This window comes from Micromonospora sp. CB01531, from assembly GCF_001905095.1.
Taxonomy (GTDB): Bacteria; Actinomycetota; Actinomycetes; order Mycobacteriales; family Micromonosporaceae; genus Micromonospora.
Genome location: NZ_LWLS01000057.1, coordinates 56,380 through 114,050, shown reverse-complemented (window position 1 = coordinate 114,050; position 57,671 = coordinate 56,380). Strand labels below are relative to the sequence as shown.

Annotated in this window: 48 protein-coding genes (2 of these 48 only partly in view); 33 read left to right on the top strand and 15 right to left on the bottom strand. The window is 72.8% G+C overall.

The annotated features are described in order from the left end of the window. On the top strand, positions 1–888 hold the 3' portion of the coding sequence (locus tag A6A27_RS09470; protein ID WP_073834174.1) for a threonine ammonia-lyase. Its footprint begins 66 nt before the window's first position; the window shows 888 of its 954 coding nt (coding positions 67–954); its start codon lies beyond the left edge, outside the window; its stop codon occupies positions 886–888. Positions 889–986: 98 nt separating this feature from the next. Here the strand turns inward: A6A27_RS09470 and A6A27_RS09465 are convergent, their stop codons facing one another. Beyond that, entirely contained in the window at positions 987–3,077 is a 2,091-nt protein-coding gene (locus tag A6A27_RS09465; RefSeq protein ID WP_073834173.1) for a S9 family peptidase, read from the bottom strand. Positions 3,078–3,176: 99 nt separating this feature from the next. On the opposite strand from A6A27_RS09465, the gene A6A27_RS09460 reads away from it, so the two are divergent. Beyond that, a complete protein-coding gene (locus A6A27_RS09460) occupies positions 3,177–4,649 on the top strand; it encodes an FAD-binding oxidoreductase (RefSeq protein ID WP_241825187.1) in 1,473 nt (490 codons plus the stop codon). A gap of 97 nt (positions 4,650–4,746) precedes the next feature. Here the strand turns inward: A6A27_RS09460 and A6A27_RS09455 are convergent, their stop codons facing one another. Beyond that, on the bottom strand, positions 4,747–6,813 hold the full coding sequence (locus A6A27_RS09455) for a SpoIIE family protein phosphatase (RefSeq protein WP_073834171.1): 2,067 nt from the start codon (positions 6,811–6,813) through the stop codon (positions 4,747–4,749). A gap of 163 nt (positions 6,814–6,976) precedes the next feature. Here A6A27_RS09455 and A6A27_RS09450 point away from each other — a divergent pair, with 163 nt between their 5' ends. Both A6A27_RS09450 and A6A27_RS09445 read left to right on the top strand, forming a co-directional pair. Next, positions 6,977–11,344, top strand: a complete 4,368-nt coding sequence (locus A6A27_RS09450; protein ID WP_443189958.1) for a HAMP domain-containing protein — start codon at positions 6,977–6,979, stop codon at positions 11,342–11,344. After that, positions 11,341–11,898, top strand: a complete 558-nt coding sequence (locus A6A27_RS09445) for a response regulator (RefSeq protein WP_073834170.1) — start codon at positions 11,341–11,343, stop codon at positions 11,896–11,898. The genes A6A27_RS09450 and A6A27_RS09445 overlap by 4 nt, the downstream gene beginning before the upstream one ends. 4 nt (positions 11,899–11,902) lie before the next feature. Here A6A27_RS09445 and A6A27_RS09440 read toward each other — a convergent pair whose 3' ends face one another. Continuing rightward, a complete protein-coding gene (locus tag A6A27_RS09440) occupies positions 11,903–12,409 on the bottom strand; it encodes a GbsR/MarR family transcriptional regulator (protein ID WP_073834169.1) in 507 nt (168 codons plus the stop codon). A 96-nt stretch (positions 12,410–12,505) separates the two neighbouring features. On the opposite strand from A6A27_RS09440, the gene A6A27_RS09435 reads away from it, so the two are divergent. Together A6A27_RS09435 and A6A27_RS09430 are read left to right on the top strand one after the other, a co-directional pair. After that, positions 12,506–13,423: an ABC transporter ATP-binding protein gene (locus A6A27_RS09435; protein ID WP_073834168.1), complete on the top strand. Its 918-nt coding sequence runs from the start codon at positions 12,506–12,508 to the stop codon at positions 13,421–13,423. Continuing rightward, on the top strand, positions 13,420–15,012 hold the full coding sequence (locus A6A27_RS09430) for an ABC transporter permease (protein WP_073834167.1): 1,593 nt from the start codon (positions 13,420–13,422) through the stop codon (positions 15,010–15,012). Before A6A27_RS09435 ends, A6A27_RS09430 begins: the two co-directional genes overlap by 4 nt. Before the next feature lie 92 nt (positions 15,013–15,104). Here A6A27_RS09430 and A6A27_RS09425 read toward each other — a convergent pair whose 3' ends face one another. After that, on the bottom strand, positions 15,105–15,437 hold the full coding sequence (locus A6A27_RS09425; protein WP_073834166.1) for an STAS domain-containing protein: 333 nt from the start codon (positions 15,435–15,437) through the stop codon (positions 15,105–15,107). Positions 15,438–15,583: 146 nt separating this feature from the next. Between A6A27_RS09425 and hemL the strand changes: the two genes are divergently transcribed. From hemL to ccsB, 6 genes are read left to right on the top strand one after another with little or no spacing between them, the layout of a single operon-like run. Next, positions 15,584–16,921 (top strand): glutamate-1-semialdehyde 2,1-aminomutase, encoded by a 1,338-nt coding sequence (hemL, locus tag A6A27_RS09420; RefSeq protein ID WP_073834165.1) that lies wholly within the window; start codon positions 15,584–15,586, stop codon positions 16,919–16,921. 5 nt (positions 16,922–16,926) lie between these two features. After that, on the top strand, positions 16,927–17,574 hold the full coding sequence (locus A6A27_RS09415; protein WP_073834164.1) for a histidine phosphatase family protein: 648 nt from the start codon (positions 16,927–16,929) through the stop codon (positions 17,572–17,574). Further along, on the top strand, positions 17,574–18,146 hold the full coding sequence (locus A6A27_RS09410) for a TlpA family protein disulfide reductase (protein ID WP_073834163.1): 573 nt from the start codon (positions 17,574–17,576) through the stop codon (positions 18,144–18,146). Before A6A27_RS09415 ends, A6A27_RS09410 begins: the two co-directional genes overlap by 1 nt. Then, on the top strand, positions 18,146–18,994 hold the full coding sequence (locus A6A27_RS09405; RefSeq protein ID WP_073834162.1) for a cytochrome c biogenesis CcdA family protein: 849 nt from the start codon (positions 18,146–18,148) through the stop codon (positions 18,992–18,994). Before A6A27_RS09410 ends, A6A27_RS09405 begins: the two co-directional genes overlap by 1 nt. Beyond that, the gene (resB, locus tag A6A27_RS09400; RefSeq protein ID WP_073834161.1) at positions 18,994–20,610 is read left to right on the top strand and encodes a cytochrome c biogenesis protein ResB; all 1,617 of its coding nucleotides are present in this window, start codon (positions 18,994–18,996) and stop codon (positions 20,608–20,610) included. The genes A6A27_RS09405 and resB overlap by 1 nt, the downstream gene beginning before the upstream one ends. Beyond that, complete coding sequence (ccsB, locus tag A6A27_RS09395; protein WP_073834160.1) at positions 20,610–21,593, top strand: c-type cytochrome biogenesis protein CcsB; 984 nt, start codon at positions 20,610–20,612, stop codon at positions 21,591–21,593. Before resB ends, ccsB begins: the two co-directional genes overlap by 1 nt. Here the strand turns inward: ccsB and A6A27_RS09390 are convergent. Further along, on the bottom strand, positions 21,586–21,792 hold the full coding sequence (locus A6A27_RS09390; RefSeq protein ID WP_073834159.1) for a hypothetical protein: 207 nt from the start codon (positions 21,790–21,792) through the stop codon (positions 21,586–21,588). The two genes, ccsB and A6A27_RS09390, sit on opposite strands and share 8 nt — an antisense overlap. Positions 21,793–21,895: 103 nt before the next feature. On the opposite strand from A6A27_RS09390, the gene A6A27_RS09385 reads away from it, so the two are divergent. After that, complete coding sequence (locus A6A27_RS09385; protein ID WP_241825185.1) at positions 21,896–23,377, top strand: AAA family ATPase; 1,482 nt, start codon at positions 21,896–21,898, stop codon at positions 23,375–23,377. A 9-nt stretch (positions 23,378–23,386) separates the two neighbouring features. On the opposite strand, the gene A6A27_RS09380 is transcribed toward A6A27_RS09385, so the two are convergent. Next, positions 23,387–23,857, bottom strand: coding sequence for a MarR family winged helix-turn-helix transcriptional regulator (locus tag A6A27_RS09380; RefSeq protein WP_073834158.1), 471 nt, complete (start codon positions 23,855–23,857; stop codon positions 23,387–23,389). A gap of 63 nt (positions 23,858–23,920) precedes the next feature. Between A6A27_RS09380 and A6A27_RS09375 the strand changes: the two genes are divergently transcribed. Continuing rightward, entirely contained in the window at positions 23,921–24,481 is a 561-nt protein-coding gene (locus A6A27_RS09375) for a carboxymuconolactone decarboxylase family protein (protein ID WP_073834157.1), read from the top strand. A 30-nt stretch (positions 24,482–24,511) separates the two neighbouring features. On the opposite strand, the gene A6A27_RS45550 is transcribed toward A6A27_RS09375, so the two are convergent. From A6A27_RS45550 to A6A27_RS09360, 3 genes are read right to left on the bottom strand one after another with little or no spacing between them, the layout of a single operon-like run. Continuing rightward, positions 24,512–24,757: a hypothetical protein gene (locus A6A27_RS45550; protein ID WP_073834156.1), complete on the bottom strand. Its 246-nt coding sequence runs from the start codon at positions 24,755–24,757 to the stop codon at positions 24,512–24,514. Positions 24,758–24,792: 35 nt separating this feature from the next. Next, positions 24,793–26,007 (bottom strand): S8 family peptidase, encoded by a 1,215-nt coding sequence (locus A6A27_RS09365; RefSeq protein WP_073834227.1) that lies wholly within the window; start codon positions 26,005–26,007, stop codon positions 24,793–24,795. 5 nt (positions 26,008–26,012) lie between these two features. Next, a complete protein-coding gene (locus A6A27_RS09360; RefSeq protein ID WP_073834155.1) occupies positions 26,013–26,744 on the bottom strand; it encodes a hypothetical protein in 732 nt (243 codons plus the stop codon). Between the two features lie 331 nt (positions 26,745–27,075). Between A6A27_RS09360 and A6A27_RS09355 the strand changes: the two genes are divergently transcribed. Beyond that, the gene (locus A6A27_RS09355) at positions 27,076–28,536 is read left to right on the top strand and encodes a menaquinone biosynthesis decarboxylase (protein WP_073834154.1); all 1,461 of its coding nucleotides are present in this window, start codon (positions 27,076–27,078) and stop codon (positions 28,534–28,536) included. Next, positions 28,536–29,450: a menaquinone biosynthesis prenyltransferase MqnP gene (mqnP, locus tag A6A27_RS09350; RefSeq protein WP_073834153.1), complete on the top strand. Its 915-nt coding sequence runs from the start codon at positions 28,536–28,538 to the stop codon at positions 29,448–29,450. Before A6A27_RS09355 ends, mqnP begins: the two co-directional genes overlap by 1 nt. An 8-nt stretch (positions 29,451–29,458) precedes the next feature. Here mqnP and A6A27_RS09345 read toward each other — a convergent pair whose 3' ends face one another. After that, positions 29,459–30,454, bottom strand: coding sequence for a terpene synthase family protein (locus A6A27_RS09345; protein WP_073834226.1), 996 nt, complete (start codon positions 30,452–30,454; stop codon positions 29,459–29,461). 168 nt (positions 30,455–30,622) lie between these two features. On the opposite strand from A6A27_RS09345, the gene A6A27_RS09340 reads away from it, so the two are divergent. Beyond that, positions 30,623–31,267: a UbiX family flavin prenyltransferase gene (locus tag A6A27_RS09340; protein ID WP_073834152.1), complete on the top strand. Its 645-nt coding sequence runs from the start codon at positions 30,623–30,625 to the stop codon at positions 31,265–31,267. 30 nt (positions 31,268–31,297) lie between these two features. Here the strand turns inward: A6A27_RS09340 and A6A27_RS09335 are convergent, their stop codons facing one another. Then, positions 31,298–31,564, bottom strand: a complete 267-nt coding sequence (locus tag A6A27_RS09335; protein ID WP_073834151.1) for a BldC family transcriptional regulator — start codon at positions 31,562–31,564, stop codon at positions 31,298–31,300. Between the two features lie 270 nt (positions 31,565–31,834). Between A6A27_RS09335 and A6A27_RS09330 the strand changes: the two genes are divergently transcribed. The 3 genes from A6A27_RS09330 to A6A27_RS09320 all read left to right on the top strand — a co-directional run bounded on the left by A6A27_RS09330 (position 31,835) and on the right by A6A27_RS09320 (position 34,309). Continuing rightward, positions 31,835–32,293: an Lrp/AsnC family transcriptional regulator gene (locus A6A27_RS09330; protein WP_073834150.1), complete on the top strand. Its 459-nt coding sequence runs from the start codon at positions 31,835–31,837 to the stop codon at positions 32,291–32,293. A gap of 71 nt (positions 32,294–32,364) precedes the next feature. After that, positions 32,365–33,195, top strand: a complete 831-nt coding sequence (locus tag A6A27_RS09325; RefSeq protein WP_073834149.1) for an SDR family NAD(P)-dependent oxidoreductase — start codon at positions 32,365–32,367, stop codon at positions 33,193–33,195. 22 nt (positions 33,196–33,217) lie between these two features. Then, a complete protein-coding gene (locus A6A27_RS09320) occupies positions 33,218–34,309 on the top strand; it encodes a PLP-dependent cysteine synthase family protein (RefSeq protein ID WP_073834148.1) in 1,092 nt (363 codons plus the stop codon). Positions 34,310–34,325: 16 nt separating this feature from the next. On the opposite strand, the gene A6A27_RS09315 is transcribed toward A6A27_RS09320, so the two are convergent. From A6A27_RS09315 to A6A27_RS09300, 4 genes are all read right to left on the bottom strand, one after another. Further along, positions 34,326–34,946 (bottom strand): putative glycolipid-binding domain-containing protein, encoded by a 621-nt coding sequence (locus A6A27_RS09315; protein ID WP_073834225.1) that lies wholly within the window; start codon positions 34,944–34,946, stop codon positions 34,326–34,328. 147 nt (positions 34,947–35,093) lie between these two features. Then, positions 35,094–37,085: a DEAD/DEAH box helicase gene (locus A6A27_RS09310; RefSeq protein WP_073834147.1), complete on the bottom strand. Its 1,992-nt coding sequence runs from the start codon at positions 37,083–37,085 to the stop codon at positions 35,094–35,096. A 184-nt stretch (positions 37,086–37,269) separates the two neighbouring features. Continuing rightward, on the bottom strand, positions 37,270–38,499 hold the full coding sequence (locus A6A27_RS45805; protein ID WP_241825184.1) for a hypothetical protein: 1,230 nt from the start codon (positions 38,497–38,499) through the stop codon (positions 37,270–37,272). A gap of 112 nt (positions 38,500–38,611) precedes the next feature. After that, positions 38,612–40,183, bottom strand: a complete 1,572-nt coding sequence (locus A6A27_RS09300; RefSeq protein WP_073834146.1) for a C40 family peptidase — start codon at positions 40,181–40,183, stop codon at positions 38,612–38,614. A gap of 242 nt (positions 40,184–40,425) precedes the next feature. Between A6A27_RS09300 and mqnE the strand changes: the two genes are divergently transcribed. The 13 genes from mqnE to A6A27_RS09235 all read left to right on the top strand — a co-directional run. Next, positions 40,426–41,595, top strand: a complete 1,170-nt coding sequence (gene mqnE / locus A6A27_RS09295; RefSeq protein WP_073834145.1) for an aminofutalosine synthase MqnE — start codon at positions 40,426–40,428, stop codon at positions 41,593–41,595. 118 nt (positions 41,596–41,713) lie between these two features. Then, a complete protein-coding gene (locus A6A27_RS09290; RefSeq protein WP_073834144.1) occupies positions 41,714–42,463 on the top strand; it encodes a hypothetical protein in 750 nt (249 codons plus the stop codon). A 336-nt stretch (positions 42,464–42,799) separates the two neighbouring features. Further along, positions 42,800–43,312, top strand: coding sequence for a hypothetical protein (locus A6A27_RS09285; protein WP_143193953.1), 513 nt, complete (start codon positions 42,800–42,802; stop codon positions 43,310–43,312). After that, a complete protein-coding gene (gene pstC, locus A6A27_RS09280) occupies positions 43,309–44,355 on the top strand; it encodes a phosphate ABC transporter permease subunit PstC (protein WP_073834142.1) in 1,047 nt (348 codons plus the stop codon). Before A6A27_RS09285 ends, pstC begins: the two co-directional genes overlap by 4 nt. A 10-nt stretch (positions 44,356–44,365) precedes the next feature. Beyond that, positions 44,366–45,631, top strand: coding sequence for a phosphate ABC transporter permease PstA (pstA, locus tag A6A27_RS09275; RefSeq protein ID WP_241825182.1), 1,266 nt, complete (start codon positions 44,366–44,368; stop codon positions 45,629–45,631). A gap of 4 nt (positions 45,632–45,635) precedes the next feature. After that, complete coding sequence (gene pstS, locus A6A27_RS09270) at positions 45,636–47,351, top strand: phosphate ABC transporter substrate-binding protein PstS (protein ID WP_073834141.1); 1,716 nt, start codon at positions 45,636–45,638, stop codon at positions 47,349–47,351. After that, complete coding sequence (locus A6A27_RS09265; RefSeq protein ID WP_073834140.1) at positions 47,348–49,975, top strand: hypothetical protein; 2,628 nt, start codon at positions 47,348–47,350, stop codon at positions 49,973–49,975. The genes pstS and A6A27_RS09265 overlap by 4 nt, the downstream gene beginning before the upstream one ends. 187 nt (positions 49,976–50,162) lie before the next feature. Continuing rightward, positions 50,163–51,332 (top strand): substrate-binding domain-containing protein, encoded by a 1,170-nt coding sequence (locus A6A27_RS09260; protein ID WP_073834139.1) that lies wholly within the window; start codon positions 50,163–50,165, stop codon positions 51,330–51,332. A 98-nt stretch (positions 51,333–51,430) separates the two neighbouring features. Continuing rightward, positions 51,431–53,383, top strand: a complete 1,953-nt coding sequence (locus A6A27_RS09255) for an Ig-like domain-containing protein (RefSeq protein ID WP_143193952.1) — start codon at positions 51,431–51,433, stop codon at positions 53,381–53,383. Between the two features lie 79 nt (positions 53,384–53,462). Beyond that, on the top strand, positions 53,463–54,410 hold the full coding sequence (locus A6A27_RS09250; protein WP_073834137.1) for a sortase: 948 nt from the start codon (positions 53,463–53,465) through the stop codon (positions 54,408–54,410). A 153-nt stretch (positions 54,411–54,563) separates the two neighbouring features. Further along, complete coding sequence (locus tag A6A27_RS09245) at positions 54,564–55,367, top strand: phosphate ABC transporter ATP-binding protein (RefSeq protein WP_073834222.1); 804 nt, start codon at positions 54,564–54,566, stop codon at positions 55,365–55,367. Between the two features lie 156 nt (positions 55,368–55,523). Then, the gene (locus A6A27_RS09240; RefSeq protein ID WP_073834136.1) at positions 55,524–56,714 is read left to right on the top strand and encodes an Ig-like domain repeat protein; all 1,191 of its coding nucleotides are present in this window, start codon (positions 55,524–55,526) and stop codon (positions 56,712–56,714) included. 114 nt (positions 56,715–56,828) lie between these two features. Beyond that, a protein-coding gene (locus A6A27_RS09235) for a WxL protein peptidoglycan domain-containing protein (protein WP_083672513.1) crosses the window boundary here: on the top strand, positions 56,829–57,671 show its 5' portion. 264 nt of this gene lie beyond the right edge of the window; only the first 843 of its 1,107 coding nucleotides appear in the window; it begins with the start codon at positions 56,829–56,831; its stop codon lies off the right edge, out of view.

Sequence of the window (57,671 nt, the reverse complement as noted above, 5' to 3'; positions counted from 1 at the left end):
ACCCCACTGCTGCCAGCACCGTGGGACGACGAAGTCTGGCTCAAGCCGGAGAGCCTGCAACCGGTGGGGTCGTTCAAGCTGCGCGGCGCGACCCACGCGGTGGCCCGGCTCGACCCGGCCGCCCGGTCCCGGGGCGTGGTCACCCACTCGTCCGGCAACCACGGGCAGGCCCTCGCGTACGCGGCACGGGCGTTCGGGGTCCGGTGCTCGGTGGTCGTCCCCGAGGGAGCGCCGCAGGTCAAGGTGGACCAGATCCGGGCGCTCGGCGCCGAAGTGCGGTTCGTCCCACGGGCCCGCCGGCTGCCGGAGGCGGAGCGGATCGCCGCCCACACCGGGGCCACGCTGGTGCCGCCCTTCGACGACCGGCGGATCATCGCCGGACAGGGCACCATCGGGCTGGAGGTCGTGGCGGACCTGCCCGACGTCGACGTGGTGCTGGTGCCGGTCGGCGGGGGCGGGCTCTCCTCGGGGGTCGCCACCGCGGTGAAGGCGCTGCGCCCGTCGGCCACCGTCGTCGGGGTGGAACCGCTGCTCGCGGCGGACGCCCAGGAGTCGCTCGCCGCCGGTGAGCTGGTGGTCTGGGACGTCGAGCGGACCTACCGGACCAGCGCGGACGGGCTGCGCACCAACCTCTCCGAGCTGACCCTCGCCCACCTGCGGGAACGCCTCGACGGCATCATCACGGTGACCGAGGAGGAGATCGCCGCGACGATGGGCCGGCTGGCCCGGGAGGCCCGGCTGGTGGTGGAGCCGAGCGGAGCCGTGGCGGTCGCCGCCCGCCTCTTCCACGCCGACGCGCTGCCGTCCGGCCGGACCGCTGCCGTACTCACTGGCGGCAACGTCGATCCGGCGGTCCTGGCGTCGGTGCTCACCGCGCCCGCCCCCTGAGGCCCTCGCGCGCTTTCCCGGAAGGAGTGGCTACCGGAGTTGAAATAGGCACTCTTTCCGGGAAAGCGGGCCAAGGGGGCGGCGGGTCAGCGGCGGGATCAGGCGCGGCCCAGCCGGTCGAGGATCCAGGCGTTGATGAACGCCTCCTCGCGCCAGGCGTCGTAGCGACCGCTCGGGCCGCCGTGGCCGGCACCCATCTCGGTCTTGAGCAGGTAGTCGCCCTCCGGGGCGACCGCCCGCAGCCGGGCGATCCACTTGGCCGGCTCGTGGTAGAGCACCCGGGTGTCGTTCAGGCTGGTCACCGCGAGGATGGCCGGGTAGGTGACCGGGGCCACGTTCTCGTACGGGGTGTACGACTTCATGTACGCGTACACCTCGGGGTCGTCGAGCGGGTTGCCCCACTCCTCCCACTCGGTGACGGTGAGCGGCAGCGACGGGTCGAGGATCGAGGTGAGCGCGTCCACGAAGGGCACCTGCGCGACGATCCCGGTGAACGCGTCCGGCGCGAGGTTGGCCACGGCGCCCATCAGCAGACCGCCGGCCGACGCGCCCCGGGCCACCAGGCGGTCGGTGGCCGTCCAGCCGGCCTTGACCAGGTGCCGGGCGCAGGCCACGAAGTCGGTGAAGGTGTTCTTCTTGGCGAGCAGCTTGCCCTCGTCGTACCAGCGCCGGCCGAGTTCGCCGCCGCCGCGGATGTGCGCCACGGCGAAGATGACGCCCCGGTCGAGCAGGCTGAGCCGGGCGATGGAGAACCACGGGTCCATGCTCGCCTCGTACGAGCCGTAGCCGTAGATGAGGCAGGGGGCGGAGCCGTCGTGTGGGGTGTCCTTCCGGCAGACCAGCGAGATCGGCACCCGGGTGCCGTCGTCGGCCAGCGCCCAGTCCCGGTGCTGCTCGTAGTCGGCCGGGTCGTACGCCCGCCCGTCCGGCCCGGGGCGGACCGGCTTCTGCTTGCGCAGCACCATCTGCCGGGTGACCAGGTCGTAGTCGTAGACCGAGTCCGGGGTGACCAGCGAGGTGTAGCGCAGCCGCAGCTCGCGGGTGCGGTACTCCGGGTTGGCGTCCAGCCCGACGCTGTAGATCGGCTCCGGGAAGTCGATGTCGTACGGGTCGCCGCCGCCGACCGGCAGCACCCGCAGCCCGGTCAGCCCGTTGCTGCGCAGCGAGACGACCAGGTGGTTCTCGAACGCGTCGACGGACTCCAGCCGGGTGCCCGGCGAGTGTTCGATCAACGGGGTCCAGTCGCCGGGCGTGTCCGCCGAGGTGAACGCGAGGGCGAAGTCCTCCGCGCCGTCGTTGTGCAGGATCAGGAACCGGTGCCCGTGGTGCTCCACCGAGTACTCGACGCCCTGCCGGCGCGGGGCGATGACGGCGGGCTCACCGGTCGGGTTGGCCGCCGGGACGACCCGTACCTCGCTGGTGATCTTGCTGTGGATGTCGATCATCACGAACCGCTCGGAGCGGGTCAGCTCGACGCCCACCCAGAACCGCTCGTCGTCCTCCTGGTGGACGACCACGTCCTCGCTCGACGGGGTGCCGACGGCGTGCCGCCAGACCCGGTTCGGCCGCCAGGCGTCGTCCACCGTGACGTAGAAGAGCGTCGAGGCGTCGCTCGACCAGGCGGTGCCGTAGAAGGTGTCCGCGATCTCGTCGGGCAGCACCTCGCCGGTGCTCAAGTCCTTGATCCGCAGGGTGAACCGCTCGTCGCCGGCGAAGTCCGCCGAGTATGCGAGCCAGCGCCCGTCCGGGCTGACATCGAACACGCCGAGGGCGAAGAAGTCGTGCCCCTCGGCGAGCAGGTTGCCGTCGAGCAGCACCTCCTCGCCGTCCAGCGGAGCGCCGTCGGCGCTGATCGGGGGCGCGGTCTCGCCGTCCCGGACGGCCCGGCGGCAGTGCACGCCGTACTGCTGGCTCTCGACCGTGCGGGTGTAGTACCAGTACCCGTCCTTGCGGGTGGGCACCGACAGGTCGGTCTCCTGGGTGCGCCGGCGGGTCTCCTCGAACAGTTGGGACCGCAGCTCCGCCAGGTGCGTGGTGCGGTCCTCGGTGTACGCGTTCTCCGCGGTCAGGTAGGCGATCGTCGCCGGGTCGTCCTTGGCCGCCAGCCAGGCGTACTCGTCGACGACAGTGTCGCCGTGGTGGGTGCGCTCGCTCGGCACGCGCTTGGCGACGGGGGTCTCGGTGGTCACGGCGTCACGTTACCGGCCGGCCGCCCGGCTCCGGGCCTGCGCTCGGTCGGATCCGGCAACTTGCCGCCGAGTCTTTCGAACATGTGTACGATGACCGCCATGGCGGCTGCAGCGAGTTCCACCCATCGTCCCGGAGCCCTCGACATCACCCGGCGCCTGGCCGAGATCTGCGGCCCGCCGTTCGCCCGGTTCGCCGGCCCGGCAGACGAGGTGGCCGGGCGGACGGCCCGCTGGGTGGCGGTGCCGGGCGGCCCGCACGCCGCCGCCGAGGTGTTGCGGCTGGCCGCCGCGCACGATCTGACGGTGGTGCCGCGCGGCGCCGGCACGAAGATCGACTGGGGTGCCGCCCCGGCGCAGGTCGACATCATGCTGGACACCGGCCGGCTCGCCGGGGTCTGGCACGAACCGCAGGGCTCCGGGGTGGCCGAGATCGGCGCCGGCACCCCGCTCCGGGCGGTCCAGGCCACCCTGGACCGCACCGGCCAGCGCCTCCCGGTCGACGCGCCCTCCCCGGGGGCGACCCTGGGCGGGGTGCTCGCCGCCGACGAGGCCGGCCCGCTCCGGCTCCGGCACGGCAGCCCGTGCGCCCAACTCGTCGGGGTGCGCTACCTGGACGCCGACGGCGAACTCGTCAGCGTCGGCGAATCCGGGACGGCGTCGCTGGGCCGGGCGGCACCGACGGCTCGCGACCGGGCGGGCGGCTCGGCGGCGCCCGCCGGCGGGCCGGGCGGCGGTGCCGCGGCGATCTTCGGCACGGGCGACCTGCCGGGGCTGGACGTGGCCCGGCTGCTCTGCGGCTCGCAGGGTGGCCTGGGCGTGCTGGTCTCGGCCACCCTGCGGGTGCAGGCCGCGCCGGCCAGCCGGGTCTGGGTGTCCCGGCCGGTCTGGACCCCGCTGGAGGTGCACGACCTGGTCCGGGCGGTGCTCGCCGCGCGGCTCGACCCGGCGGCCGTCGAGCTGGACCTGCCCGTACCGGTGCCGCTGCCGCGCCGGCGGGTCTCCCCGTCGCACCCGTCGGTCGCCGGGCGACCCGACCACCCGGCGCTGACCGGGCGAGCCACCCGGCCGGCCGCCGTAGGCAGCCTGGTGGTACTGCTGGAGGGTGGCCCGGCGGACGTCGCGGAGCGGGCCAAGCGGCTCACCGCGGTGCTGGGCGGCGATGCGGTCGTCAGCCACGCGGCGCCGGAGTGGTGGGGGCGCTACCCCTTCGCCCCCGGCGACACCGCGCTGCAGATCGAGGTGCCCATCAACGACCTGCACGCGGCGGTCTACGCGCTGCGCGACGCGGCCGGCAGCCCGGTGCCGGTCCGGGGCTCCGCCGGGGTCGGCACGGTGCACGCCGCGCTGCCCGGCTCGCTGGCCCCCGACCGGGTGGCCTCGATCCTCGCGGCCGTCCGTGGGGTGCTTCTCGCCCGGCGGGGCCGCTGCGTGGTGGTGTCCGCCCCGGCCCCGGTCCGCCGCGCCGTCGATCTGTGGGGTGAGCTGCCCACCCTGCCCCGCCTCCGCACGGCGAAGGCGCACCTCGACCCCCACCACCGCCTGGCCCCCGGCCGCCTCCCCGGCGGTCTCTGACCCCCGGCCCCGCTCTCGTTGATCAAGGAGTTTGCGTCCGGATCCGGCGGCCCGCGCCGGACGCAAACCTCTTGGTCAACGCCGCCAGGGGCGGCGGTCAGAGGGTGTCGTTGCGGAGGACGAGGATGGCGATGTCGTCGCGGGGGGCCTCCACGGAGAAGCCGATCGCCGTGGCGCGCAGCCGGGCCGCGACCACGTCGGCGGAGTAGCCGGCCAGCGGGGCTGCCGACTCGCGCAGCCGTTCGGTGCCGAACAGCTCCCGGCCGCGCCGGCGCTCGGTGACCCCGTCGGTGTAGAAGATCAGCGCGTCACCCCGGCCGAGGGTGATCTCGGCCGTCGGGGTGGTGATCGAGTCGAGCAGCCCGAGCGCCGTACCGCCGGTGCCGACGAAAGCCGCCCCACCGCCACCGGGCAGCAGTACCGGGCGGTCGTGCCCGGCCAGGTGCAGGGACACGTCGAGCTGGCCGCCCTCACCCGGCCCGACCGCCGCCAGCGCCAGCGTGCAGTACCGGCCGCTGCCGCGCTCCACCAGCGTCTCGTTGAGTCGTCCCAGCACCTCCGGCAGCGGCTTGCCGTCGCCGACCAGCACCCGGATCACGTCCCGGACCAGACCGGTCACCGCCGCCGCCTGCACGCCCTTGCCGGAGACGTCCCCGATGACCACCAGCCACCGGCCGTCCTGCAGCGGGACCACGTCGTAGAAGTCGCCGCCGACGTCGGCATCGTCGCCGGTCGGGACGTACTCGGCGGCGAAGCCGATGCCCTCGACGACCGGGAGCACCGGCGGCAGCAGCGACTGCTGGAGGGTCTGGGCCACCCGTCGGCGCTCGGCGTGGATGCGGGCGTTCTCGATGGCGAGGGCGGCCCGGCGGGCCACGTCCTCCAGCACCGAGACCTCGTCCGGGTCGTGCCGATGCCGCTGGTGGCGGCCAACGGCCAGGGTGCCGAGCCGTTGCCCGCGGGCGATCAGCGGTACGGCGAATCCCTCCATCGGCCCGCTGAGCGGCACCTGCGCGGCGCTCCGGGTCGCCTCCCGCAGCCGGGCCTGGATCGAGTCCGGTCCGGTCTCCTCGAGCACGCGGTGCAGCTGCGGCAGCACCGACTCGTCGGCGTGGCTGCACGCGGCGAGCCGCAGCCGCCCCCACTCGTCGGTGGTGTGCACCGCGCACCACTGGCCGAGCCGCGGCACCACCAGCTGCGGGATGAGCGCCATGGTCAGCTCGACGTCGAGGGACTGGGCGAGCAGCTCGCTCGCCTCGGCGAGGAAGGTCAGCCAGGCCGACCGGCGGACGTCCGCCCGGCGCAGCCGGTCGTTCTCCAGGTGTAGCGAGAGCCGTTCGGCGGCCAGCACCGCGAGCGGCCGGGCGTACGCCGACGGCGCCGCGTCCAGCTCCAGCTCACCGGCGTACGGCCGGTGCACGGCGAGCGGCACCCGGAGCAGCTCGTTGCCCGCCCGGGGCTGCCGGCCGTACCGGGCGAGCACCTGGGTGCCCTGCCCGTCGCCCCGGTCCAGCCGGACCACGCCGCCGGCCGCGCCCACCATCTCGGCGAGCCGGGCCAGCAGCCCGTTGGCGAACTCCGGCAGCGGGTCGTCCGCGTACGGGTCGGGGGTGGTCTGCATCAGCTCGCTCATCGCGGCGGCGCTCGGGGCGCTGTCCGTCGCTTCGCCCGAGGTGGCCGCCGTGTAGTGCTCGGCCACGGCCGGTGGCGCGGCGGACGCCACCTCGTGCCGGTCGAGCCGGAACCAGACGCCCTTGCCGGTGGGCAGGTAGGTGGTGCCCCACCGGCTGGCGAAGTGGTCCACCAGCAGCAGGCCGCGCCCGCGCTCGGCCACCTCGGCGATCTCGGTGCTGACGTTGCGTACCCCGACGATCAGTTCCTCGACCGGGCCGGACGCGAAGTCGGTGACCGTGACGGTCAGTCCCCCGTTGTCCGCTTCGACCTCGATGTCGAGTTCGGTGCGCGCGTGCTCGATGGCGTTGGTGGTGAGTTCCGTGGTGAGCAGCAGGGCCTCGTTGAGCAGTTCGTCCAGGTCCGCCTCGCCGAGGACGGACCGGACCAGCGCCCGGGCCGCGGCGGGCGTACGCCGGTCGGCGGGGAGCCGGACACGCCGGACCTGCTCGTCCGCGCCGCCGTCCATCGCGGGCCCCGCCTCCGCTGACACCTTCGTATCCTCCACCGCCGCCGTCCCCGGTGCCAAGCGCCCCCGCCGCGCCACTCCGTCAAGCGAGGGAGGCGCGCCGGGTCGGCTGGTCGTCACCTCGACCTACCGCGGGCAGAATGGTGGGATGTCGGCACGAGCCGGTTGGCCCCGAGCTGAGCGAGGAATGATGACCACGGCGAAACAGTCGCTAGCCGCGGACCCGTCCGCGCCCGAGCACGAGGCGCTCCTCGGTGACCTCGTCGAGGCGCTGCGGCAGGTGCGCCGGGGCGACCTCAAGGTCCGGCTGCCTCGACGGGCCGGCCTGGCCGGGGAGGTGGCCGACGCCTTCAACGACGTCGTGTCGCTGCAGGAGCGGCAGCACCTGGACCTGCGCCGGATCAGCCGGATCGTCGGCCGGGACGGCCGGCTGACCGAACGCCTCGACGACGAGGGCCTGGACGGCTCGTGGGCGGAGGGGCAGCGGGCGATCAACTCGTTGATCGACGACCTGGGCCGGCCGACCACCGAGATCGCCCGGGTCATCGTGGCGGTGGCCGACGGCGACCTGTCCCAGCACATGGCGCTGGAGATCGACGGTCGCCCGCTGCGCGGTGAGTACCTGCGCATCGGCCGCACCGTAAACACCATGGTCGACCAGCTCTCGTCCTTCTCGAACGAGGTGACCCGGGTGGCCCGCGAGGTGGGCACCGAGGGCAAGCTGGGCGGGCAGGCCGACGTACGCGGGGTCGCCGGCACCTGGAAGGACCTCACCGACTCGGTGAACACCATGGCGTCGAACCTCACCTACCAGGTGCGGTCGATCTCCCAGGTGGCCACGGCGGTGGCGAAGGGTGACCTGTCGCAGAAGATCACCGTGTCGGCCAAGGGCGAGGTGGCCGAGCTGGCCCACACGTTCAATTCGCTCACCGACACCCTGCGGCTCTTCGCCGAGCAGGTGACCCGGGTGGCCCGTGAGGTGGGCACCGAGGGCAAGCTGGGCGGCCAGGCGGAGGTGCCGAACGTCGCCGGCACCTGGAAGGACCTGACCGACAGCGTCAACTCGATGGCGTCGAACCTGACCGCGCAGGTGCGCAACATCGCCCAGGTCTCCACCGCGGTGGCCCGGGGCGACCTCTCCCAGAAGATCACGGTGGCCGCGCAGGGCGAGATCCTGGAGCTGAAGGACACCGTGAACACGATGGTGGATCAGCTGTCGTCGTTCGCGGACGAGGTGACCCGGGTGGCCCGTGAGGTGGGCATCGAGGGCAAGCTGGGCGGCCAGGCCCAGGTACGCGGGGTTTCCGGCACCTGGCGTGACCTCACCGAGAACGTCAACCAGCTCGCCGGCAACCTGACCAGTCAGGTGCGGAACATCTCGCAGGTGTCCACGGCGGTGGCGAAGGGTGACCTGTCGCAGAAGATCACGGTGGACGCGCAGGGTGAGATCCTGGAGCTGAAGAACACCGTGAACACGATGGTGGATCAGCTGTCGTCGTTCGCCGACGAGGTGACCCGGGTGGCCCGTGAGGTGGGCACCGAGGGCAAGCTGGGCGGTCAGGCGCAGGTGAAGGGTGTGTCCGGCACCTGGCGGGACCTGACCGACAACGTGAACTCGATGGCGTCGAACCTGACCAGCCAGGTGCGGAACATCGCCTCGGTCACCACGGCGGTCGCGAAGGGTGACCTGAGCCAGAAGATCACGGTGGACGCCCGGGGCGAGATCCTGGAGCTGAAGTCCACCGTGAACACGATGGTGGACCAGCTCTCCTCGTTCGCGGACGAGGTGACCCGGGTGGCCCGTGAGGTGGGCACCGAGGGCAAGCTCGGCGGCCAGGCCCAGGTACGCGGCGTCGCCGGCACCTGGCGCGACCTGACCGACAACGTGAACTCGATGGCGTCGAACCTGACCAGCCAGGTGCGCAACATCGCCCAGGTGTCCACGGCGGTGGCGAAGGGTGACCTGTCGCAGAAGATCACGGTGGACGCGCAGGGTGAGATCCTGGAGCTGAAGAACACCGTGAACACGATGGTGGATCAGCTGTCGTCGTTCGCGGACGAGGTGACCCGGGTGGCCCGTGAGGTGGGCACCGAGGGCAAGCTGGGCGGTCAGGCGCAGGTGAAGGGTGTGTCCGGCACCTGGCGGGACCTGACCGACAACGTGAACTCGATGGCGTCGAACCTGACCAGCCAGGTGCGGAACATCGCCTCGGTCACCACGGCGGTCGCGAAGGGTGACCTGAGCCAGAAGATCACCGTGGACGCGCAGGGCGAGATCCTGGAGCTGAAGTCCACCGTCAACACGATGGTCGATCAGCTGTCGTCCTTCGCCGACGAGGTGACCCGGGTGGCCCGTGAGGTGGGCACCGAGGGCAAGCTCGGCGGTCAGGCGCAGGTGAAGGGCGTCTCCGGCACCTGGCGCGACCTCACCGAGAACGTCAACCAGCTCGCCTCGACCCTGACCACCCAGCTCCGGGCGATCGCCCAGGTCTCCACCTCGGTGACCCGGGGCGACCTGACCCAGCGGATCGCCGTCAAGGCGCAGGGCGAGGTCGCCGAGCTGAAGGACAACATCAACCAGATGATCGTCACCCTTCGGGAGACGACGAAGAAGAACGCCGAGCAGGGCTGGCTGGACTCCAACCTGGCCCGGATCGGTGGCCTGCTCCAGGGCCAGCGGGACCTCGGCGAGGTCTGCCGCATGATCATGATGGAGGTGACCCCGCTGGTCGACGCGCAGCTCGGCGCGTTCTTCCTGGCGGACAGCTCCGAGGGGAGCATGCGGCTGCGGCTCACCGCCTCGTACGGGTATGTGGCGCGGGGGCACGACGTGACCTTCGGGCCCGGCGAGGGGCTGGTCGGCCAGGCCGCCCTCTCCCGGCGGACCATAAGGGTCAGCGCCCAGCCCGACGGGCGGCTGATGCTGCGCTCCGGGCTGGCCGAGACGCCCCCGGCCGACCTGGTGGTGCTGCCCGTCCTGTTCGAGGGCGAGCTGCTCGGCGTGATCGAGTTCGCCGGGGTCACCACCTTCTCCGAGCTGCACCTGTCGTTCCTGGAGCGGCTGGTCACCACGATCGGCATCGCGGTCAACACGATCCAGGCCAACCGGCGTACGGAGGAGCTGCTGGCCCAGTCGCAGCGGCTGGCGCTCGAACTCCAGGAGCAGTCGGCGGAGTTGCAGCGCACCAACGCCGAACTGGAGGACAAGGCCAAGCTGCTCTCCGAGCAGAAGGCCAACATCGAGACCCAGAACCGGGAGATCGAGCTGGCCCGGCTCGGCCTGGAGGAGAAGGCGCAGCAGCTCACCCGGGCGTCGGCGTACAAGTCGGAGTTCCTGGCCAACATGAGCCACGAGCTGCGCACGCCGTTGAACTCGCTGCTGCTGCTGGCTCGGCTGCTGGCCGAGAACCCGGACCAGAACCTGACGCCGAAGCAGACCGAGTTCGCCCGCACCATCCACAGCGCCGGCTCGGACCTGCTCTCCCTGATCGACGACATCCTGGACCTGGCCAAGATCGAGGCGGGCCGGATGGACGTGGAGCCGACCGAGGTGCGCTTCTCCGAGCTGCGCGGCTACGTCGAGCAGGCGTTCGCCCCGCAGGCCGAGGAGAAGGGCCTCGACTTCCAGGTACGGATCAGCAAGGACCTGCCCCCGGCGCTGGTCACCGACGCCCAGCGGTTGCAGCAGATCCTGCGCAACATGCTCTCCAACGCGGTGAAGTTCACCGACCACGGCGCGGTGACGCTGCGGATCGCCCCGGCCGCCGAGAATGCGGTCTTCGACGTGCCCGCGCTGACCAACGCCCGGCGGGTGATCGCGTTCACGGTGATCGACACCGGGATCGGCATCTCCGACGACAAGCTGTCGCTGATCTTCGAGGCCTTCCAGCAGGCGGACGGCACCACCAGCCGACGGTACGGGGGCACCGGGCTGGGCCTGTCGATCAGCCGGGACCTGGCGCGTCTGCTCGGCGGCACGATCACCGTGTCGTCGGCGCCCGGCCAGGGGTCGACCTTCACCCTCTTCGTACCGGACGTGCTGGCACCGGACGCGGTGGTGGCACCCGCGCCACCCTCGCCGAGCCGCGCGGGCCTGCCGTCGTCGCTGCTCATGCCGATGGAGCTGCCGCAGCCGCAGGAGACTCCGGCGGCCCGGCGGCTGGAGGGCGTGACCGTCCTGATCGTCGACGACGACGTCCGCAACGTGTTCGCCCTGACCTCCGCGTTGGAACTGCACGGGATGACCGTGCTGTACTCGGACAACGGGGCGGACGGCGTCCGCCAGTTGGCCGAGCATCCGGAGGTGGACATCGTGTTGATGGACGCGATGATGCCGGATCAGGACGGCTACGAGACGACCCGGCAGATCCGGCGCAACCACCGCTTCGTGGACCTGCCGATCGTGTTCCTGACCGCCAAGGCGATGCCCGGTGACCGGGATTCGGCGATCACGGCCGGGGGTAGTGACTACATCACCAAGCCGGTGGACCTGGACGAGCTGATCGAGATGATGGCGTCCTGGATCGGCCGGAGCCGAGGCGAGGAGACCCCGTGACCCAGACGGCCAAGGCGCTGCTGGTGGACGACCGGCGGGAGAACCTGATGGCCCTGGAGGCGATCCTCCAGGGGCTGCCGGTGCAGTCGGTCGCGGTGGAGAGCGGCGAGGCGGCGCTGAAGCAGCTCCTCGTCGACGACTTCGCGGTGATTTTGCTCGACGCGCAGATGCCCGACATGGACGGCTTCGAGACCGCCACCCACATCAAGCGGCGGGAGCGGACCCGGCACGTGCCGATCATCTTCCTCACGGCGGCGGACAAGGACGCCCAGCTCGCTTTGCGCGGCTACGCCGTGGGCGCGGTCGACTACCTGACCAAGCCGTTCGACCCCTGGGTGCTGCGCGCCAAGGTGTCGGTCTTCGTGGAGCTGTGGGTGAAGACCCGGCAGCTCGCCGCCCAGTCCGATCTGGTGCGGGAGCGGGACGCCCAGTGGCGGGTGCTCACCGACGCGGTGGACGAGGCGACGACGCTGCTGCGCGCGGACGACGGCCCGGGGGCCCGGGAGCGCGCGGTGGACATCCTGGAGCAGGCCCGCTGGGGCAACCCCGGCTGAGCCGTCAGCCGGCCCGGTCGCCGCGCCCCGCCGCGGCGCGCCGGGCGCGCCACCGTTCGCCGAGCGTGTCGAGCTCCTCCTGTACGAAGACGAAGAAGTCCAGCATCTCGGCCACCCGCTCGCCGGCCGGGGTGGCCCGCCCGTGCAGCGCGTCCACGCCGCCGGTGGCGATGTCGATGAAGTTCTTGTAGAGGCCGGTCTTGGTGATGGTGGCCTCGTACCAGGGGTTGTCCGGCATCCGGTAGTGGTCCCGCCGGGAGCCCTTGACCGGCTCGCGGACCAGCATGCCGAACTGGGTCAGGTAGCGGACCGCGCCGGAGACCGCCGCCGCGCTGACTCCGAGCCGCTCGCCGATCTCGCCGGCGGTCAGCGGGCCGTCCGCGCTCATCACGGTGAAGAGCACCCGGGCGGCCATCCGGGGAAAGCCGACGTCCGCGAAGGCCATCGCCATCCGCTCGACGAAGAGGTGGACCCCTTCCTCGTTCCGGGTCGGACGGTGGGCGTCAAGCATCGGCGGTGGCTCCTCCCGTTAAAAAGTCGTGAAGACGATGGTGCCCCAGCTCTCACAGTCTTCACAAGTTTCTGAAACGAGCGTAGCTTCCGAAGTATGGAAACCCCAATTGAGGTGTCCGGCCTGGTGAAGAATTTCGGCCGGACCCGGGCACTCGACGGACTCGACCTGACCGTCCGCGCCGGGGAGGTGCACGGCTTCCTGGGCCCCAACGGCGCCGGCAAGTCGACCACCATCCGCGTGCTGCTCGGCCTGCTGCGGGCGGACGCGGGAGCCGTCCGGCTGCTCGGCGGTGACCCGTGGCGGGACGCCGTCGCCCTGCACCGCCGCCTCGCGTACGTCCCCGGTGACGTCACCCTCTGGCCGAACCTGAGCGGCGGCGAGGTGATCGACCTGCTCGGCCGGATGCGCGGCGGGCTGGACCCGAAGCGCCGCGCCGAGCTGCTGGACTCCTTCGAGCTGGACCCGCGCAAGAAGGGCCGGGCCTACTCCAAGGGCAACCGGCAGAAGGTGGGCCTGGTGGCCGCGCTCGCCTCCGACGTCGAGCTGCTCATCCTCGACGAGCCGACCTCCGGGCTGGACCCGCTCATGGAGGAGGTCTTCCAGCACTGGGTCCGCCGGGCCAAGCAGGACGGCCGCACCGTGCTGCTCTCCAGCCACATCCTGGCCGAGGTGGAGGCGCTCTGCGACCGGGTGACGATCATCCGCAACGGCCGCGCCGTCGAGTCCGGCACCCTCGGCGAGCTGCGCCACCTGCACCGCACCGCGATCGACGCCGAGGTCGCCGCGCCACTGGACGGGCTGGCCGACCTGCCAGGTGTGCACGACCTGCGGGTGGACGGCAACCGGGTGCGCTTCGACGTGGACTCGGCCGCCCTGGACACCGCCCTGCGCCGGCTCACCGAGCTGGGCGTACGCAGCCTGGTCAGCCAGCCGCCGACGCTGGAGGAGCTGTTCCTGCGGCACTACGAGGCGATCCCCGGCCAACCGGCCCCTGCCGAGGCGACCCGATGAACACCTTGACCGGCACCCGTCACCTGGCCCGGCTGATCCTGCGCCGGGACCGCGTCCTGCTCCCGCTCTGGGTGCTGCTGCTCGCCGCCCTGCCGATGACGTACGCGACCAGCTTCTTCGAGCTCTTCCCGACGGACGCCGACCGGGCCGCGTACGCCGCCGGCACGGCCCGCAACCCGTCGATCGTCGCGCTGCTCGGCCCGGTGTACGGCGACAGCGTCGGCGCGCTGACCGCCCAGCGCTCCGGCTTCCTGCTGGTGATCATCGCGCTGGCCAGCCTGCTCACCGTCGTCCGGCACACCCGCACCGAGGAGGAGGCCGGCCGGCGGGAGCTGCTCGGCGGCACGGTGCTCGGCCGGTACGCCGGGCTGACCGCCGCGCTGCTCGTGACGTACGCGGCCGACCTGCTGCTCGGGCTGCTCACCGCGGCCGGGCTGGTCTCCACCGGGCTGCCGGCGGCCGGCTCGTACGCGTACGGCCTCTCCGCCACGCTGACCGGCGTCGTCTTCGCCACGATCGGTGGGCTGGCCGCCCAGCTCACCGAGACGGCAGGCGGGGCGCGGGGCATCGCCATCGGGGTGCTCGGTGCCGCCTTCGGGCTCCGGCTGCTGGGTGACACCGCCACGCACGACTGGCCGAGCTGGCTCTCCCCGCTGGGCTGGGCGCCGCGGGTGCGGCCGTACGAGGGGGAGCGCTGGTGGGTGCTGGCCCTACCGCTGGTCGCGTCGGTGCTGATCGCGGCGGTCGCGTACCCGGTCTCGGTGCGCCGCGACCTGGGGGCCGGGGTGCTGCCGCCGCGGCTCGGGCCGGCCACCGCCGGCCAGGCCCTCTCCGGATCGTTCGGGCTGGCCTGGCGGCTGCACCGCGGGCAGATCCTCTGGTGGTCGGTCGGCTTCGGCCTGCTCGGGTTGATCCTCGGCGGGGCGGCGCAGGCCGCCGGCCGGTCCGTCGAGGGCAACCCGCAGCTGGAGGAGATCATGGCCCGGATCGGCGGTGCCTCGGGGCTGGCCGACGCCTACCTGGGCGCCACGCTGAGCCTGGCCGGCCTGGCCGCGGCCGGGTACGGCGTCCAGGCCGCCCTGCGGATGCGGGCGGAGGAGACTGCCGGGCGGGCCGAGCCGCTGCTGGCGACCGGTGTGCACCGCTCGACCTGGCTGCTGTCCCACGTGGCGTTCGCGCTGCTCGGGCCGGTGGTGGTGCTCGCCGTGACCGGCTTCACCACCGGCCTGACCTACGGGCTGAGCGTGCACGACGTGCCGGCGGAGCTGCCCCGGATGGTCGGCGCCGGGCTGGCCCAGGTGCCGGCGGCGTGGGTGCTGACCGGGATCGCCGTGCTGCTCTTCGGGCTGCTGCCCCGGCTCGCCTCGGTGGCCTGGGCGGTGCTCGCGGTCTGCGTGCTGCTCGGCCAGCTCGGTGCCGTGCTGAAGCTGGACCGGTGGCTGCTGGACCTCTCCCCGTTCAACCACACCCCGCAGGTGCTGCGGGAGCACTGGAACGCCACCCCGCTCTACGTGCTGGCCCTCGTGGCGCTGCTGCTCGCGCTCGCCGGCCTCACGGCCTTCCGCCGCCGCGACACCCCCGTCACCTGACCCACGAGGCCAACCAGGTTGATCATGAGGTTGGCGGCACCTGGCGAGATCGACATCGCCGTCAACCTCATGATCGCCGGCGCGCGGGTGGGTCAGGGGGCGGTTTCGTTGCGGATCATCAGGGCCGAGCGGAGGCCAGTGATGTCCAGGACGCGCAGGAGGAAGTCGCCGACGTTGCTGAGCACCAGGAGGCTCTGCGCGTGGCTGGCCTTGCGGCTCAGCACCACCAGCGTGCCGAGCCCCTGCGAGTCGCAGAAGGTCACCCCGCCGAGGTCGAGCACGATGCGCGGCGGCGCATCGGTCAGCACCTCATTGACGACAGTCGACAGCTGGGCGGCCGTGAGCATGTCGATCTCACCAGCGAGGCGAAGCACAGCTTCGTCGCCCGACCGGTGTATCGCGATGGACAGTTCGGCACGATCCACCCGGTTAGCCTATCGCGATCTCGGTCGCCCGGCCCGTCGAGGCACCCCTGCTGTCGATCTCGGCCGGACGGACGGCGTGAGCCCGGTAACCCCCCGTGCGGGGTGGCTGCTGATCAGCCGCCCGACGCTGACACAATGGCGGCATCGTGACCGAGACCATTTCCGCCGGATCCGGCCGTTACCCGGCCGACGCGCCGGCCTCCGAGGCCCTGTTCGACCGCGCCAAGGCCATCGTGCCCGGCGGGGTGAACTCCCCTGTACGCGCGTTCCGTGCCGTCGGCGGCACCCCGCGCTTCATGGTCCGGGGGGAGGGTCCCTGGCTCTTCGACGCCGACGGCCGCCGCTACGTCGACCTGGTCTGCTCCTGGGGCCCGCTGGTCCTCGGCCACGCCCACCCCGCGGTGGTCGAGGCGGTGCAGGCGGCCGCCGCGTACGGCACCAGCTTCGGCACGCCGACCCCGGGCGAGGTCGAGCTGGCCGCGGAGATCGTCAACCGCACCCCGGTCGAGCAGGTCCGCCTGGTCAACTCGGGCACCGAGGCGACCATGTCGGCGATCCGGCTGGCCCGCGGCTTCACCGGCCGCGCGAAGATCATCAAGTTCGCCGGCTGCTACCACGGCCACTCGGACGCGCTGCTCGCCGCCGCGGGCTCCGGCGTGGCCACGTTCGGCCTGCCCGACTCGCCCGGCGTGACCGGCGCGGCCGCCGGCGACACCATCGTGCTGCCGTACAACGACCTCCGTGCGGTGGAGGAGGCCTTCGCCGCCGAGGGACCGCACATCGCGGCGATCATCACCGAGGCGGCCGCCGGCAACATGGGCGTGGTCGCCCCGCGCGACGGCTTCAACCAGCAGCTCGCCCGGATCGCCCACGCGTACGGCGCGCTGCTCATCGTCGACGAGGTGATGACCGGGTTCCGGGTCTCCCGCGCCGGCTGGCACGGCCTCGACGCCAGCGACGCCGACCTGTGGACGTACGGGAAGGTCATGGGTGGCGGACTGCCCGCCGCGGCGTTCGGCGGGCGTGCGGAGGTCATGTCCAGGCTGGCGCCGGCCGGCCCGGTCTACCAGGCCGGCACCCTCTCCGGTAACCCGCTGGCGTGCGCCGCCGGCCTGGCCACGCTGCGGCTGGCCGACGACGCGCTCTACCGGAAGCTGGACGAGACGGCCGCCGTGGTGGGCAAGCTCGCCACCGATGCGCTGGCCGCCGCCGGCGTCCCGCACCGCCTGTCGACCGCGGGCAACATGTTCTCGATCTTCTTCACCGACGCCGACGTGGTCGACTACGACAGCGCCCGCACCCAGCAGGTGCCCGCGTTCAAGGCGTTCTTCCACGCGATGCTCGCGGCCGGCGTCTACCTGCCGCCGAGCGCGTTCGAGGCCTGGTTCGTGTCGGCGGCGATCGACGACGCCGCCCTCGAGCAGATCGCCGACGCCCTGCCGGGCGCGGCGACGGCGGCGGCAGCGGCGGGACACGGGGGGTAAAGGTCGTGAGCGAGACGGTGGTCCACGTGCTGCGGCACGGCGAGGTGTACAACCCGAACGGCATCCTCTACGGCCGGCTGCCCGGTTTCCGTCTCTCCGAGCTGGGCGTCCAGATGGCCAAGGCCGCCGCCCAGGCGCTCGCCGACAAGACCGTGGTGCACGTGGTGGCGAGCCCGCTGGAACGCGCGCAGCAGACCGCCGAGCCGATCGCCGCGCAGTTCGGTCTCCCGGTCGGGGTGGACGAGCGGCTGATCGAGAGCGCCAACTGGTTCGAGGGCAAGAAGGTCTCCCCGGGCGACGGGTCGTTCCGCGACCCGCGCAACTGGTGGGTGCTGCGCGACCCCGTCACCCCGTCCTGGGGTGAGGCCTACCGGGCGATCGCCGAGCGGATGTTCGCCGCGCTGCACGCCGCCCGGATCGCCGCCGAGGGGCGCGAGGCCGTGCTCGTCTCCCACCAGCTCCCCATCTGGACGCTGCGCCGGTACGTCGAGCGCAAGCGGCTCTGGCACGACCCGCGCAAGCGGCAGTGCGGGCTGGCCAGCCTCACCTCGTTCCACTTCGACGGCGCCAAGATCGTCGGCATCGGGTACTCCGAGCCGGCGGCCCACCTGATCGCGATCTCGCCGACCGCCCGGACGGCCAAGGGGGCCTGATGCTCACCCGGAGGCTCGTCGCCGCCCTGCTCGCCGCCGTCACCGCCGGTACGGCGCTGGTCGGCTGCTCCTCCGGAAGCCAGGAGAGCCGCTGCTCCGACCAGAACGGCGTCATCGAGTGCGCGCCCGACCAGCGGTCGAAGGCCCCCAAGCTCGCCGGTGACCTGCTCACCGGCGGCCGGTACGACGTCGCCGACGCGCGCGGCCAGGTCGTCGTGGTCAACTTCTGGGGCTCCTGGTGCGCGCCCTGCCGGGCCGAGGCCGACGACCTCGAAGCCACCTACCAGGCCACCAAGGCGTCCGGGGTCAGCTTCCTCGGCATCAACGTGCAGGACAGCAAGGACAAGGCGATCGCCTTCGAGGAGGGCCGGGTCACCTACCCGAGCCTCTTCGATCCGGCGAGTCGGCTGGCACTGGCCCTGGACATCCCGCCGAACACCATCCCAGCCACCGTCGTGCTGGACCGCGAGGGGCGGATCGCCGTCGTGATCCGGGCCGCGGTGACCCAGGACCGGCTGCGGCCCGTCGTCGAGCGGATCGCCGCCGAGCAGCCGGCGTCCGGATCCCGCTGATGGGCGAGACCTTCCGCCAGCTCGCCGAGTCCGGCCCGCTGCTGCTGGCCGTGGGCGCGGCGGCGCTCGCCGGGCTGGTCAGCTTCCTGTCCCCGTGCGTCCTGCCGCTGATGCCCGGCTACCTGTCGTACGTCACCGGACTGGCCGGCGCCGACCTGGAGGGCCGGACCCGGTCCGAGGGGGCGCCGGTGGCCGGTGCGGAGGCGGACGGCCCGACCGGCGGCGCGGTGGCCGTCGCGGCGCCCCCGGCGGCCCGGCCGGTGGCGGCGGTCAAGGGGCGGGTGCTCGCCGGCACGCTGCTCTTCATCGCCGGGTTCACCGCCGTGTTCACCGCCACCGCGATCCTCTTCTCCGGCGTCGGCAGGCTCTTCTTCGAGCACGAGCGCACGCTGGAGATCGTCATCGGCGCGCTGGTCGTGGTGCTCGGGTTCGGCTACCTCGGGGTGATCCCTGGGCTGCAGCGCGAGTTCCGCATCCGCCGGCTGCCCGCCGCCGGGCTGTTCGGCGCCCCGGTGCTCGGCGCGGTCTTCGCGCTGAGCTGGCTGCCGTGCACCGGCCCGACGCTCGGCGCGGTGCTCGGCCTAGCGACGGCGGAGGGCAAGACCGACCGGGCGGTGCTGCTCGCCGTGGCGTACTGCCTCGGGCTGGGGGTACCGTTCGTCGCCTTCGGGCTGGGCTTCCGCCGCCTGCTCGGGGTGTTCCGCGCCGTCCGGCGCAACAGCCGGTGGGTCACCCGGATCGGCGGCGCCCTGCTGATCCTGATCGGCCTGGCGCTGGTCACCGGCGGCTGGCAGAACTTCGTGATCTGGCTGCAGACGCACGTGGGCGTGGGCGAGGTGAGCATCTGATGACGACCGTGGACGACCGGCCGGCGGCCCCGCCCGCGCCCCGGCGGCGGGTCAACCCGGTGCTGGCCCTGCTGCGCAACTCGTGGCGGCAGCTCACCAGCATGCGTACCGCGCTGATCCTGCTCTTCCTGCTCGCCGTCGCCGCCATCCCCGGCTCGGTGCTCCCGCAGCGCGGCGTCAGCCCGGAGAAGGTCAACCAGTGGTTCGTCGACCACCCCGACCTCGCCCCGCGCCTGGACCAACTCGGCATGTTCGAGGTCTTCGGCTCGGTCTGGTTCTCCGCGATCTACCTGCTGCTCTTCACCTCGCTGGTGGGCTGCATCCTGCCCCGGGCCCGTGACCACGTCCGCGCGCTGCGGATGAGGCCGCCGGCCGCCCCGAAGCGCCTGGAGCGGCTGCCGCAGCACGCGGTGCTGGAGGCCCCGGCCGCCGCCGACCCAGAGGCGATCGCGGCGGTGCTGCGCCGCCGCCGCTGGCGGGTCACGGTCCGCGGCAACGAGGTCTCCGCCGAGAAGGGCTACCTCAAGGAGACCGGCAACCTGCTCTTCCACGTCTCGCTGGTCGCCGTCCTGCTCGGGGTCGCGGTCGGGTCCTGGTACGGCTGGCACGGCAACCGCATCCTCGTGGCGGGCGCGGACAACGCCTTCTGCAACACCCGGCAGCAGTACGCCGAGGCGACGCTCGGCCCCCGGGTGGACAGCGTCGACCTGCCGCCGTTCTGCCTCACCCTGGAGCGGTTCGAGGCGGACTACCTGGCCTCCGGGCAGGCCGCCCGCTTCTGGGCCACGGTGAAGGTCGACCACCTGGCCGACGGGTCGGAGCGGACCACCGGCTTCTCGGTGAACTCGCCGCTGCGGCTCGGCTCGGCCAACGTCTACCTGCTCGGCAACGGGTACGCGCCGATCCTCAGGTACACCGACAAGTACGGCAACACCCAGACCAGCGAAGCACCGTTCCTGCGCACCGGCGACGCGAACGCGACCGAGGAGGGGGTGGCCGCGTTCCCGGACGCGAACGTCGACCCCAGGACCGGCCAGCGGGACCCGGCCCAGCAGATCGCCTTCGACGGGCTCTACCTGCCCACCGCTCCGGAGAGTGCCCCGTTCGTCGCGTCGCAGTTCCCCGAGGAGCGCAACCCGGCGGTGAACCTGCGGGCCTACCGGGGAAACCTCGGGCTGGACGCCGGCATCCCCGGGTCGGTCTACCAGCTCGACCAGCGGCAGATCGACAACGGCAAGCTCAAGGAGATCGGCAACAAGAAGCTGGCCGTGGGCGAGAAGTGGACCCTGGACGACGGCAGCACCCTGGAGTTCGTCGGCACGAAGCCCTACATCACCATCGCGGTCCGCCACGCCCCCGGGCAGACGCTGATGCTCGGCGCCTGCGTGACGCTGCTCGCCGGCCTGATGGGCTCGCTCTTCGCCCGACGGCGGCGGGTCTGGTTCCGGGGTTCGCCCCCCGAGGGTGGATCTCCGACGCGCGGTAGTAGTTTGGTGGAGGCCGGTGGGCTGCCGCGCACCGAGCATCCAGGGTTCGCCGACGAGTTTGCGCAGCTCGTCGCCGCGGTCAGCGACGACGGGCGACGCGCCGGCCGGGCGCGAGAAGGGGTCGAGTGATGTCCGCACTCTCCGACCAGCTGGTCACGTACGCGATCCTGGCGTACCTGGTCGCGATGATCAGTCACGCCGTCGAGTACGCGCTCGGCAACGCCCGCGCGGTGGCGGCGAAGGCGGCCGCCCCGGCCCGTGAGCTGGTGGGCGCCGGTGTCGGCGGTGCCGGCGGGACCGTGGCGGCGCCGGCACCGGCCCCGGCCGAGACCCGGCCCAGCCGCTTGGCCGCCCGAGCCGTGCTCGCCGGGCGGATCGCCGGCTGGGTCACCGCGCTCGCCGTCGTGCTGCACCTGGGCGCGGTCGTCACCCGGGGCGTGGCCGCCGAGCGGATGCCCTGGGGCAACATGTACGAGTTCGTGCTGACGGTCACCTTCATCGGGGCCGGGGCCTGGCTGGCGGTGCTCTGGCGGCACCCCGCGCTGCGCCGGCTCGGGCTCTTCCTGACCCTGGTCATGGTGCTGCTGCTGGCGTTCGCCGAGCTGAAGCTCTACGTGCAGGTCACGCCGCTGATGCCGGCGCTGCAGTCGTACTGGTTCATCATCCACGTGTCGACGATCATCTTCGCCTCCGGCATCTTCCTGCTGGGCGTGGTGCCGGCCGCGGCGTTCCTGATGCGGGCCGGCTGGGAGCAGGGGCGGCGGAGTTTCCCGTACACCCTGGCCCGCCGGCTGCCGGCGGCGGCCGGCCTGGAGCGGCTGACCTTCGCGCTGCACGCCTTCGCCTTCCCGATCTTCACCTTCGCGGTGATCGCCGGGGCGATCTGGGCCGAGGCGGCCTGGGGCCGGGCCTGGGGCTGGGACCCCAAGGAGACCTGGGCGTTCATCTCCTGGGTGGTGTACGCCGGCTACCTGCACGCCCGGGCCACCCCGAGCGTCAAGCGGAACGTGGCCACCTGGATCTCGATCCTGGGCTTCCTGACCATGCTGATGAACCTGTTCGGGGTCAACTTCTTCTTCACCGGCCTGCACTCCTACGCCGGCGTCAACTGATCCCCGTCGGGCGTCGGCCGGTGAGCACCCGGTCGACGCCGAGCGTCACCTGGTAGGCGATCTCGGGGACGTCGGCCAGCTCGATCCGCTCGGCCCGCATGGCCAGCTGGGCGTGCAGCTCCCTGGCGACCGCGTCCCGGATCTCCCGCAGCAGCGGGGAGAGGCCGTCCGGGTCGCCCACCACATATGCGTCACTCATCCTCGTACCGTCGCGCCACGAGGAGGCCCTGTCTACTCCTACCTCTGCAGAATGTAGGACTACACTTCTAAGAACCGTAGTTCTACGAAATGTGGTGGCCGTCGTGGCTCAACTGTCGAAGCCGCAGGGGATCTTCGACCGGGACGTCGAGTGGGCCGAGTTGATCCGCTTCGCCGCTGACGAGCGCCCTGGAGCGACCCTGGGGGTGGTCAGCGGCCGACGCCGCCAGGGGAAGACACTGCTGCTCTACGAGCTGGCCCGAGCCAGTAAGGGCTTCTACTTCGGGGCCACCGAGGCGACGGCGGTGGAGTCGCTCCGGCGGCTCGGCGAGGCGCTCGGCGCCTACACGGGCGCGCCGGGGCCGGTGCAGTTGGCCGATTGGAGCGCGGCGGTGGACGCCCTGCTCGCCCTCGGGCGGGAGCGCCCGGTGACAGTGGTCATCGACGAGTTCCCGTATCTGGTGCGCGCCGCCCGGGACCTCCCGTCGATCATCCAGCACGCCCTCACGCCCGGACGGCCAGAACGCACCGAGTCCCGTACCCGCCTGCTGCTCTGCGGGTCGGCCCTGTCCTTCATGGGTGGCCTGCTCGCGGGTTCCGCCCCGCTGCGCGGCCGGGCGGGCCTGGAGCTACCGGTGCAGCCGCTGGACTATCGGGCCGCCGCGGCGTTCTGGGGCATCGAGGACCCGGTGCTGGCGGTGAAGGTCTTCTCCATCGTGGGCGGGACGCCGGCCTACCGGCGCGAGTACGTACAGGACGACGCGCCGAGCGGCCCGGACGACTTCGACAGTTGGGTGGTGCGCGGCGTCCTCAACCCGGCGCGGCCGTTGTTCCGGGAGGCGCGCTATCTGCTCGTCGAGGATCCTGATCTGCGGGATGCCGCGCTCTACCACTCCGTGCTGGCGGCGGTTGCCGAGGGCAACGCCAGTCGTGGTGGAATCGCCGGCTACATCGGACGTAAGGCGAACGACCTGCAACATCCACTAACCGTGCTGGAGGACGCCGGCCTACTGGTGCGGGAACCGGACCCGCTGCGGAGTGGACGCAGCAGTTACCGGATCACCGAACCGCTCATCACCTTCTACCACGCCGTCATGCGACCCGCCTGGACCGCGCTGGAACAGCGCCGCGGTGGGGACGTCTGGCGCCGGTCGAAGCGCCGGTACACCAGCGCGGTCCTCGGTCCCCGGTTCGAGGAGATCGTCCGGCAGTGGGCCATCCGTTTCGCCGACCTGGACGTCTTCGACGGCATCGTCGCGGAGGCCAGTGCCGCGACCGTGACGGACCCGTCCACCCGAACCAGCCACGAGCTGGATCTCGTCGCGCTCGGTGAGCCGCCGCTCGGTGACGGACCACGTCCGCTGCTCGCGATCGGTGAGGTGAAGTGGGGGCGGCGGTTGGGCCAGGCGGACCTGGAGCGGTTGAGCCGCGTCCGGGAGTTGCTCGTCCGCCGCCCCGGAGTGGATACCACCCACACCCGCCTGGTGCTGGCGAGCGCGGAAGGATTCACCGACGAGTTGGTCGGCGTGGCGTCGACTGAATCGGACGTCGTGTTGGTGGACTCCGCTCGGCTCTACGCCGGCTGAGGCTGCGGGTCAGGTGCCGAACCAGCCGGGGACGTCGAGGCGGAAGACGTTCGGCTGGGCGACCGCGTGCAGGTCGTCCTCCAGCGCCGCGACCCGGTCGGCGCCGAGGGTGGCAGCCCAGCGGTCCCGGAGCTGGTCGAACACGGCCGCGGAGCGGCGCAGCCCGTCCAGCCCCCGGTCGGTCAGCCGGACCAGCTTGCGCCGGGCGTCGGCCGGGTCGTCGGCGCGTTCCAGATAGCCGAGCGCCACCAGCCGGTCGACGGTCTTGCCCGCCGCCTGCTTGGAGACGCCGAGGCGTTGGCCCAGCTCGCCGGCGGTGGTGCCGGGCACGCCGACCGCCTGGAGGACGAAGCCGTGCACCGGTCGCAGGTCGGGGTGGCCCTGCCGGGCCAGCTCGGCGTGCAGGTCGTCGATGAGCGTACGGAAGCCGGCGAGCAGGAGCAGCGGGAGCGCGAAGCCGGGGCGGTCAGGCGTTGCCACGTTCGACAACCACGTTTACTATTTGGTCAACCACGTTGACTATCGTACCTGGGAGGGCTTGGCATGTCCCGACGCGTCTTCACCGCACACACCCCCGACACCGCGCCCGCCGAGGCCCGCGCGACCATGGCGGGCGTCCACCGCAAGCTCGGTCACCTGCCCGGCGCCGTCGCGCTGATGGCCGAATCCCCGGAGCTGCTCAAGGGCTTCCTCACCGCCAACGCCGTCTTCGAGGCCACCGACCTGGACCCGGTCGCCCGCGAGGTGGTGGTGCTGACCGTCGCCACCCGCAACGAGTGCCACCTCTGCGTGGCCATGCACACCGCCGCCCTCACCCGGCACGGCGGCCCGCCCGACCTGGTCGCGGCGCTTCGCGCGGGCACCGACCTGCCCGACCGGCGGCTCGACGCGCTCCGCCGGTTCACCCTCGCCGTGCTCGACCACCGGGGCGCCGTGCCCGACGACGAGCTGAACGCCTTCCTCGCCGAGGGCTGGCTGCCCCGGCACGCGCTGGACGTGGTGCTCGGCGTCGGCACGTACACCATCTCAACGTTCGCCAACCGGCTCACCGACGCCCCGCTCGACCCGCCCCTCGCCGCGTACGTCTGGGAGCCGGCCGCTTGACCGGGGACAGCCGCGAATCCTCCTGCTTTCTCATCGTTTGCGCGCCCTGTGCCGCTGCGTCCTGTCACGACGGTATCCGGTAAGTTGCCCCGTCATGGGACGCTCGATCTTGTTCGCACTCATCGCAGGCGTGCTCTGCCTGGCGGTCACCGGCGCCATTGCCGTGGCGGTCGTGCTGTTGACGAAGCGGGGCAGAAGGTAGCGCGCCGCGAAGCAGATCACCTTATGCGACAGAACCTCCTGCTCACCTGACAGCGCGGCGAAAGCGGTGGGCACCCCACGCGGTGCCCACCGCTTCGCCGCCCTGGTGATCAACCTGGCGTGAGGGCCGGTGGCCTGCTGCGCGCTGCGGCGCGGCGGCCGGCGAGGAACAGGATCAGGCCGACGAGCAGGCCGAGCAGGCCGAGCCCGCCGCCGATGCCGCTGATGACGAGATACGCCGTGTCCCACGGTTGCCCGATGCGCTGCGGGGTGCCGTCGTCGCCGGGCCCGAAGTGGCCGCCTGCGCCCTGCTTGCCGACCGGCAGGACGGCGTTGCCCGGCTTCAGGCCGGCGGCCGCCTTGAGCGCGGCTTCGGCGTCGACCATGCCGTACCCGGTCTGCGGGTTGTGTCCCTTGCGGTGGGTCGAGGCGGTCCGCTGAAGGAGTTGTTCGACCTGGCGCGGTGACAGATCGGGGTACTTCGACACGATCAGCGCCGCGACGCCTGCGGCGAGCGCGGTGGCCGACGAGGTGCCCTGGACCTTCTCGCGCCCGCCGTCGATGTTGGCGGAGTAGATCTCCACCCCGGGCGTGACGACGTCGACATGGCTGTGGACCTGGGAGAACTTCGCCCGGGTGCCCTGTGGGGTGGCAGCGCCGATCGCGATCACCCCGGGGTACGCGGCCGGGTAGGCCAGCTCGTTCTGCTCGTCACCCCAGTTGCCAGCGCCGGCGACCACCACCACGCCTTTCGACAGGGCGTACGCGATCGCCTCGGCTTCACGATGAATATAGGACCCGGAAGACGTCTCACTGCCGAGCGACATGGAGATCACCTTGGCGCCCTGGTCGGTGGCGGCACGGATCGCCCGCTCCACGGCCAACCCCTCGCGCTTCTCCTTCTCCGGGTTCTCTCCGTAGCTCTCCATCTGCTCAAGCCAGGTCTGGAAGTCCGGATCTTCATCGTCGCGGATGGCGCGAAGGCCCAGCACCCCGGCGGCCGGTGCGACATCCAGCACGCTGGAGGCCATGGACGTGCCGTGGCGGCCGTACCACGACTCGTTCTGGTCGGTTTCGGCCAGGAAGTCGGTGCCCTCCGTGGCTCGGCCGCGCAGCGCCCTGTGGTCGGTGCGGATCCCGGTGTCGATGACGGCGACCGTGATCCCCTCGCCCTTGCTGATCTTGTTCGCGGCCGGCACGGACATCGCCGCCAGTTCCCACCCGTTCGGCGCGGCGCGGGCCGGGCTCGGTGTGCTGGTGACGACGCCGGCGGTCACGGCGAGCACGGCCGGGACGGCGAACATCTGACCGACCCGTGACGACATCTTGATCATTGACCCCGTCCCGTGATCGCGTAGTCCAGCACCTGGGCGTACCCTCTCAGCAGAATGTTGGACATGTCCGGGTAGCTCCGTGTGTCTTCTTCGCTGTCCAGCTTCCACTCCCCTGGCAGGGCACCAATTTTCCGAGTGCCGTCAGCCGGGCCGACCGAGATCGCCGCCACGTAGGGCATGTCGAGCCCGACCCCGGTCGCGCCGCCGGCGAAGGCCCGCGCCTTGACCCACTCGGCGGCGGGCGTACCTGCAACCGCGACCGGAACGACCAGCGGCCCGGGGTCCTTGGCCCAGTAGAACTCCTCGACGACGGGCTTGGCTTCGGCATAGGAGTCGACCACGATGACCGCGATCGTCGCCACGGCGTCTCCGCCGATGTGCACGTAGGTAGCGCGCAGTACGGCCTTGCAGCCCTTTGCCTTCAGGGCCTCCGCGAAAGCCTTTCGGAGCGCCTCCTCGCAGGACGCCTCCTTGGCGATCCCCTGCCGCGACCACGCGCGGGTCTCCTCGTCGCCGCGGGGCCAGCCGAGGTGGTCGGGGAAGATCTCGTCGGTCTTCAGGTTGTGCCACGCCACCGGGGTGAAGGCGTCGTTCGAGACCTGGATCTGGTGGTTCTTGTATGCCTGCAGGACGACGACACCGCCGATCAGCATGGGAAAGATGCTGAGCGCCGCGAACAGGATGCCGAAGACCTTGCGCTTCGTGCCCTTCCGCTTGACCGGCGGCACCGGGAGGAGCCCGGGTGGCGTCCCGTGCGGGGACGCTCCTGCGTGTGGTTGCGGGGGTGGCACCGCGGGATAGCCCGGTTGGGGCGGCGGCCCCGGGAACGGCTGGGGTGGCTGAGGGTATGACAAAACGATCCTTCCTGCAGGCAGGGAGCACGCTATGACGCGGCGTCCCGCCGGAGCCACCGTGCACGATGCTCAAATTCCTCCTCAGGGTGTGCACGGTGCCCACTCACGGCGCGGAGGAGGTTGATCAGGGTGGCCGGCGGCCAGCCGTGCCATCCGGGGACCCCGGCGGGGCCGGGCGGGTGGCCGGTGGGGGACACTGGCGGTCATGGCGGCTCGTGGCTTCCCGTACACCGATCTGAAGGACTTCCTCGCGGCACTGGAGCGCGCGGGCGAGCTGCGGCGGGTGAGCGTCCCGGTCGACCCGACCCTGGAGATCAGCGAGGTAGTCACCCGGGCCGTGCGGGCCGACGGCCCGGCGCTGCTCTTCGAGCGGCCGACCCGGGGTGAGATGCCGGTGGCGATCAACCTGTTCGGCACCGAGAAGCGGATGGCGATGGCGCTCGGCGTCGACTCGTTGGACGAGATCGGCGAGCGGATCGGCGGGCTGATCAAGCCCGAGCTGCCAGTCGGCTGGTCCGGCATCCGCGAGGGCCTCGGCAAGGTCATGCAGCTCAAGTCGGTCCCGCCGCGCAAGGTGAAGACCGCGCCCTGCCAGCAGGTGGTCTACCGGGGCGACGACGTCGACCTGAACCGGCTGCCGGGCCTGCAGGTCTGGCCGGGGGACGGCGGAATCTTCCACAACTTCGGGCTGACCCACACCAAGCACCCGGAGACCGGCAAGCGCAACCTCGGCCTCTACCGGCTCCAGCAGCACAGCCGGAACACCCTGGGCATGCACTGGCAGATCCACAAGGATTCCACCGCGCACCACGCCGTCGCCGAGCGGCTCGGCCAGCGGCTCCCGGTCGCCATCGCGATCGGCTGCGACCCGGTCGTCTCGTACGCGGCCACCGCGCCGCTCCCCAGCGACATCGACGAATACCTGTTCGCCGGCTTCCTGCGCGGTGAGCGGGTGGAGATGGTCGACTGCCTGACCGTGCCGCTGCAGGTGCCGGCGCACGCCCAGGTGGTGCTGGAGGGCTACCTGGAGCCCGGCGAGCGGCTGCCCGAGGGGCCGTTCGGCGACCACACCGGCTTCTACACCCCGGTCGAGCCGTTCCCGGTGCTGCACGTCGAGACGATGACCATGCAGCGCGACCCGGTCTACCACTCGATCGTCACCTCGAAGCCGCCGCAGGAGGACCACGGCCTGGGCAAGGCCACCGAGCGGATCTTCCAGCCGCTGCTCAAGCTGCTGATCCCGGACATCGTCGACTACGACCTGCCGGCCGCCGGGGTCTTCCACAACTGCGCGATCGTGTCGATCCGCAAGCGCTACCCGAAGCACGCGCAGAAGGTGATGAACGCGATCTGGGGCGCGCACCTGATGTCGCTGACCAAGCTGATCGTGATCGTCGACGAGGACTGCGACGTGCACGACTACAACGAGGTCGCCTTCCGGGCCTTCGGCAACGTCGACTACGCCCGCGACCTGCTGATCACCGAGGGGCCGGTGGATCACCTCGACCACGCGTCGTACCAGCAGTTCTGGGGCGGCAAGGCAGGCATCGACGCGACCCGCAAGCTGCCCGCCGAGGGCTACACCCGGGGCTGGCCGGAGGAGATGACCATGTCGCCCGAGGTGATCTCGCTGGTCGACAAGCGCTGGAAGGAGTACGGGATCTGATGGCCGCCGTCGCCGAGGCCCCGGTGGCACGCCCGGGCAAGGTCAAGTCGTTCCTCAAGCTGGTCACGATCGAGCACTCGGTCTTCGCGCTGCCGTTCGCGTACCTGTCCGCGCTGACCGCGATGCAGGTCCACGGCGGCCGGGTCCGCTGGGTCGACCTGCTGCTGATCACCGTGGCGATGGTCGGGGCGCGGACGTTCGCCATGGCCGCCAACCGGATCCTCGACCGGCGGATCGACGCGCGGAATCCGCGTACCGCCAACCGGGAACTGGTCACCGGGGCGGTGAGCCTGCGGACCGCCTGGACCGGCGCGGCCGTCGCGGTGGTGGTCTTCCTCGCCGCCGCCGCCCTGCTCAACCCGCTCTGCCTGGCGCTCGCGCCGCTCGCCGTGATCCCGCTGGTCGTCTATCCGTACGGCAAGCGGTTCACCAACTGGCCGCACGCCATCCTGGCGGTCGCCCAGGCGGTCGGGCCGGTCGGCGCCTGGCTGGCGGTCACCGGCACCCTCGCCGGCTCGGGACCGGCCTGGCTGCTCGGCGCGGCCGTCGGCCTGTGGATCGGCGGCTTCGACCTGATCTACGCCTGCCAGGACGCGGACGTGGACCGGACCATCGGCGTGCACAGCGTCCCGGCGCGTTACGGGCTGCGCTTCGCGCTGCACGCCTCCACCGTCGCGCACGTGGTGACCTTCGCGCTGTTCATCTGGTTCGGCGCGCTGGTCGGCTTCGGCTGGCTCTGGTGGATCGGGCTGGCGTTCACCGCGCTCGCCTTCGGCTACCAGCACCTGGTGGTCAGCCCGACCGACCTGAGCAAGGTCAACCGGGCGTTCTTCACCGCCAACGGATTCGTCGGCATCGCGCTGTTCGTGTTCGCCCTGCTCGACCTGGTGGTCCGCCTCGGCCTGCGGGCCTGAGTCGAAGGTCAGCGGGCGGCGGTGCCCGTGAGCCCGGGCCGGCGGGTGGAGCCGGCCGGGTAGCGGGCGCTCTCCAGGGTCCAGTCGACGGTGCCGCGGACCGCGTTCGAGAAGCCGTCGAGGTGGACGGCGACCGACCCGTCCAGCGCCGGGCCGAACGACGGTACGGCGGCGCGCAGCGTCATGAAGCGGGCCATCTCGGTCCGCCAGCGGTCGGCGACCAGCGCCACCGCGTCCGCCGCCGGCACGCCCCGCTCGGCGGCCAGCGCCAGCACCAGGTTGTGGCCGCCGGCGGTGGCCCGGTCGCGGTCCAGCGAGGCCAGGTCGTTGAACCAGGAGAGCAGGTCGTTGGCGAGCTCGGCGAGGCGGCGCAGCGCCGGATGGTGGTAGACCGGGTCGGGCAGCGGCCGGCCGGTCGCGAACTCGATCAGCGGGTACGACACGTACGCGGCTGAGGTGGCCCGGCGCAGCGCCACGTACTCCTCGATCCCGGGCGGGCGGCCGGCGGCCTTGGCGGCGGCCTCCCGCCAGGCACCGTCGAGATGGTCGGCGACGGCGTCGGAGAAGCGCAGCCGCCAGCGGGCCGGCATCCGCCGCCGGGGCTCCCGCCACGCCTGTACGAGCAGCCGGCGCAGGGGGCCGGAGAAGCCGGGGTGGCGGGCCCGGGGGCCCTCCCGGAGCAGGGCCAACGTCCCATCCCGCAGTGCCCGGATGCCCGCCGGGTCCGGCCGCCCCGGCCCGTCGCAGAGATCGTCGACCAGGAAGAACCAGGCGAACAGGGCGGCCAGCGCGCGCAGGTCGGGCTCAGCGGCGTCCGGGTAGAGCCGGCCGGCGTACCGGGCGAAACCGGCCCGGGCCAGCCGCTCCCGGGCGGCGGCGTCCCGGAGTAGGCCGAGCCGGTCGAGTTGGTCGCCCAGCCACTCCTGCACCCCGTCCGCGTACGGCGAGAGCCGGGGCCGGATCGGGCAGTCGGACCGCAGCGAGCGGAGTACCGCCTCCGTCATCACCGATCCCTTCATGGACATGAATGATCGTCGGAAGCATGGCAGGCCGACGGGGCGCCCGCCGCCCCGGTCGGACAACGGCGCTTGTCGTGGGACAAGCAGGACGGCCCAGGCGTGCCGTGGGGGGTCCCCGCCCGGCCGCCCGGCCGACCAGGCACGCTTGACGGTATGCGCGAACCATGGGTGGTCGGCGTCTCCGGGGCCTCCGGCACGCCGTACGCGGCCGCGGTCGTCCGGGGCCTACTCGACGCCGGCGAGGCCGTGGACCTGATCGTCTCCCGGGCCGCCCGGCTGACCATCCTGGACGAGACCGGCCGCGCCTTCCGGGACGCGCACTGGGCCGACGACCTGGCCGCCTGGCTGGGCCGCGACCTCGCGGACGCGGACCTGCGGCACTGGCCCGCCGGCGACCTGGCGGCCGGCCCGAGCAGCGGCTCCTACCGGGTACGCGGGATGGCGGTGGTCCCGGCGAGCACCGCGGCCTGCGCGGGTATCGCGATCGGCCTCTCCAAGGACCTGTTGCAGCGCGCCGCCGAGGTGAACCTCAAGGAACGGCGGCCGGTGGTGGTGGTGCCGCGGGAGACTCCGGTGACCCGCAGCCACCTGGAGCACCTCATCGCCCTGCACGACGCCGGTGCGGTCGTGCTGCCGGCCAGCCCCGGCTTCTACGGTGCCGGCGCGGCGGCCTCCGCCCAGCAGTTGGTCGACTTCGTGGCCGGCAAGGTACTGGATGCGCTCGGCGTACCGCACACGCTCTTTCGTCGTTGGTCGGGTGAGCTGGCCGCGGCCCGGCGGGACGCGGACCGGGCCTGACGGCCGGCCCGCGTGCCGATCGTTACCGACTCAGTACATGCCGGCGTTCGCCGGTCCGGGGCCGGTCGAGGCGGTCGGGCCCATGTTGCGGGACTTGCCCATGTCCTCCGCCTCGTCCAGCATGCCCTCCCCCTCGAGCAGAGCCCGTACCTCCGATTCCCGAAACCGGCGATGCCCGCCTGGAGTCCGGATGCTGCCTATCCGGCCGGCCGCTGCCCATCTCGTCACGGTCTTCGGGTCAACCCGAAACAGCGCGGCGACCTCACCCGGTGTCAGCAGGCGATCTCCAGTGTCCACAGCCCCCTCCTCGCATCGACGAAGCCCCCGGCTGAACACACTGCCCCCGGCCGGTGCGAGCCCAGAGCCGTCATGAGGGACGTATGGCAATTACAGCACCAGCGACCTGGCCTGTACGCCCAAACGCGAAAAACGCACGGAAGTGAGAAGTTAGTAAATGGTACCGGCCGAGAACTGCCCTGACTGCTGGTTTGTGAACCGTTACATGACGTCATGTTCAACTGTTGCCGACCGTCGGGCGTTACGCCCGAACGGATAGGGTGACACTCCGTGGACGCGATCGACCTGAGCCTCGTGGAGCTGCTGCGCGGCAACGCCCGTTTGTCGTACGCCGAGCTGGCCCGCCAGGTCGGGCTCTCCGCCCCGGCGGTGCACGAGCGGGTCGGCAAGCTCGAGTCGAGCGGGGTCATCCGGGCGTACCGGGCCGAGGTCGAGCCGGAGGCGATCGGGCTCCGGGTCACCGCGCTGATCGGCATCGTCGAGGACTCCAACGCCGACACCGACGACGTGCTGGAGGCGTTCCGGCAGATGCCCGAGATCGAGTCCTGCTACTTCATGGCCGGGGTCGAGTCCTTCCTGCTCAAGGCCCGGGTGGGCACCATCGCCGAGCTGGAGCAGCTCATCGTCCGGCTGAACCGGACGCCCGGGGTGGCCTCCACCCGTACCGGGATCGCCCTGTCGACCAAGTGGGAGAACCGGCCCCAGCCGATCGAGCCGCCCGCCTCCTGACCGGCGCGCGCCGGCCGGCTGGTGCCCTGAAACCCCTGGTCCTGACCTGGCCACGGGGATACGGTGCGCCGATGACGATCTCGGCGCGGGGTGCGGCCGTGGTGACCGGGGCGGCCGGCGGGCTCGGCCGGGCCATCGCCGCCGCGTTGCACGCCGACGGATGGCGGGTCCTGCTCACCGATGTGTCCGCCGAAGCGGTGGCCGCCGCCGCGGCGCCGCTCGGCGGCTGGTCCCGACGGCTCGACGTCCGGGACGAGGCCGCCTGCGCCGAGGTCGCCGCCACGGCGGCAGGGGCGGCCGGCGGGCTCGGGCTCTGGGTGAACAACGCCGGCCTGCTGGCCACCGGAGCCGCCTGGACACACGACGCGGCGACCCGCCGGCGGCTGGTCGAGGTGAACGCGCTCGGCGCGATGACCGGGACGCTCGCCGCTCTGGCGGTCATGCGCCGACAGGGCCACGGGCACGTGCTCAACGTCGTCTCCCTGGCCGGGCTGATCGCCGCCCCCGGCGAGACCGTCTACGCGGCCAGCAAGCACGCCCTGCTCGCGTTCAGCCTGGGCACCCTGGCCGACCTGCGGATGGCCGGCATCCGGGACGTACACGTGTCGTGCCTCTGCCCGGACGGGATCTGGACGCCGATGCTGCACGACAAGCTCGACGACCCCGGGGCCCTGGCCTCCTTCACCGGATCGCTGCTCACGCCGGAGCGCGTGGCCGCGCGGGCGGCACGGCTGGCCCGTCGCCCGCGCCCGGTGGTCAGCCTGCCGCGCTGGCGCGGTGCCCAGGTCCGGCTCCTCGACGCCTTCCCCCGGCTCGCCCTGGCCCTCACCCCGGTGATCCGGGCCGCCGGTCGGGCCGGCCAGCGCCGGCAGGCACGCCGGGTCCCCCCGGGCGCGAGCTGACCTCGCTTGTAACGTTGCCGGCGTGACTCATCTCGACCGGTGTGACGAGGCCAGCCGAGCCTGGGTGACCGAGGCGATCGCCACGGTCGAGGCGGACGCCAACCGCTCCGCCGACACCCACCTGCTCCCCTTCCCGCTGCCCCGCGAGTGGGGCATCGACCTCTACCTCAAGGACGAGTCGGTGCACCCCACCGGCTCGCTCAAGCACCGGCTGGCCCGCTCGCTCTTCCTCTACGGGCTGTGCAACGGCTGGATCGGGCCGGCGACCACGATCATCGAGGCGTCGTCCGGCTCGACCGCGGTCTCCGAGGCGTACTTCGCGCGGATGCTGGGGCTGCCGTTCATCGCGGTGATGCCCGCCAGCACCTCGCCGGAGAAGATCGCCCAGATCGAGTTCCAGGGCGGGCGCTGCCACCTGGTCCCGGATCCGGCCAAGGTGGTGATCGAGGCCCGCTGGCTGGCCGAGGACACCGGCGGGCACTTCATGGACCAGTTCACGTACGCCGAGCGGGCCACCGACTGGCGGGGCAACAACAACATCGCCGAGTCGATCTATGCGCAGCTCGCGCTGGAGCGGCACCCCGTACCGGCGTGGATCGTGGTGGGCGCCGGGACCGGCGGCACCAGCGCCACCATCGGCCGGTACGCCCGCTACCGCCGGCTGCCCACCAAGCTCTGCGTGGTCGACCCGGAGAACTCCGCGTTCTACCCCGCCTGGCAGGCCGCCGACTGGTCGGTGCGGACCGGCCGGGGCTCCCGGATCGAGGGGATCGGGCGGCCCACCGTCGAGGCGTCGTTCGTGCCCTCGGTGGTGGACCGGATGGTCCAGGTGCCGGACGCCGCGTCGCTGGCCGCCATGCGGGCCGGTTCGGCGGTGCTCGGCCGCCGGGTGGGCGGCTCCACCGGCACCAACCTGTGGGGCGCGTTCGGGCTGATCGCGGAGATGGTCGCCGCCGGACGGAGCGGGTCGGTGGTGACCCTGATCTGCGACGCCGGCGACCGGTACGCGGACACGTACTACGCCGACGAATGGGTCGCCGGGCAGGGCCTCGACCTGGCCGCGCACCACGCGACCATCGACCGCTTCCTCGCCACCGGCGCTTGGCCGGCCTGACGGACCGCGGGGCAGCTCAGGCGGGGAAGACCCGCTCGGCCAGCCCCGGGTAGCGCACCACGAAGCCGTTCGGGTCGAGGTCCAGATCGGCGGTGTAGCTGTCGCTGGCGAAGCGGATCCGGGCCGGCCCGAGCGAGGTGTAGATCTGCTCGGCGGGGATCACGGCCAGGCCCGGCACCAGCACCCAGGCGACGGCGATCCGCCGGGCCTGCTCCGCCGGAGCCCGGCTCAGCCCTAGCCGGCGGATCGGAAGGGTGTTGAACAGCGCGGCACCGCCCAGGTCGACGTCGAGCGCCGCGGCCAGCCGGTCCGGCTCGTCGGTGCCGGGCAGCCCGGCGGGCGGATGCCCGGCCGCGGCCAGCACCGCGTCCAGGTCGCCATCCTCGCCGGTGCGCACCCGCCACCGGTCCCCGTCGCGTTCCAGGCGTACGCTCCGCGCCCAGCCGGCGCCGTCGGCCTCGACCTCCAGCCGGGTCGTCGACCAGTCCGCGCCGGCCGTGAGCCGGTACCGGCAGGTGTACGGGATCGGGTCCACGGCCAGCATCACGCCCTGCGCGGTGAGGCCCTGGCGGTCGTCGAGAACGGCGTGCTCCGAACCGGCGGTGTCGGTCCTGGACCAGAAGAACGACTTCGGCATCGTGGGCATGAACCGGACGTTACGCCACCCGACCGACGCCGTCGCGGGATGCGGCGACGCCGCCGCCGAGCAGTCGCTCGACGGCGGCGTCCATCAGGCTGGTGGTGCCGGCGGGCGGGACCCGTCGGGCCGGCGATTCTCGCCCGGTCAGTGGGTGCGGGCCGGCGGCCGCCCGCCGAAGCCGCGCCGGTCGTCGCGCGACCGGTCGTCGCGGCCCCGGCCCTCTGGCCGGAACCCGACCCGACGGTCGGTCGGCCGGTAGTCGCCCCGGCCGTCGCGGTCGCCGAAACGCCGCTCGCCCCGGCCGTCGCGGTCGAACGTGTCCCGGTCCCGGTCGCCGAAGCGTCGGTCCGCGGCGGGCTCGCGCCGCTCCCACGAGGGTCGGCCGGAGCGCTGGTCACCGCGGTCGCCGTACCGTTGCTCGCCGCGCCCGTCCACGGAGCCCCGCTCGCGCCGCTCGCCCCGGTCCGCGAAGCTGCGCTCGCTCCGGTCCGGGTAGCCGCGCTCGCCCCGGTTGGTGAAGCTGCGCTCGCCGCGGTCCGGGTAGCTGCGCTCGCGGCGCTCGCCCCGGTCCGGGTAGCCGCGCTCGCCGCGGTCGGCGAAGCTGCGCTCGCCCCGGTCTGCGAAGCTGCGCTCGCGGCGCTCGCCCCGGTTCGTGAAGCTGCGCTCGCCGCGGTCGGCGAAGCTGCGCTCGCCCCGGTCGGCGAAGCCGCGCTCGCGGCGCTCGCTCCGGTCCGGGTAGCCGCGCTCGCCGCGGTCGGCGAAGCTGCGCTCGCCCCGGTCCGGGTAGCTCCGCTCGCGGCGCTCCGCGGAGCCGCGCTCGCGGCGGTCGCCGAACCGGCGTGGGCCGGACGGGCGGTCGCCGTGCCGGCGCGGCTCGGGCTCGTCGCGGACCGGCACCCCGCTCGGCTCGCGGGCACCGGTCAGCTCGGCCAGCGCCGGGTCGCCAGCGCGGACCCGGGTCTGGGCCGGCTCGACGCCCGCCTTCTCCAGCATGGCCAGCGTGGTCCGGCGCTGCTTCGGCAGCACCAGGGTCGCCACCGCACCCGACTCGCCGGCCCGGGCGGTACGCCCCGCCCGGTGCAGGTAGTCCTTCGGGTCCTTCGGCGGGTCCACGTGCAGCACCAGCGACACCCCGTCGACGTGGATGCCCCGGGCCGCCACATCGGTGGCGACCAGCACGCTCATCCGGCCCTCACGGAACTCGGCCAGGGTCCGGGTACGCATCCGCTGGGTCTTGCCGCCGTGCAGGCCGCCAGCGCGTACGCCCACCGCGGCGAGCTGTTCGACCAGCCGGTCCACACCGAGCTGCGTACGCGCGAAGAGCATGGTGCGGCCGTCCCGGGCCGCGATGGAGGCCGCCACGGCGAACTTGTCGTGCGGCGGGATCAGCAGCAGGTGGTGATCCATGGTGGACACCGCAGCGGTGGGCGGCGCGGTCGAGTGGGTGACCGGGTCGGTCATGAACCGCTTGACCAGCGTGTCCACGTCGTTGTCCAGGGTCGCCGAGAAGAGCAGCCGCTGGGCGCCCGCCGGGGTCTTCGCGAGCAGCTCGGTGACCTCGGGCAGGAAGCCCATGTCGGCCATCTGGTCGGCCTCGTCGAGCACGGTGATCTCGACGTCGTCGAGGCGGCAGATCCCGCGCTCGATGAGGTCGCCGAGCCGCCCCGGGGTGGCCACGATGATCTCCACGCCCCGGCGCAGCGCGTCGATCTGGCGGTCGTACGGGACGCCGCCGACAGCGGTCTTGAGGAAGATGCCGACGGACTTGCCGAGCGGCACCAGCGCGTCGTTGACCTGCATGGCCAGCTCGCGGGTGGGCACTAGGACCAGTGCGCGCGGGTGCAGCGGCCGGGCCCGGTTGCGCTCGGCGAGCCGGGCGATCACCGGCAGGCCGAAGGCGAGGGTCTTGCCGGAACCGGTCTGGCCCCGGCCCAGCACGTCCCGGCCGGCGAGGGCGTCCGGCAGGGTGGCCCGCTGGATCTCGAACGGGGTGGTGATGCCCTGGCGGGCCAGCGCGTCGACCAGTTGCCGGGGCAGGCCCAGGGCGGCGAAGCCGGGGGTCTCGGTGGCCGGAAGCTCCGGCATCGGGGTGAAGTCGGCGGACGGGGACGTGCCAGGGGCGGCGAAGGTGGTCAAGAAATGCCTTTCGAGCGGGGCGCATCTTCGCGATGGCCTGCCGCAGCGCTGCACGCCGCCGAATCGCCCGCAAGATCGCCCATGGGCGCGCAACGGCGCGCCGGGTCAGTGATCTCCACAAGTGTACGGCGGGACAATGGGTACGGCGCGGTGCCGCGAGGCGGTAGTGGGCGGGCTCACCCCGTCATTTGCTCACCGCAGCGTCGGCCAACCCGCTCAGCGCGTCGTTGGCCAGGAACACCACCAGCAGGCTGATCGCGATCAGCAGGGCGAGCGAGGCGGCCAGCACGATCACCACCCTGGTGTTGCTGGACCGGGTCGCCGGGGCGTCCTCGGCCCAACCCTGAGCCAGGATGTGCCCGGTCAGCGAGCCGGAGTTCTCCAGCGGGCTGCCCTGCGGGAACGACACCGTGGTGAAGCCGGGCCCGTCGGTGCCGCCGTACACCGTGCCGGCCAGGTCGGGACCGCCCTGGTAGGGCGGCCGGCTCGCCGGGTACGCCGGGGCGCCGCCGCGATCGGCCGGCCCGGTCGGGGTGGTCGAGGGCGGCCAGGTCGGCAGCGCGGGTGCCGGCACCAGCGGCGGGGCGGCGGCCGACGCGGGCGGCGCCGAGACCGACGCGCTCGCCCGGGCGGTCGGCGCGGACGGCGACCCGAGGACACCGGCAGTCGCGGGCGGTGGCGGGAACGGCGGGGCCGGCATGGGGCCGGGCGGCGGCGGGGGCGCGGGCACCGGCGGGGCCGGCGGCGGCGCCGGCGGCGTCGGCATCGGCGGGACCGGTCCCGGCGGGGTGGGCCCGGGCGGCGGGTTGGGCACCGGCGGCGTCGGGCGGAACGGCGGCTCCGGTTCCGGTATGGGCGGCGCCGGCGACGGTGGGGTCGGGCCCGGTACGGGGGTCGGCGCCGGCTCGGGTTCCGGCGTGGGCGGCGTCGGTGGTTGAGCCGGCTCCGGTGGCTGTGCCGGCTCGGGCGGCTCCGGGTTGACCGGACTTCCGCGGTAGACCTTGGCCACCCCGGCCTTCGCCACCACCGCGTCGGCGACCTCGCCCGGCGAGGCCCGGTTCAGCCCCGGTACGGCGGCGCTGGCCCGGGCCTGTTCCGCCTCGGCACGCGGCATGGCCGGCACCGGTGCCGGCGACTTCCCCTCGGGGACGGGCACCCGTGCGGAACCGGAGACCCGTGGCGCGGGCGGGGCGCTCGTCGGCGCCGGTCCGGGACCGCCGGCCGCCGCGCCGTCCTGGTCGGACGGGCGGTCCGGGACCGCCGCCCGGGCGGGGACACCCACCCGGGCCCGGGCCACCACGACCGCGGCGTGCGCGGCGCCGTCCCGGCCGGTCTCCGTCCCGGCCGGCCGGTCGGTGCGGCCGGGCTCGGATCCGGGGTGGACCGTCTCCGCCGGAATCTCGTGCTCGCCCATGCTCGCCCCTCCGCGCCCACGCTCGCCCCCGGGCCGTGGCGCCGGCCGGAAGTGCCTGATTCTCACCGTGCCACATTCCGGCCCGGCCGCACAGCCGGAGTGGACGGTTGGGTCAGCTCCCGGTGCTCGGGCTGGCCGACTTGCTCTCGGCCGCGCTGTTGGACGGATCGGCGGCGCTCGTCGTCGAGGCCGGCGCGCTGCTGGTCGCGTCGTCCGGCGCGGTGGTCGGCGAACCGCTCGTCGCCGAGGGGGACGGCGAGTCGGACGGACTGGGCGACGGCGAGGTGCTTGGCGAGGTCGACGGGCTGGGGCTGGGGCTGGGCGAGGTGGGCTGCGGCGTCGGCGGCTTGGTCGGCTTCGGGGTGGCGGTCTGGGTGGGCTTCGGGGTGGCCGTCTGGGTGGGCTTCGGCGTCGCTGGAGCGGTCGGCTGGGTCGGGGCTGGCGCGGGGGTGGCCGGGGCGGGGACCGCGCCGACCACCCGGGTGGCGGCGTAGAGCCGGCTCCAGCGGACCACCGAGATCTTGACGACGTCCCCGGTGCGCGGCGCCTCGACCATCTTGCCGTTGCCGATGTACATGGCGACGTGGTGGATGGTGGTCCAACTGCTCCCGGAGGCGAAGAAGAGCAGGTCACCCGGGAGAAGCGCGTTCGGGTCGACGGTGCGGGAGCGGGTGGCGTAGTACTGGTCGCGGGAGACCCGCGGCAGGCCACGGTAGCCGGCTGACTGGTACGAGGCGAGCATCAGCCCGGAGCAGTCGAAGCGGTCTGGTCCTTCCGCCGCCCAAAGGTACGGGTCGCCGAGCTGGGCGAGGGCGTACCGCACGGCGGCCAGCGCCGTCGGGTGGGCGACCATCCCGCTGACGCTCTGGTTGCTGACGTACGAGCTGCCGATCTGCTGCTCGGCGGCGTCCTCGCGCCGGGCCGCCTCGAGCAGCAGCGCGGCGTTGTCCTTCCGCAGCTTGAGCAGCGCGGCTTCCTGCTGGCGCAGGTCCGCTTCGACCTTGGTGTACGCCGCGGCGGTGTCGGTGGCGCGCTGCTGCGCGGCCGTGTACGCCTCCCGGGCGATCTTCTCGGCGCCGGTGGCCCGGGCGACCTCGCCGTCCACGGCGCCGGTGGCGCCCTCGGCCTTGTCGCCGCGGATGATGCGCTGCAGGGCGTTCAGGTCGCGCAGGTCGGTGCCGAAGTCGCCGGGCGGGAGCGCGGCCGCGGCCTTGACCGCGTCGGCGGCGGCCGTCTCGGCCTTCCGCCGGGCCTGCGCGAGCGCGTCCTCGGCTTCCCTGAGCGTGGCGGTGGCGGTGGCGAGCTGGGCCTGCGCCGCATCGCGGTCGCCCTTCAGCCGGATCAGGTCCTCGCCGAGTTGGGCGACCCGCGTGTCGGCCTGATTGATCTGGGCGATCAGCGGGCCGTCGGCCGGGTTGGTGACGCCGGGGGTGACGCCGAGCCCGCCCGAGGGCGTGACGCCGGGCATGCCGGGCACCGAGGCGGGCAGCTGGAAGGTGCCCGTGACCTCCGGCCGGGAGCCGGCGTTGGGAATGGTGTCGGGAAGCGGATCGGCCCAGACCGGGGTGGCGAGCGCCGCGGCCGCCACCACGCCGAGCAGAGCGGACCAGAGCTTCGGCCGCAGCACCGGAGAGATCACCGGGCTCCTGCGTCGTTGCCGTCGACCCTGCTTGCTGTAGCCCATTCCGCTCCCCGTCCGGTGTGGCGTCTTCCGCGCGAGGTGGGCGCGGTGAACCGGGACGGTGCCAGTGTGTGTTCCGCCCCATCCTGTCTTACCTCACCGGCGCAGCTATGTCGATGTGCGGAGGGTGACAGCCGAACGGGCGGCCGGTGAACTTGGTCGCTGCGGTTGACCGCGTCGGCGGTTCGTCGGAGGGCCGACGTACGCTCGACCGGGACAGCGGGTGGAAGGGACGTGGCTTTCGGATGGACGCCGGACTCAAGCGCGAGCTCGAAGCGAAGGTCTACGCGGGGGAGCGGCTGAGCCGCGAGGATGGCGTCGCTCTCTACGCGTCCGACGACCTCGTCTGGCTCGGGCGACTGGCCCACCACAAGCGCACCGAGCTGAACGGCGACCGGGTGATGTTCAACGTCAACCGGCACCTCAACCTCACCAACGTCTGCTCCGCCTCGTGCGCGTACTGCTCCTTCCAGCGCAAGCCGGGTGAGAAGGACGCCTACACGATGCGAATCGACGAGGCGGTCCGCAAGGCCAAGGAGATGGAGGACGAGCAGCTCACCGAGCTGCACATCGTCAACGGGCTGCACCCGAGCCTGCCCTGGCGCTACTACCCGAAGGTGCTGCGGGAGCTGAAGGCCGCACTGCCCAACGTCAACCTCAAGGCGTTCACCGCCACCGAGGTGCAGTGGTTCGAGAAGATCAGCGGCCTGAGCGCGGACGAGATCCTGGACGAGCTGATGGACGCCGGCCTGGAGTCGCTGACCGGCGGTGGCGCGGAGATCTTCGACTGGGAGGTCCGGCAGCACATCGTCGACCATGCCTGCCACTGGGAGGACTGGTCGCGGATCCACCGGCTGGCCCACTCGAAGGGCATGAAGACGCCGTCGACCATGCTCTACGGCCACATCGAGGAGCCCCGGCACCGGGTCGACCACGTGCTGCGGCTGCGTGAGCTGCAGGACGAGACGGGCGGCTTCCAGGTCTTCATCCCGCTGCGCTACCAGCACGACTTCGTCGACTCCGCGGACGGCAAGATCCGTAACCGGATCCAGGCCCGCACCACGATGGCGTCCCCGGCCGAGTCGCTGAAGACCTTCGCCGTCTCCCGGCTGCTCTTCGACAACGTCCCGCACGTGAAGTGCTTCTGGGTGATGCACGGTCTCTCGGTAGCCCAGCTCTCGCTGAACTTCGGGGTGGACGACCTGGACGGCTCGGTCGTGGAATACAAGATCACCCACGACGCCGACGCGTACGGCACGCCGAACACCATGCACCGGGACGACCTGCTGCACCTGATCTGGGACGCCGGCTTCCGCCCGGTCGAGCGGAACACCCGCTACGAGACCGTCCGCGAGTACGATCCGGCCCCGTCGCTGGCCGAGCGCCGGGCCGAGCCGCAGCAGGTCTGGGCCTGACCTCGGCGCCGGCCCGCGCGGGCCGGCGCAGTTGCCGCCGTCGCCTGTTCACCTGCTGGCTGTCCGGCGCGTGACTCCCGGTTTGCGGGCGGTTCCACTGTGGGCCTAGACCGGCGGTGTGCTTCGAAAACTGTCTGTCCTCGCCGCGGCCGCGAGCACTCTGGCGGCCGGCCTCGTCCTTCCCACGCCGGCCCGGGCCGCCCCGCTCGGCGGGGTGCAAATCTCGGCGACCAGCGGGAGTGTCGACGCCGCCCCGGTCTTCGCCAGCGCCACCACGTCGGCACCCTGCCCGGCCGGGTTCGGCCGTAACGCCCAGCTGCGGGTGGGGCCGCCCGGCGGGCCGTACAGCAACCTGGCCCGGCCGCTGACCGCCGGCGGGTACGACCGGCAGCCCGTGACCGCGACGCCGAACCGGTCCTTCGCCACCGCGTTGGGCGGTGCGCCGGTCGACGGGGAGTGGTGGGTCGTCGTCGAGTGCGTCAGCGAGACCCAGGGCGTACACCCGGAGCGGTTCATCACCCCGATCACCGTCTCCGGGCGGCAGTGGCGCGCCGGTCGCCCGGCCGGCGCGCCCCCGGCGACGCCTCGCGCTGCCGGAGCTCCGCTGGTGGTGCCCGGGTCGACCGGGGCGGCCGGCGCCCCACCGGTGGGCCCTCCGCCGGCCGCCGCGCCGGCTGCCGGTGCCCCGACCCCCGGCAGCGCCGGGCCGGAGACCGGCGTGGCCCGGCGGCTGACCGGCAACGGCGGTGTCGGCGGCGCCTCGGTGGCCAACATCTGGTGGATCCTCGCCCTGCTCGGGGCGCTGGCCCTGGTCGGTACGGCCTGGCTCACCACGCGTCGCGGGAAGCCGGGCGGCACCCGCCGCTGAACCGACCCGACCGGTGCGATGGCCGGCCGCGTCCAGCCGGACGCGGTCGGCCATCGCCGTTCCCGACCGGTGATGACCGAGCCGGCGGCCATCGCCGTTCCCACCGGATCCGGGTGACGAATCGGTACGAACCGATGTCGGATCAGCCCCGTGGCGGCTGGGTGTATCCGAACGGTGGATGCCTCGGTACTCGCTGTTCACATGCTGCACGTCTGGCGTGAGCGGATGGCTGCGTACCGAGTCACCGATGCTGCCGACGCTGATCCCGTCAGTCCGGGAGTCCTGGGGAAGCGGCAACCAGCGCGCGTAGGCGCGCCGAAAGGGAAGGGGATCGAGGTGCAGCGTTCACGGTTCGTGTTCCTCGCCGCGCCGATGCCCGGGGCGCCGCAGGGACAGCCGAACGACGGCGTCCTGTGGATGCTCGTCTCACCGAACAACCGCCCGCTGGGGCGGGGCGCGGTCTACCACGCGGCCTACGCCGCGTGCCGGGAGTCGGTACTGGCGCTGCAGGCCAGCATGGACCGGATCGTGCCGGTCGAGGGCACGGTGCCGGCCAGCGGCCAGTGGACCTGGCGGATCGAGCTCGACGAGGTGGCAGTCGCCCTGTCCAGCCGCTCGTACCTGCGCGCCCGCGAGTGCCGCTACAACCTGGACCGGTTCCTCGAGGCGCTGCCGCACGCGGAGGTGGTCCCCGGCACCCGTGCCGTCCGGCGCGGCCGGCGAGCCGCCTCCGAGCCCACCACGCCGTCGTCCGGCGGGACGCTCGCGGCGCCGCTGGTCCCACCGACGCGCCTAGCGTACCGGCCGGCATCGGGAATCGAGCCACGAAGGCGGGATGCGAGCCGATGACCGTCGTCGTTTCGCCGCCCGACCCGGCGGAGACCGCCGCGCGGCCCGCGGCCCCGCGCCGCGTACGCCAGCGCCGGACCCCTTCCGACCTGGCCTTCCGTGGCGTGATCCGGGTCGGCGGGATCATCGTGCTCGCGGTGATGCTGCTGGTCGGGATCTTCCTCACCCTGCGGGCGGTGCCCGCCCTGCGCACCATGGGCTGGCGCTTCCTCACCGCGCAGGAATGGGACCCGGCGGGCGGCGACTTCGGCGTCGCGGGGGTGCTCATCGGCACCCTGCTGATCGCCGCGGTGGCGGTCGTCATCGCGGTGCCGCTGGCCACCGGCGCCGCCCTCTACATCGCCGAGTACGCGCCCCGGCGGATCGCCCCGGTGCTGGTCAACCTGGTCGACCTGATGGCCGCGGTGCCCAGCGTGGTGTACGGCATCTGGGGTCTCTACCTGCTCCAGCCGCACCTGCTCGTGCAGGGCGAGCACGGTGAGGGCCTGCCCCGCTGGCTCGCCACCTACCTCGGCTGGTTCCCGCTGTTCCGGGTGGACGGCTTCGACCCGAGCGACCCGTTGGGCAGCAACAGTTCCCTGACCAGCTCGACCTTCATCGCCGGGATCATCGTCGCGATGATGGTCACGCCGATCATCTCCTCGGTGATGCGGGAGGTCTTCTCCCAGGCCCCGGTCGGCGAGCGGGAGGGCGCGTACGCCCTGGGCGCGACCCGCTGGGGGATGATCCGCTCGGTGGTGCTCCCGTTCGGCCGGGGCGGGATGATCGGCGGCACCATGCTCGGCCTCGGCCGGGCGCTCGGCGAGACGATCGGGGTCTATCTCGTCATCTCGTTCGTGTTCGTCATCCAGCCGCACATCCTGCAGGTCGGCGGCGGCTCGATCTCATCGCTCATCGCGCTGCGCTACGCCGAGTCCAACCCGATCGGCATCGCCGGTCTGATGGCCGCCGGCCTGGTGCTGTTCGCGATGACGCTGCTGGTCAACTTCGGCGCCGGCCTGATCATCAACCGCAGCCGGTCCGGCGCGGCCAGTGACGCCTGAGGAGCCGCAGGTGACGCCGAGACCCACCGCCTACGCCGGGGACCTGGCCGCGCCGCCGTCGCCGGAGCCGCCCACCGCGCCACCCAGGCCGGCCACCACCATCCCGGTACGCCCGGACCACCCGGGCGCGGAGCGGCGCCGCACGACCAGCACGGTACGCCGTACCGACGTCTTCGCTGTGCTCGGCGCGGCGGTGGCCGCGGTGTGCCTGACCGCGCTGCTCTTCACCGCGCTGACCCCCTTCGACGGCGCGCTCGGTTTCCTGGTCGTGGCGTACCTCCTCTTCCTGGCGTGCTACCTGGTGCTGGTCCGGCTGGACGAGGCCGGACCGGTGGTCCGGGACCGGTTCGCCGGAGTGCTGGTGCACAGCCTGGCCGTCACCATGCTGGTGGCGCTGGTGGTGGTGATCGGGTTCACCCTCTTCCGCGGGCGGGAGCCGCTGGCCTGGGCGAACTTCTACACGCAGGACATGCGGTCGGCGGGGCCGCTCGACCCGTTGGGCGTCGGGGGCATCCGGCACGCCATCATCGGCACGCTGGAGCAGATCGGCATCGCATTGGCGATCACCATCCCGCTCGGCCTGCTCTGCGCGGTCTTCCTCAGCGAGCTGCCCGGCGCGTTCAGCCGGTTCGTCCGGATCGTCGTGGAGGCGATGACGGCGCTGCCGTCCATCGTGGCCGGCCTGTTCATCTACGCCACGGTGATCCTCGCGCTCGGGCGGCAGAAGTCCGGGTTCGCCGCCGCGCTCGCGCTGAGCGTGATGATGCTGCCGATCATCATCCGCGCGGCGGACGTGGTGCTGCGTCTGGTGCCCGGCACCCTGCGCGAGGCGAGCCTGGCGCTGGGCGCGTCGCAGTGGCGGACCATCTGGCACGTGGTGCTGCCGACCGCCCGCTCCGGGGCGATGACGGCGATCATCCTGGGCACCGCCCGGGGCATCGGCGAGACCTCCCCGGTGCTGCTGACCGCGGGCTTCACCCAGTTCACCAACGCGAACCCGTTCCAGGCCAACCAGGTCTCCCTGCCGCTGTTCGTCTTCGACTCGATCCGCCGGCCGGACGCCACGATGGTGGCCCGCGGCTTCGGTGCGGCGGCCGTGCTGATGGCGCTGGTGCTGCTGCTGTTCGTGCTGGCCCGGCTGCTCGGCGGGCGGGCCCCCGGTCAGCTGAGCCGGGCCCAGCGCCGCCGCCGGGCGCTGGCCTCGCGCCGGGACGCCATGCGCTTCGCCCGGCGAGCCGCCGCCGGCTCCCCGCCCGATCACCCGAACCAGAGGTAGCGACATGTTCAAGCAGTGGATCCGCCGTCGACCCCGGACGACCTCCCGCCTGGCCCGGGTGGTCGCCGCCGCGGCCGCCGCGGCCGTGTTGCTGACCGCCGCGCCGCCGGCGTCCGCCGCGCCGCGGCTGGTGCCGATCGTCGGGATCGGCTCGACCTGGAGCGCCAACGCGATCACCGCCTGGGCGCGCAACGTGCAGGCCAGCAACATCCAGGTGGAGTACGAGGCTGCCGGCTCGACGCAGGGCCGGGTGCAGTTCCGGGAGGGCAAGGCCCACTTCGGCGTCTCGGAGATCCCGTACGGGATGAAGGACATCTTCAGCGGCACCGACAGCAAGGGCTCCCGGCAGTCGGCGTACATGCCGATCGTGGCCGGTGGCACGGCGTTCATGTACAACCTCAAGATCGGCGGCCGGCGGGTCACCAACCTGCGGCTCTCCGGCGAGGTGATCGCCAAGATCTTCACCGGCGTGATCCGGAAGTGGAACGACCCGGCGATCAAGGCGGACAATCCCGGGCTGGCCCTGCCGGCGCGCTCGATCATCCCGGTGGTGCGACAGGACGGCTCCGGCACCACCGCGCAGTTCACCCTCTGGATGAGCAAGCAGCACCAGGCCATCTGGGACAACTACTGCCGCAAGTGGAACAAGCCGACGCCGTGTGGCATCACTTCGGTCTACCCGCGCCAGTCCGGGTCCGGCTTCGTCGGCGCGACCGGCTCCGACGGGGTGTCGGGCTACGTCCGGCAGGAGAACGCCGAGGGCGCGATCACCTACGTCGAATACTCGTACGCGATCAACGCGAAGTTCCCGGTGGTGAAGGTGCTCAACGCCGGCGGCTACTACGTCGAGCCGACGGCCAGCAACGTGGCGGTGGCACTGACCCGGGCGCGGATCAACAAGGACCAGAAGTCCGACGACTACCTGACCCAGATCCTGGACGACGTCTACCGGTCCAGCGACCCGCGCGCCTACCCCCTCTCCTCGTACTCGTACATGATCATTCCGACCAGGCTCGAGTACAACCTGACCGCCGACGCCGGGTACACCCTCAGCAAGTTCGCCTACTACTTCCTCTGCGAGGGGCAGCGGCAGGCCGAGGTGCTGGGCTACTCACCCCTGCCGATCAACCTCGTGCAGGCCGGTATGGAGCAGGTCCAGAAGATCCCCAGCCACGAAACGATCAACATCGACCAGAAGCTGCGCAGCTGCAACAACCCGACCGTCTCGGCGGACGGCGGCAACGCGCTGGCGAAGAACGCCCCGCAGCCGTCGCCCTGCGACAAGCGGGGGCCGACCCAGACCGGCACCGGCACGGCCGGCGCGCGCCAGGAGACACCCGTGCTGGCGGCGGCCAGGTGCGGCGGGGCCGGGAACACCGCCGGCGGCGGGAACACCGCCGCGGGCGGCGGCACCACCACCGGCGCCGGCACCCCCGGTGGCACCGCGGCGACCGCCGGCCCGACCAGTGGTATTCCGGTGCCCGGCGCCGCTCCCCAAATCGACCCGGACACCGGCGAGGTGGTGGGCGGCACCGCGGGTGTGGCGGCCGGCGAACAGGTGGCGGCGGTGCCCGTGGCGCTGGACGGCACAGACGGCTGGCGGCTGCGGCACACCCTCATGCTGCTCGCGGCGGTGCTGCTGATCGCCCTGATCGTCGGGCCGCCGCTGGTCTCCCAGGTGCTGCAGGGCCGCCGCGACGACCACCGGGGCGACCGGTGAACCCGCGCCGCTGGCTGGCCGGGGCGGCCCTGCTGCTGGCCGTCGGGGCGTTCGCCCCGGTGCCGCCGGCCGCCGCCCCGGCCCGCGCCGACGACACCGGCTCCACCGCGATGACCGTGCCCGGCGTCAAGGTGGACGGTGGATACGAGGACTTCACCGGGCTGTCCGTGACGGTCGACCAGACGAAGGACCTGGTCAACCAGGCCGTCGTGGTGACCTGGACCGGCGGAACCCCGACCCCGCGCAACCGTCCACTCGGGGTGGACTTCCTCCAGGTCATGCAGTGCTACGGCGACCCGCACGCGCCCGACGACCCGGACGGGTTGAAGTTCCGGGAGACCTGCCAGTTCGGCACCAAGCTGGACACGCCCGTGATGCCGTTCGAGGTGACGGCCGCCGCCGCGGCCAACGCCAACTCCCGCGAGCTGCACCTCGACGCGCCGGGCTACCCGCCAAAGGATCCCCGGGAGACGCTGCCGGAGGACGCCCGGATGGTGCCCTTCCGGCCGGTCTCCTGCCCGGTGGGAGCCACCTCCTGCGAGCGTCCGCGTACGCCGGACGGCAGCCAGGCGCAGCCGTTCCCGGTGATCGCCGACCCGCAGACCGGCGCCGAGCGGGAGGCGTACCCGGACGAGGTGCTGTCCGGCTACTTCAACAAGTCGGTGACCAACGAGTACCCGTACGCGCTGACCGCGGCGAACGGCACCGGCCGGATCTCGTTCGAGGTGCAGAACTCCGCCCTGGCTCCCGACCTGGGCTGTGGCGACCCCTACACCGACGCCACCGGCGCGACGCGCCCGTCCCGGCCGTGCTGGCTGGTGATCGTGCCGCGCGGTCACCACCACCCGTACACGGGGGAGGACGTGTCGGCCACCGACTCGCCGCAGGGTTCCCCGCTGATCGTGCCGAACTGGCAGTACCGGATGGTGGTGCCGCTGGAGTTCGAACCGGTCACCGGTTACTGCGCGAGCGACCAGCAGGAACGGCTGACCGCCGGCACCGAACTCGCCGCCGAGGCGGCCGCCGCCTGGCGTCCCGCGCTCTGCGCGGCGGCGAGCGGCCCGTCGGTCAGCTACTCACCGATCGGCGACGACGAGGCCGCCCGGCAACTCCTCTCGACCTCGCCGAACGCACCCGGGCTGATCTACAGCTCGGACCCGGTGGCCACGACCGCCGACGACCCACCGGTGGTGCACGCCCCGGTCACCCTGAGCGGCCTGGTCATCGCGCTTAACATCGACGTCAACCTGGAGAACGTGCCGCTGCCCCAGGAGGTGGCCGAGCTACGTGGCACCGCCCTGAGCGAGCTGAAGCTCACCCCCCGGCTGGTGGCGAAGCTGCTCACCCAGTCCTACCGCCGGGACGTGCCCGGCGGTGGCGGCCAGGCCTTGGCGAAGAACTACGACAGCATCAAGCAGGACCCGGAGTTCCTGGGCCTCAACCCGCTGTTCAAGGACTGGGACCGGCGGGCCGGGGTGACCTTGAACGGCCTGATGGCACCCAACGGCAGCTCGGTCGCGGCCCGCGCGCTCTGGCAGTGGGTCCTCGCCGACCCGGCGGCGAAGGAGTGGCTCGGCGGTACGCCCGACAAGGACGAGGCGTCCGGCAAAGAGATGGTGGTGAACCCCGCCTTCAAGCCGCTGTTCACCGGCGAGACCCCGGACTACTTCCCCAAGGCGGACCGCTCCTGCTACGAGGAGACGTTCGCGGGCGAGACCTACCAGCTCTGCTCGCAGGAGCTGCGACCGTACACCGGCGGTTTCGGGCGGGGCGCGGCGCAGACCCTGCGCGGCGACACCGGGGCGTTCGGGCAGTCGCTGAACATCAATGTGACTCCGCCCCGGTTCGACCGGCTGCCCCGGGAGCAGCCGGGCTTCCGGTTCACCATGGCGGTCACCGACTCCGCCTCGGCCGCCCGGTACGGCCTGTTCACCGCCCAGCTCTGCAAGGCGGCGAAGGGCACGGACGGGGCGTGGACGGCCAGCGACTGCCGGGGCGCGACGGACGGGGCGATCAGCGCCGCGGCCGGCACCGCCGCGCCGAGCCAGGTGGCCGGGGTTTCCGTGATCGACCCGGCGAAGGCCTGGGCGACGGCGGGTGCGTACCCGCTGTCGCTGCTCACCTACGCGGTGGCGGACCGCACCGACCCGGCGGACGCCCGCCGCGACTACGCCAAGCTGCTGCGGCACGCCGCCGGTCAGGGCCAGCGGCGGGGCGTCGGCCGGGGCATGCTCCCGGACGGCTACGTGCCGCTGCCGCAGGCCCTGCGGGAGCGCACCAAGGCCGCCGCCGCCCTGCTGGAGGTGGACCTGCCGGCCCCGTCAGCCTCGGCGTCGTCCGACGGATCGGGTGCCACGGAGCCGCCGCCCGCGGCGCCGCCCGCCCCGTCCGTTCCGGCCCCCGGTGCGGTGCCCTCCGTGGGTGCCACGCCGTCGCCCGGTGGTACGGCGCCGTCGCCGCAGCCGCCGGCCCGGCAGGCGTCGAACGCGACTCCCGGCAGCCCGGTGGGTGCGCTCCGGTACGTGCTGGTCGTCATTTTCGCGACCGGCCTCGTGGGCGGGGTGATCGGGCCTGTGTTGCGCCGGTTCGGCACTCGAAATAGGCCGGCGGGTGGTGCGGAATGAACCCGGAAATGGCGCTGGATTCGATTGTCGACTGTTGTTCATTCGGCCTACGTGTTGGCGAGAGATCGCACGTCGAAACGTTCGTCTACGCGCGGTTTCGAATGCCCGGTCGACGCCGCGACGATGACTGCGGCTCACCCGCCCATCGGGTGGGCGGAACTGTCATGCCCCGCAGAAAGGGAGCAGCATGAAGGTCAGATCCATCAGCAAGGTGGCCGCGGTCGGCTTCGCCGCCGTGGTCGCCGCTGGCCTGGTGGCCGCGCCGGCCGCGGCCGACCCTTCGCCGGTGACCGAGTACCGCACGCTGGCCGGCGTCGGCTCGGACACCACCCAGGACGTGATGAACGGCCTGGGCAATGTCATCACCAGCGGTGGCAACAAGGTCATCGCCTCCTGGGACGCCCGCGGCACCAACAACGTCCGGACGAAGGCCGCCAACTGCGACTTCCCCCGGCCGAACGGCTCCAGCAACGGCCGCCGGGCAATTCGGGCGTCCGAGGGTGAGGACATCGGCCAGGGCGGTCCCGGCTTCTGGGCCAACGTCAACGTGGTGGGCTGCGTCGACTTCGCCCGCTCGTCGAGCTACGGCGGCGGCAGCACCCCGTCGAGCACCGGCAACTACACCTACATCCCGTTCGGGGTGGACGCGGTGACCCTCGCCCGCAACGCCACCGGCGACCTGCCGGTCAACGTTTCGTTCGCACAGGTGCAGCGGGTGTACCGGTGCTTCGACCGGACCATCGCCGGCAACCCGGTGAGCCCGGTCATGCTCCAGTCCGGCTCGGGCACCTGGGACTTCTGGTCCTCGAAGGTGGGCATCACCGAGGTCGAGATCAACCTCGGTGACTACCCCTGCCTGGCGGCGGACACCGACAGCAACCCGGCCACCCCGGCGGTGCCGCTGATCGAGCGGGCCCAGGAGCACGACGGCACCGTGCTCACCGGCTTCCCGACCCGGGTGGCGCCCTTCTCGGCCGGACAGTTCATCGCCCAGAGCAACGCCGCGAAGATCGCCAGCCTGACCGGCGTCACGGTGGCCGACCGGCGCGGCGAGGCGGCGCTGTCCGGCATCCGCCCGACCGGCGGCACGGTCCAGCAGCCGGTGGTCAACGGCATCCTGAACATCAACTTCCCGCTCCGCCGGGACGTCTACAACGTGGTGCCGACCGCCAAGCTGAGCAACCCGACGATCGCCTCCACCTTCGTCGGCGCCGGCTCGGCCGTCTGCACCGCCACCGTCAACGACGGTGGCACCCAGCGGTCGGTCGTCGAGCTGTTCGGGTTCGGCGTCCGGACCAGCCTGGTCTCGCCGCTCGACGCCAACTGCGGCTACACCAACCTGCGGTTCGGCAGCTGACCCCCGCGTGCCGGTGGCCCGGGCTCCGCCCGGGCCACTGGGCACGTTCCCATCCACCGGCGTTCGCGGACGCCGACGACCAGCAGAGGACGACGCAGATGAGCAGGCCCGGCTTGGCCCGCGCGATGGCGGCGGCTGCGGTGTTCGCGCTCTCGATGAGCACGTTCATCGCCGGGGTGGTGCTGACGTTCAACGGACCGGCGCGGGCCGCGACGCTGGGCACGCTCACCCTTTCGCAGACCAGCGGCAGCGTCATCGACAAACCGATGTTCCTCAGAGCCACCACCCCCGCCCCCTGCCCGAAGGGGTACGGCGAGAACGCCAACCTGCGCATCGGGCCGGCGGGTGGGCCGTACACGAATCTGGCCGTCGCGCTGGGTGGTGGCGGGTGGGATCTGGAACCGTTCACGATCGATCCGAACCGTTCGTTCGAAACGGCCGCCGGCCGCGTCCCCGAGGACAAGAGCAAGTGGTGGGTCATCGTCGACTGCTACAGCCTCACCGAGGGCCGCCACGCCGATGAGTTCCGTGCCCCCGTCCAGGTCTGCGGCAGCACCTGGACGACGGAGGCCACCTGTCCCGCCGCCGCGACGACCACCACCACGCTGACCGTGACGCCGGAGGGCACCGCATACGCGGGCGCGCCGGTGACCCTCACCGCCACCGTGACGCCGGCCGCGGCGGGCACGGTGCTGTTCCGGCGTACCACCGGGACGGAGACGGCCGATGTCGGCAGCGCCCCGGTCACCGGCGGGCAGGCCGTGCTGACCACGTCCGAGCTGCCGGCCCCGGCCGGCGCCGAGGCGGAGAAGGCGCACAAGCTGACCGCCACCTTCCAACCGGCCGACCCGGCCGCCTTCCTGACCTCCACCTCCGCACCGGCCGACCTCACCGTGGTCCCAGCCGGGTCGGTCACCGTCACGCTGAAAACCGACAAGACCAGCCCGCAGCCGCCCGGCACCGAGCTGGCGCTGACCGCCGAGGTCAAGCCGCGGGTCGAGGGCGAGCAGGCGGCCACCGGGTCGGTGTCGTTCGTCCGGTTGCCGGCGGGTGGAAGCAGCGGCGAGCAGGCCATCGGCTCGGCCGAGCTGGCCGCGGGTGCGGCCGCGTTAACTGTCGCCGACCTGCCGGGCGGGGCCTACGACCTCAAGGCCGTCTTCACTCCGGCGACCGGCAGCGGCTGGCTGGCCGCGGAGTCGGCCCGGACCCGCTTCGTGATCGGTACGCCGAAGGAGACCACCACCACCCTGGCGGTCGCGCCGGCCGGCCCGAAGCCGCAGGGCACCGAGTTGACCCTGACCGCCACGGTCACGCCGGCCGACGCGACGGGCAGCGTGCAGTTCATGGACGGCGGCACCGCGCTCGGCGGCGCCCAACTGGTCGCCGGCGGGGCGGCCAGCCTGAAGACGACCCAGCTGGCGGCGGGCAGCCACCCGCTCAAAGCGGTCTTCACCCCGCAGAACGAGGTGAACCACTCGGGTTCCACGTCTCAGGAGGTGACCTACCAGGTCACCGCGCCCGGCCAGGTGGACGGCCTGGAGGTGACCGACGCCGACGGCAACAAGCTGGGCGTCAACCCGACGCTCAGCCCGGGGCAGAAGGTCACCGTCGTGGCCCGCGGATTCGCCGGCAACGAGACGGTCGCCATCACGCTGAACGACGGCGAGCCGACGAGCGTCACCGCCGCCGACGGGACCGCCCGGTACGAGCTGACCGTCCCGGCCGACGCGCCGGACGGTGCCGCCCGGCTCATCCTCGCCGGCGCCGCGCACCGGGTCGTCTTCGACTTCACCGTGGTCGGCAACGACGACGGTGATGGCGACGGGGACGGCGAGGGCGACGGCGACGGGGATGGCGACGGGAACGGCGACGGTGGCGACGGCGGGACGGGCGGCGGTCAGCTGCCCCGGACCGGCCTGCCCCTGATCGGCATTGGGCTGACCGGGATGGCGCTGGTCGGGGTCGGCAGCGGCGCCGTGCTGTCCACCCGCCGTCGGCGCCCTGAGTCTGCGCCGGTGGTCTGGCCCGACGACGAGAACCCCACCGACTGAGCAAGGTCGTCACGCCCGCCGGGCGGTACGCCGACCAGGCGGACCGCCCGGTCCGGGTGCCAGGACGAGGAGAGAGAGCATGTCGACGGTCACCATCGACCCCCAGGGACCGCGGCCGTCCGCGGACGCCCCGGCCGGGGTGCCCCGCAGGGCGGCGTCGCTGGCCTACCAGGTGCCGGGGACCGCGTTGAGCATCCTCGCCGCACTCGCCCTGGGCCTGGTCTGCCACCTGGTGCTGATCTCCCAGCTGGCGTACGAGCGGGACCAGCAGACCGCGTTCGCCGACTTCCGCGCGGAGTTGGCACTCGGCACCGCACCGGTGGGCCAGTTCCGGACCGAGTTCGTCAACGGCGTTCCGGGTCCGGAGCGGCTCGTCGAGCCGGGCTCGCCGGTGGCCGTGCTGAGCGTGCCCCGGGTCGGCCTGAGCGCGGTGGTGCGGGAGGGCACCGACGGCGGGGTGCTGCGTTCCGGCCCGGGGCACCGGCGGGACACCGTGCTGCCCGGGCAGGCCGGCAACAGCGTGATCATGGGCCGGCGGGCCGCGTACGGCGGGCCCTTCCGGGACCTAGACCTGCTGGTGCCCGGCGACACGATCACCGCGACCACCGGGCAGGGCAGCCACACCTACGTGGTCACCGGGCTGCGCCGGCCCGGTGACCCGGCGCCCGCCCCGCCCGACACCGGGCAGGGACGGCTCACCCTGATCACCGCGCTCGGCACCGAGTTCATGCCGACCGACGTGCTGCGGGTCGACGCGGCCCTGGCCAGCCCGGCCCAGCCCGCCCCGGCCCGGCGGTTCGGCGCCGCCGCCCTGCCAGCCAGCGAGCAGGCCATGGCCAGCGACGCGGACGCCTGGACGCCGGTGCTGCTGTGGGGGCAGGCGCTGCTGCTGGCCGCGCTCGGCACCACCTGGCTACGGGCCCGCTGGGGCCGCTGGCAGAGCTGGATCGTCAGCATGCCGGTGCTGCTCGCGCTCGGCGTCGCCACCGCCGACCAGGCCATCCGCCTGCTGCCCAACCTGCTGTGACCGCCGGACCCGACGAGTGTGCACCCCGAGACGAGTGAAGGACCGACCGTGACGCAGCACATCGAGAGCCCCGCCCCGGCGACGTACGCCCCCGGTCGTGCCGGCGCGACCGGCCCGGCGATCGCCGCCCCCACCCGGGTCGACCTGCCACCGATGCCGGCGCACCGGGCGCCGGCCGACCACCTGGCCACCCTGGACGCGCGGTCCATCTCGGCCTGGTTCGGCAGTCACAAGGTGCTCGACCGGGTCTCGCTGACCATGCCGGCCGGCCAGGTGACCGCCCTGATCGGGCCGTCCGGCTGCGGGAAGTCCACCTTCCTGCGCATCCTCAACCGGATGCACGAGCTGGTCCCGTCGGCGTCGCTCGCCGGTGAGGTGCTGCTCGACGGTCGCGACCTGTACGCGCCGGACCGGCGGATCACCGATGCCCGGCGCCAGGTCGGCATGGTGTTCCAGAAGCCGAACCCGTTTCCGGCCATGTCCATCTACGACAACGTGCTGGCCGGGCTGAAGCTGACCGGCACCCGGGCCTCCCGGGACACCAGGGAGGCGCTGGTCGAGGAGACCCTCACCAAGGCGGGCCTGTGGAAGGAGGTGCGCGACCGGCTGCGCCAGCCCGGCGGCGCCCTCTCCGGCGGCCAGCAGCAGCGGCTCTGCATCGCCCGGTCGCTCGCGGTGCGGCCGCGGGTGCTGCTGATGGACGAGCCGTGCTCGGCGCTGGATCCGACCTCGACCCGCCGGATCGAGGAGACCATCGCGGAACTGGCCGCCGAGGTGACGATCGTCATCGTCACGCACAACATGCAACAGGCCGCCCGGGTCTCCGACCAGTGCGCATTCTTTCTGGCCTCGCACGGCGCCCCCGGCGCCATCGTCGAATACGGCCCGACCGCAGCGATGTTCGACAATCCACAGGACGAGCGGACGCACGACTACGTAAACGGCCGATTCGGCTGATCGCCCCATTTTCCTGATGCTCGGGCACCCAGAATTCGCTTTGCGCACGTTCGGCGGAGAGGTTGGCCTGCATGTCGGGACACAGCGCCTGTGGAGCCTGATCGAGGCCGGTCCAGGGGGACCGACCGGTTTCACCCTCACGAGAGGAAGTGATTCATGAACAAGCGTCTGCTCGCCCGCGCCGGCGCCCTCCTGGGCGCCGCGGTGCTCTCCGCCGGCCTGGTGGTCGCGGTCGGCGCTCCGGCGCAGGCGGCTTCGCTCGGTGACGTCACCCTGTCGCAGACCAGCGGCACCGTGACCGACACCCCGATCTTCGCGAGCGCCACCACCGCCAAGTGCCCCACCGGGTACGGCGAGAACGCCAACCTGCGCATCGGCCGCCCGGGTGGCCCGTACTCGAACCTGGCCGTGGCGCTGGGTGGCGGCGGGTACGACCAGAACCCGATCACCATCAACCCGAACCGGTCGTTCTCCACCGCCATCGGTGGCGCGCCGGCCGCGGGTGAGTGGTGGATCGTCGTCGAGTGCTACAGCCTCACCGAGGGCCGCCACGTCGACGAGTTCCGCACCTCCATCCAGGTGACCGGCAACACCTGGCGGGTGCCGGTGGCCGAGGACACCACCACCTCACTCGCCGTCAGCCCGGCCAGCCCGGTCTCCCAGGGCACCGAGGTCACCCTGACCGCGACCGTCTCCCCCGCCACCGCCACGGGCACGGTCGAGTTCCGGCGCGGCGCCTCGTCGCTCGGCACCGCCACGGTCAGCGGCGGCAAGGCCGTCCTGGCCACCACCGCCCTGCCGGTCGGCACCTTCTCGCTGTCCGCGGCCTTCACCCCGGCCGACGCGACCGCCTACAAGCCGTCCGCCTCGGGCGCCACCTCCTTCCAGGTGACGGCCGCCGCGGGTGCCATCACCGCGCCGGTGGAGATCATCGCCGACGTCGCCCCCGGCGCGTTCAGCCTCGTCGTGGCGAACCCGACCGCGTCGCTGACCGGCGGCACCGTCGGTGGCACCGCCGCCGGCAAGCTGCCCGCCGTGACGGTGACCGACCTGCGCGGCACCAACGTCGGCTGGGACCTCACCGGCCAGCTGGAGGACTTCACGCTGGGCGCGAACACCATCGCCAACAGCAACCTCACCTGGACCCCGAGTGCCGCCAAGACCAGCGGCTCGGGTGCGGTGACGGCCGGTGCCGCCGCCGACCTCGGTGACACCCGCACCCTCTGCTCGGCGAACTCCGGCGCGAGCGCCGGCGTCTTCACCTGCGGCGCGGACCTCAACCTGACCATCCCCGACAACGTGCCGCCGGGCGAGTACTCAGCGACCCTCACCCTCACCCTGGCCTGACCGGTCCCACCCGGGCCCACCCGCCCGGGGTGGAGCAGCGGCGGAGGCGTCGCGGGCACCCGCCCGTGACGTCTCCGCCCTGTCCGGTGCCAGCCCCGAACCCCGGAGCCCCGCATGACCGACCTCCCCGCACCCCGGACCGTCCCCACCTTCCGTTCGCGACTGCGGGGCTCCGCTCCGCTGCACCCCTCGCACTCACCGGCCCCCGCGCGACGCGTCGGGGCCCTACTCGTCACCGCACTCGCGCTGCTCGGCAGCCTGATCGCGCCGTCGCCCGCACGGGCCGCCGCGTCGGACGAGCCGACCTGGACGGTGGTGCCGTCCAGCCCCAGCGGGCCCAAGGGCCGCAAGCAGTTCGACTACGAGCTGTCGCCGACCGAGCAGATTACCGACTGGTTCTCGGTGAGCAACCTGGGCGACAAGCCGATCAAGGTGGACCTGTATCCCACCGACGCCTTCACCGCCCTGGACGGCGGTTTCGCCCTGCTGCCTCGCAGCCAGGCAGCCAGCGACGCGGGCTCGTGGATCAAGCTGCCCCGGGCGGCCGTCACGCTGCCCCCGGGCAAGCGGGCGGACATGCCGTTCCGGCTGTCCGTTCCGGCCGGCACCGCCCCCGGTGACCACGTCGGCGGCATCCTCGCCGCGGTGACCGAGGAGCAGGTCGGCAAGGACGGCCAGCGGGTGTACGTCGAGCGCCGTATCGGCGCCCGGGTCTACCTGCGAGTCGCCGGCCCGCTCACCCCTGCCGCCGCGGTCCGGGCCGTCCAGGTCGAGTACGCCAACCCGGTGGTGCCGATCCCCGGTGGGCGGATGAAGGTCACCTACCGGATCGCCAACACCGGCAACGTGCGGATCTCCGGCAAGGCCCGGGTGCAGGTCCGCGGCCCGCTCGGGGTCCGGCTGGCGACGGGCGACCTGATCGACCTGCCCGAGGTGCTGCCCGACTCGGAGATCCGG

Excerpts from the sequence above, each read along its gene's own strand:
- A6A27_RS09460 (WP_241825187.1), top strand. The coding sequence starts at position 3,177 with ATGGCGGCTGCAGCGAGTTCCACCCATCGTCCCGGAGCCCTCGACATC.
- A6A27_RS09450 (WP_443189958.1), top strand. The coding sequence starts at position 6,977 with ATGATGACCACGGCGAAACAGTCGCTAGCCGCGGACCCGTCCGCGCCC.
- A6A27_RS09440 (WP_073834169.1), bottom strand. The coding sequence starts at position 12,409 with ATGCTTGACGCCCACCGTCCGACCCGGAACGAGGAAGGGGTCCACCTC.
- A6A27_RS09435 (WP_073834168.1), top strand. The coding sequence starts at position 12,506 with ATGGAAACCCCAATTGAGGTGTCCGGCCTGGTGAAGAATTTCGGCCGG.
- A6A27_RS09430 (WP_073834167.1), top strand. The coding sequence starts at position 13,420 with ATGAACACCTTGACCGGCACCCGTCACCTGGCCCGGCTGATCCTGCGC.
- A6A27_RS09410 (WP_073834163.1), top strand. The coding sequence starts at position 17,574 with ATGCTCACCCGGAGGCTCGTCGCCGCCCTGCTCGCCGCCGTCACCGCC.
- A6A27_RS09405 (WP_073834162.1), top strand. The coding sequence starts at position 18,146 with ATGGGCGAGACCTTCCGCCAGCTCGCCGAGTCCGGCCCGCTGCTGCTG.
- resB (WP_073834161.1), top strand. The coding sequence starts at position 18,994 with ATGACGACCGTGGACGACCGGCCGGCGGCCCCGCCCGCGCCCCGGCGG.
- ccsB (WP_073834160.1), top strand. The coding sequence starts at position 20,610 with ATGTCCGCACTCTCCGACCAGCTGGTCACGTACGCGATCCTGGCGTAC.
- A6A27_RS09390 (WP_073834159.1), bottom strand. The coding sequence starts at position 21,792 with ATGAGTGACGCATATGTGGTGGGCGACCCGGACGGCCTCTCCCCGCTG.
- A6A27_RS09375 (WP_073834157.1), top strand. The coding sequence starts at position 23,921 with ATGTCCCGACGCGTCTTCACCGCACACACCCCCGACACCGCGCCCGCC.
- A6A27_RS09365 (WP_073834227.1), bottom strand. The coding sequence starts at position 26,007 with ATGTCGTCACGGGTCGGTCAGATGTTCGCCGTCCCGGCCGTGCTCGCC.
- A6A27_RS09355 (WP_073834154.1), top strand. The coding sequence starts at position 27,076 with ATGGCGGCTCGTGGCTTCCCGTACACCGATCTGAAGGACTTCCTCGCG.
- mqnP (WP_073834153.1), top strand. The coding sequence starts at position 28,536 with ATGGCCGCCGTCGCCGAGGCCCCGGTGGCACGCCCGGGCAAGGTCAAG.
- A6A27_RS09345 (WP_073834226.1), bottom strand. The coding sequence starts at position 30,454 with ATGACGGAGGCGGTACTCCGCTCGCTGCGGTCCGACTGCCCGATCCGG.
- A6A27_RS09340 (WP_073834152.1), top strand. The coding sequence starts at position 30,623 with ATGCGCGAACCATGGGTGGTCGGCGTCTCCGGGGCCTCCGGCACGCCG.
- A6A27_RS09325 (WP_073834149.1), top strand. The coding sequence starts at position 32,365 with ATGACGATCTCGGCGCGGGGTGCGGCCGTGGTGACCGGGGCGGCCGGC.
- A6A27_RS09315 (WP_073834225.1), bottom strand. The coding sequence starts at position 34,946 with ATGCCGAAGTCGTTCTTCTGGTCCAGGACCGACACCGCCGGTTCGGAG.
- A6A27_RS45805 (WP_241825184.1), bottom strand. The coding sequence starts at position 38,499 with ATGGGCGAGCACGAGATTCCGGCGGAGACGGTCCACCCCGGATCCGAG.
- A6A27_RS09300 (WP_073834146.1), bottom strand. The coding sequence starts at position 40,183 with ATGGGCTACAGCAAGCAGGGTCGACGGCAACGACGCAGGAGCCCGGTG.
- mqnE (WP_073834145.1), top strand. The coding sequence starts at position 40,426 with ATGGACGCCGGACTCAAGCGCGAGCTCGAAGCGAAGGTCTACGCGGGG.
- pstC (WP_073834142.1), top strand. The coding sequence starts at position 43,309 with ATGACCGTCGTCGTTTCGCCGCCCGACCCGGCGGAGACCGCCGCGCGG.
- pstS (WP_073834141.1), top strand. The coding sequence starts at position 45,636 with ATGTTCAAGCAGTGGATCCGCCGTCGACCCCGGACGACCTCCCGCCTG.
- A6A27_RS09260 (WP_073834139.1), top strand. The coding sequence starts at position 50,163 with ATGAAGGTCAGATCCATCAGCAAGGTGGCCGCGGTCGGCTTCGCCGCC.
- A6A27_RS09255 (WP_143193952.1), top strand. The coding sequence starts at position 51,431 with ATGAGCAGGCCCGGCTTGGCCCGCGCGATGGCGGCGGCTGCGGTGTTC.
- A6A27_RS09250 (WP_073834137.1), top strand. The coding sequence starts at position 53,463 with ATGTCGACGGTCACCATCGACCCCCAGGGACCGCGGCCGTCCGCGGAC.
- A6A27_RS09245 (WP_073834222.1), top strand. The coding sequence starts at position 54,564 with ATGCCGGCGCACCGGGCGCCGGCCGACCACCTGGCCACCCTGGACGCG.
- A6A27_RS09240 (WP_073834136.1), top strand. The coding sequence starts at position 55,524 with ATGAACAAGCGTCTGCTCGCCCGCGCCGGCGCCCTCCTGGGCGCCGCG.